The sequence below is a fragment of the Raineyella antarctica genome (assembly GCF_900092135.1).
In the GTDB taxonomy this organism is placed as follows: Bacteria; Actinomycetota; Actinomycetes; order Propionibacteriales; family Propionibacteriaceae; genus Raineyella; species Raineyella antarctica.
Map to the genome: position 1 here is coordinate 115,344 of NZ_FMYF01000001.1, position 57,671 is coordinate 173,014.

The following is a 57,671-nucleotide window of genomic DNA, read 5'->3' on the forward strand; positions in this document are numbered from 1 at the left end:
AACGGCGAGGTCGTCGTCGACGTGCCCCCGCGTACGGTCGCGATCGACGGTCCGGTCTACGACCGGCCGCAGCAGCCGCGCCAGGCCCAGGGCGAGATCGAGGCGAACACCACCGCGTCCCTGCCGCGGCCGGCCGACGGCGACGAGCTGGCCAGCACCCTGCTGCAGGTGATGGGTTCGCCCAACCAGGGCGACAAGTCCTGGGTCACCTCCCAGTACGACCGCTACGTGCGCGGCAACTCGGTGCTGGCCCAGCCGGAGGACTCCGGCATGCTGCGGATCGACGAGGAGACCGGACTGGGGATCGCCCTGTCGACCGACGCGAACGGCCGCTTCACCTGGCTCAACCCCTACCAGGGCGCCCAGCTCTCGCTGTGCGAGTCCTACCGCAACGTCGCCGTCACCGGCGCCACGCCGGTCGCCATCACCGACTGCCTCAACTACGGCTCGCCGGAGGATCCCGAGGTGATGTGGTCCTTCGTGGAGTCGATCAAGGGCCTGGTGGACGGCTGCGCCGCCCTGGGCACCCCGGTGACCGGCGGCAACGTGAGCTTCTACAACCAGACCGGCGAGACGGCCATCCTGCCGACCCCGCTGATCGGCACCCTCGGCGTGATCGACGACGTGACCCGGCACACCACCGTAGGATTCCGGAACGCCGGCGACGAGGTCTGGCAGCTCGGCTCCACCGCCGACGAGCTCGACGGCTCGGCCTGGGCCGGCGTCGTGCACCAGCACCTGGGTGGCGTGCCGCCGCGGGTCGACTTCGACGCCGAGCAGCGGTTGGCCGCCGTGATGGCCGTCGCCGCCCGCGAGGGCCTGGTCACCAGCGCCCACGACCTGTCCGCCGGCGGACTGGCCGTCGGCCTGGCCGAGTCGGCGCTGCGCTACGACATGGGCGTGCGGGTCCGGCTCGAGGGCGACGCCTTCGTCGGCCTGTTCTCCGAGTCGGTCGCCCGCGCGATCGTCTCGATCGCGCCCGAGAACTCCGGCCGGTTCGCCGACCTGTGCGCCGAGCACGGACTGGCCGCCGGTCGGATCGGCGAGGTGACCGATATCGGCGAGATCGAGGTCGAGGGCCAGTTCAGCCTCGGGCTCGACGAGTTGCGCGCGGCCTGGGAGGCCCCGATCCCGAGCGCGCTGGTGCTCGCCTGAGATGGCCCCCGACGATCTCGCCGCCCGGATCGACCAGCTGCTCCCCGAGGTCCTGGCCGACCTCACCCGACTGGTGGCGATCCGGTCGATCAGCTCCGACCCGGAGCGGGCCGGGGACGTGGCGGCGAGCGCCGAGGCGGTCGCCGCCCTGCTCACCGATGCCGGTTGCCCGGACGTACGGATCGTGGCCGCGGGTGGCGCACCGGCGGTGATCGGGCGCTATCCCGCGCCGGAGGGCACCCCGACCGTCTGCCTCTACGCCCACCACGACGTCCAGCCGACCGGTGACCCTGCCGGCTGGGCCTCGGAACCGTTCACCGTCACCCGCCGCGGGGAGCGGTTGTACGGCCGGGGCGTCGTCGACGACAAGGCCGGCATCGCCGTCCACCTGGCGGCGCTGCGGGCGTTCGACGGCCGGCCCCCGGTGGGGGTCACGCTGTTCATCGAGGGGGAGGAGGAGGTCGGCTCCCCGACCTTGGGCGCGCTGCTGGAGCAGCACGCCGACGAGCTGGCCGCCGACCTGTACGTGATCGCCGACTCCGGCAACTGGGACGTCGGCGTCCCCGCCTTCACCACCACGCTGCGCGGCCTGGCCGACTGCACCGTCACCGTCCGTACGCTCGACCACGCCCTGCACTCGGGCCAGTTCGGCGGCGTGGCCCCCGACGCCCTGACCGCGCTCTGCCGGCTGGTCGCGACCCTGCACGACGAGCGCGGCAACGTCGCGATCGAGGGGCTCGTCTCCCGGCCCGGGCCTGACCTGGAGTACCCGGCCGACCGGCTGGCGGCCGAGAGCGGGGTGCTGCCCGGGGTGGACTACCTGGGTGACGGCCCGGTGACCGAGCGACTCTGGACCCGGCCGGCGGTCTCCGTGATCGGCATCGACGCGACCCCGGTCGACCGGGCCTCGAACACCCTGGCGCCCAGCGCACGGGCCAAGATCAGCCTGCGCCTGGCCCCCGGGCAGGACCCGCGGGCCGCCTTGGACGCGCTGGTGGCGCACCTGGAGTCCCACACGCCCTGGAACGCCCGGGTCGAGGTGGTCCGCGGGGAGACCGGCGCCCCCGGCGAGGCGCCGCTGGAGGGACCGTACGGGGAGGCGGCACTCACGGCGTTCGCGGCGGCGTGGGGGCGGCGCCCGGTGACCGTCGGCCAGGGCGGATCGATCCCGATGGTGGCCGACTTCCAGCAGCGCTTCCCGGCCGCGACCGTCCTGGTCACGGCGGTCTCCGACCCGGACTCGCGGATGCACGGGCTGGACGAGTCGCTGCACCTGGACGACTTCCGCCGGGCCTGTCTGGCCGAAGCGCTCCTCCTGGAGCAGATCGTCACAGCGATGTCCTAGATTGCTCCCCAGCGGGTGACCGGCGTACGCCGGTGCGTTCCCGCCGGATGGGGGAGAGCAATGCCTGCACACGTCGGCGTCAGCGGGGCTGTTGGTGGGATGGAGCCGGGGGAGACGTCCGGCGCCCTACCCCGCACCAAGCGCGGCATCGGCGAGGCACTCGCCGCGGCACGGTCCCGGGTCGGGCTGTCGTTCCGGGAGCTCGGGCGGCGCAGCAGCGTCCCGCCGGGTACCCTGCAGGGCTGGATCGGTGGCCGCTCGCTGCCCACCCCCGCGCTCCGGACCGCCTTCTTCGACGTCCTCGACCTGCTCGGCCTCAGCACGGAGCACGGCCACGACGACTGGTGGCTGGCGGTCGAGGACGCCCGGCGCGCCCCGGGCACGCCGATGGGCAATCCGTACGTGGGCCTGCGGGCCTATGCCGCCGAGGACCATGACCTGTTCTTCGGCCGGGACCGCGAGCTCGCCGAGCTGGCCGAGCGGGTCCGCCAGGCCCAGGCACACAGCGGTACGGATGCGGTGGTCGCGCTCCTCGGCCCCTCCGGTGCCGGCAAGTCGTCCCTGCTCGGCGCCGGCCTGGTCGGCCGCGCGCTGGCCCCGGGCGGGCCCCTGGACGGCTGGTTCGGGACCGCGATCACGCCGGGGGAGGACCCGGCCACCCGGATCAGGGCGGCCCTCGCGGCCCGCGCCCTGCAGGCCGACCGACCCTCCGCGGTGCTGGTCATCGACCAGTTCGAGGAGGTCTGGACCCTCGCCTCCCCAGAGCAGCGACGCGAGGCGCTGGCGTTGCTGGCCGAGGCCGTGGAGCCCGGATCGGGGCCGGACGGGACCGCCGCCTGCTGTGCGCTGGTGATCGGGATGCGCTCCGACTTCTTCGGACAGGCAGCCGAGACCGAGCTGCTGGGACCGGCCCTGGGCCACGCCATGCTGCTGCGAGGGGTCGGCCCTGAGCAGGCCCTGGAGATCATCACCGGACCGTCGGCACTGCGTGGTGTCACGGTGGATCCGGGCCTGGTGGCGCTGCTGTGGCGCGAGCTCGAGATCGGCGGGGAGGGCCCGGCGGGCGGTTCCCTGCCGCTGCTCTCCCAGGCCCTCACCGAGACCTGGGACCAGGCCGAGCAGCGTACGCTCACCATCCGGGACTACCGGGCGGTCGGCGGGGTCGCCGGCGCCATCGAGCGGGCCGCCGAACGGGCCTACCAGCAGCTGTCCGGGCCGGAGCAGGACATGGCCCGCGACCTGCTCCTCGCGCTGGTCCGGATCGACCTGGACAGGCCGGTGCGCCGGCCGCTGGAGCTGGACGTGCTGCAGTCCGACGAGGCCTGGTCCGTCGTCGAGCGGTTCACCCAGGCCCGGCTGCTGACGGTGACCGAGGACCGGGTCGGCCTGGCGCATGAGGCGCTGCTGGAGGGCTGGCCCCGGCTGGGGGCCTGGGTCGCCGACAACGTCGAGCGCCTGCGGGCGCGCGAGTACCTGGCCCGGGCCGCGGCGCTCTGGGTCGAGAACGGACGGGTGGACGACCTCCTCGTGCCCGTCGAGCGGTTCGGCCTGGACCGTCGGTCCAGCGATGACCGGGAGAGCCTGCTGTCCTCGGAGCAGCGGGACTTCGTCGCCGCCAGCCGGACCCACTTCGCGGCCCGCGAGCTGGAACTGGTCCGGACCGCCCGGACGTTGCGGCGGCGCAGCCGGGTCGCGATCGGCGCCTTCGCGGTGGCCACCGTCCTCGCGATCGTGGCCGGTGTTTCCCTGGTCGTGATGAACCACACCCGTGCCCAGGCCCTGTCCCGCCAGGCGGCGCTGTCCTCCTCCCTGGTGGCCGCGCAGGACCCGGGCCTCGCAGCCCAGATCGCGTTGGGCGCCTCGGAGCTGGCCTCCACCCAGGAGGGGAACTCGGCACTGATCAGCACCACCGGCCGGGCCCTGCCCCGGCGGGCACTGGGACCATCGGAAGCGTCCAAGCTGGCGGTCTCTGCCGATGCCGACCTGCTGGTGCAGCCCGGGCCGGACGGGGCACTTCGGTTGTGGCGGGGGCGCGCAGCGGACGGTGCAGCTGACGGCACCCCGGAGATCCTGACGCTCGACGCCGGTCATCGCAACCTGTTCGCGGGTGCGGTGACCTCGGCCGGTGGTCGCACGCTGGTCGCCGCCGGAGGCATGGGCGGGACCTGGCTGGTGGACGCCGGCACGATGCCGGCCCGGGTCATCGCCGACCTCGGTACCGGAGCGGGAACCACGTACGCCCTGGCCTTCAGCCCCGACGGGCGCACCCTCTACGCCGGTGTGCAGGACGGGTCGGTCCGGCGCTGGGACCTGACCACGCCCGGTTCGCCCCGGGAACTGGCAGCCCTGTCCACCCAGAAGGACCCCGTCCTGGCACTGGCGATCGCCCCGTCCGGGACCCGACTCGCGGCGGCGGGGGCCAAGGGGGTGTCCCGGTGGGCGCTGGACGGTGCCCACCCGAGCGTGCTCCCTGCGCTGGCCACGACCGCCGCGGCGCAGGCGGTGGCCTTCTCCCCGGACGGGCAGTGGCTGGTGGCCGGCGAGACCCGCTCGCACCAGGTGTCGCGCTGGCGGCTCCAGGGCGACACCGCGGCCTCCCAGCCACCCCTGACCGGCTTCGGCAGCTTCATCAACGACGTGCACTTCTCTCCGGACGGCACCCGGGTGGTGGTGGCGTCCTCGGACCAGACGATGCGGGAGTTCGCCCAGTCCTCCGGTACCGAGATCCGTAGCTACCCCCACCCCGCCGTGGTCAGTGCGGCTGTGTACGCCGGGGACCACGTGGTCTCCGCCGCCAGTGACGGCACCGTCCGCTGGTGGCCACAGGCCGATCCCGCCTTCGTCCACTCCGCCACCGGCCTGTACCAGGTGTCCGCCGACGCCACCGGTACCCGCCTGCTGGCCACCGTCGACCGGAACGGCTCGATCTCCGCGTGGGACCTTGCTGATCCCGCCCATCCCCGGCGACTGCCAGATCCGACCCCACCTGCCCTGCCGGCCGGCGAGGCGTACGGCGTGGTGACGGCGGTCGTGGGTGACGGATCGGCCGTCCTGGGCGGGACGAGGACCGGCGACCTGCTGGTCTGGGACCGCCGGGGCGACGCCTTCGCCCCGGCCCGGGTCATCCCGCTCGACCCCGGCCAGGACATCAGCTGGCTCGGATCATCGGCGGACGGACGGACCATCCTGGCCAGCGCGTACACCAGCAAGAAGGCCTTCGTGCTCCGCCGCGACGGTGACGCGTACGCCGTGACCGCCACGATCGACGTCGACCAGCCGCAGAGCATGGCGCTGAGTCCCGACGGACGAGTGGTGGTGATCGCCGACATCGACGCCCGCGCCGGCGTCTGGACGCTCGACGAGCGCGGGCAGGTCGCCGGTTCCTCACCGCTGTTCGCCCTCGGATCGACCGGGACCGCCGCCGTACTCAACCCCGCCGGGACGTCGGCCGCCATTGGGACCGACGACGGCCGGGTGCTCCTCTACGACCTGAGCAGACCCGCGGAGCCGCGCCAGGTGGCCGCCCAGGACACCGCCCTCGGCGCCATCTACGGCATGTCCGTCAGCACGGACGGCCGGTACCTGGCCGCAGGCGCAGGCGACAAGCGGATCTGGGTCTGGCAGTGGCAGTCCGACGCCCTGGTCCCGTTCGCCCGGGTCGACGCCGCCCTGGACCGGGTCAACGACGTGAGGTTCGTCGACGGCGGACGGCGCCTCGTCGGGGTGGGGGCGAACGGGACGGGCGCGTCCTGGGACATCGACCTGGCCCGGGCCCGGCAGACCGTCTGCGAGGGCCGCGGTGCGCCGCTCAGCGCAGCGGAATGGGCGGCCCGGCTGGTCGGTGCCCGGCCCCGAAACCTTTGCTGAGGCCGGTCGACCGGAGCGGCGGCTAGGGTGACCGGGTGCCCCACGTCCCCTACCGCCGCCTGGTCGAGCTCTCGGGACGGCCCTTCCTGGTGGTCGGGTTCCTGTCCCGGCTTCCGGCCTCGATGGGGCAGATGGGCACCCTCACCCTGGTCTCCCAGACCGCCGGGTCGTACGCCGCCGGTGGTCTGGCGGCCGGTGTGCTCGGCGTGTCGACTGCCCTCGGCAGCCCGGTCTTCGGGGCGCTGACCGACCGCTACGGGCAGCGCCGCATCGTGCTGCTGCAGGGCCTGGCCAGCAGTCTGGGCTTCGTCGGGCTCGTACTGGCGGCCCGGTCCGGGGCGGTCGGGCTGCTGCTCGTGGCCGCCGCCGTGGCCGGCTTCTTCGTCCCGCAGGTCGGCGTGATGGCCCGCGTCCGGTGGCGAGCCCTCGTCCACCGCCCCCCGGTCCACGATCCATCGGACCACCGCCCCCAGGACCACAGCCACCAGCGTCGCGCCGAGTCGCCGGAGTCCGTGCTGTCCACCGCCTACGCGTACGAGAGCATCGTCGACGAATTGGGCTTCGTGCTCGGGCCCGCCCTCGTCGGGATCATGGTGGCGGTCGGGGACCCCTCGGTGGCGGTGCTGTCGGTGTGCGCCCTGCTGCTGGTCTTCGGCAGCGCGTTCGCAATGCACCCCACGGGGGCGATCGTGCCCCGGGGCGGGGCCGGACGCCGCGGTCCCCGGGGGCCGGCCGGCGGCCTGGTGATGGTGTCGGTGGCGATGTTCGCCCTGGGCTGCCTCTTCGGCTCCCTGCAGACCGCCACGACGTCCTTCGCCGGCGAACGAGGGGACCCCGGACTGGCCGGCCTGCTCTACGCCCTCAGCGGGATCGGCTCGGCTCTCGCGGGCTACGGCGTCCCACGGCTGCCGGCGGGCTGGGGACTGCTGGCGAGGCTGCGGCTCTTCGCGCTGTTGATGCTGCCGCTCAGCCTGCCGCTGGTCCTGGCGCCCACCCTGGTTGGCTACGGCGCCGGACTGCTGGTGCTGGGCACCTGCATGGCCCCGTACATGATCACCTGCTTCACCCTGGTCGAACGCGTCGTACGTCCCGAGCAGCTCGGGGCGGCCACCTCGCTGCTGCCCGCAACGGTCAACATCGGCTATGCCGTCGCCGCCTCGGTGGCCGGCGCCGCCTCCGACGCCTCCGGCACCGGCGGCGCCCTGGCCACTGTCATCGGCGCGATCGTGCTGATGAACGCGGTGGCCTGGATCGGCGGCCTGTTGGTTCGACACCTGGTCCGACCGGCGACCGGCTGAGGTACCGCGGCCGGCGACAGGCGGCTCACCGATCGTCGCGACCCACTGACGAGCGGCCGGCCGGCGACCTGCGACCGGCACGGGGGATCTCGGCACGATCCCTGCCAGCGCACGGGATGGGGCCACCCGCTGGTCGCCCAGGAGGCGTGTTTGGGCACGTGCTGTTAGTCTGGCAGACGTGCCACGTCCCGATGGCCGGCTGACAGCCGAGCTCGACCCCCAGGAGAAGCCGCAGGACGAGTGCGGAGTGTTCGGCGTCTGGGCGCCGGGCGAAGATGTCTCCAAACTCACCTATTACGGCCTGTATGCGCTGCAACACCGCGGCCAGGAGTCGGCGGGGATCGCCGTCTCGAACGGCTCGCAGATCATGGTGTTCAAGGACATGGGGCTGGTGTCCCAGGTGTTCGACGAGGGCACGCTGAGCTCCCTGCAGGGTGATCTCGCCATCGGCCACGCCCGCTACTCCACCACCGGGGCGAGTGTGTGGAACAACGCGCAGCCGACCTTCCGGGCGAGCACCAACTACGGCATCACGTTGGGCCACAACGGCAACCTCACCAACACCGACCAGTTGGAGGCATGGCTGCACGAGCGCCGTCCGGCCGAGGAGGTGCCGCACAAGAACTCGATGGACTCCACCAACGACACCTCCATCGTCACCGCACTGATCGCCACGTACGACGACCTCCCGCTGGGCCAGGCTGCGCTGCAGGTCCTGCCGCACCTTCGGGGCGCGTTCTCGCTGGTGTTCATGGACGAGAAGACCCTGTACGCCGCCCGCGACCCGCAGGGCATCCGCCCGCTCTGCCTGGGCCGGCTCGAGCGCGGCTGGGTGGTCGCCTCGGAGACCTGCGCCCTCGACATCGTCGGCGCCTCGTTCGTCCGGGAGATCGAGCCGGGGGAGTGCATCGCGATCGACTCCAACGGGCTGCGCTCCAAGCGCTTCGCCGACGTCGACCGCAAGGGCTGCGTCTTCGAGTACGTCTACGTCGCCCGCCCGGACTCCACCATCTACGGCCGGTCGGTGCACGAGGCTCGCGTCGAGGTCGGCCGCGCCCTGGCCCGTGAGCACCCGGTCGAGGCCGACCTGGTGATGCCGGTGCCGGCGTCCGGTGTCCCGGCGGCGATCGGGTACGCCCAGGAGTCCGGTATCCGCTATGCCGAGGGCCTGGTCAAGAACAACTACGTGGGCCGGACGTTCATCCAACCGTCCCAGACGATCCGCCAGCTCGGCATCCGGCTGAAGCTGAACCCGTTGCGTCATGTGATCGAGGGCAAGCGGCTCGTCGTCGTGGACGACTCGATCGTCCGCGGCAACACCCAGCGGGCCCTGATCCGGATGCTCCGGGAGGCCGGGGCGGCCGAGGTGCACGTCCGGATCTCCTCCCCGCCGGTGCGCTGGCCCTGTTTCTACGGCATCGACTTCTCCACCCGCGCCGAGCTGATCGCCTCCGGGCTGGCCGTGGAGGACATCTGCCGCTCGATCGGTGCCGACACGCTCGGCTACGTGAGCCTGGACGGTCTGGTCGCCGCGACCGAGCGGCCCAAGGAAAGCCTCTGCCGGGCCTGCTTCGACGGGGTCTACCCGATCGAGCCGCCGCCACATGCGCTCGAGCTGTTCGGCCAGGACTTCGGGGTCTCCCCGAACCAGCCGCCGCTGCTGATCGATCCCGACGACGTGCACCACACGTTCACCACCGACCCGGCCCTGCACGGCGTGCAGCTCGCCGACGACCGACCGGAGGCCTGATGAGCCAGGAGCCGACCCAGAGCGACGTCATCGAGACGTCGGCCCCCAGCGCGTACGCCGCCGCCGGCGTCGACATCGAGGCGGGGGACCGTGCCGTGGAACTGATGAAGGGCTCGGTCGCGGCGACGCACCGCCCTGAGGTCCTCGGCGGGCTGGGCGGGTTCGCGGGCTTCTTCGACGCCTCGGCGCTGGCCGGCTATCGTCGCCCGGTGCTGGCCACCTCCACCGACGGCGTCGGCACCAAGGTTGCGATCGCCCAGGCGATGGACCGGCACGACACGATCGGCCAGGACCTGATCGGCATGCTCGTCGACGACCTGGTCGTCGTCGGCGCCGAGCCGCTGTTCGTCACCGACTACATCTCCTGCGGGAAGGTCGTGCCCGAGCGGATCGCCGCGATCGTCCGGGGCATCGCCAAGGGTTGTGAGATCGCCGGCGCGGCACTGCTGGGCGGCGAGACCGCCGAGCACCCCGGCCTGCTCGCCCCCGACGAGTACGACATCGCGGGTGCCACCACCGGCGTGGTGGAGTACGACCGGATCCTCGGTGCCGACCGGGTACGACCCGGTGACGTCGCGGTCGCGATGCGCGCCTCCGGCCTGCACTCCAACGGCTACTCACTGGTCCGCCACGTGCTGCTCGAGCGGGCCGGCTGGGCCCTGGACCGCGAGGTCCCCGAGCTGGGCGGCGCACTCGGTGACGAGCTGCTCGTCCCGACCAGGATCTACGCCAAGGACTGCCTGGCCCTCGCAGACGCCACCGAGGTGCATGCGATGAGCCACATCACCGGCGGCGGACTGGCCAACAACCTCGCCCGCGTGGTGCCGCGACACCTGACCGTCCGGATCGACCGGGGCAGCTGGACCCCGCAGCCGATCTTCTCGCTGGTGCAGCAGGTCGGTGGCATCAGCCAGGCAGATATCGAGGCGACGCTGAACATGGGCGTCGGCATGATCGCCCTGATGCCGGCCGCCTCGGTGGAGGCCGCACTGGCCTCGCTGGCTCGCAGCGGCGTCGAGGCGTGGGTCTGTGGGGACGTCCGCGACGCCGGTCCCGACGATGGCGGTCGCGTCCTGATGGAGGGCCGACACGCCGGATAGGTCGTCTGGTCGCATCGTTGAGCAGTGACCGGGGGAGGACTTTGATTCGTCCCCGGCCTCGGGTAGCCTGTGTCTCACGACAGTTACCAGATAAATGCCGCGGCCTAGCCGCAGGCGCTACCAGATGCGAGGGGGTCGACCCATATGGGGCGCGGCCGTGCGAAGGCAAAGCAGACCAAGGTTGCTCGTGAGTTGAAGTACCGTCCGATTGACACGGACTTCTCCTCGCTGGAGCGTGAACTCCGAGGAGGCGATTCCTATCGGAACGACTTCAGGAGTGACTCCCACGACGAGGAGGACGTCCCCGACGCGTACGCGGACCTCGCCGCTCGTTACAACGCCGACGACGATGACGGGTACGGCGGAATGCGCGCCTCCGGCTGATCCTCGCCGGCCCCACGTTCGCCGTTGAGGCGTTCCGGCTTTCCTGATGGCACCAGCGGTGTGCGACCTGGTCGTATGCCGCTGGTGTCTCCATGGGTGCTGGTCTCTCCATGGGTTGAGCCGGACCCTGTTCACCCGGTGGGGCGGTCGCTAGCCTGACGGGGTGAGCTCCATCGCCTGGCGTCCCGACATCCTGGACGGTTTCTCCTGCACCGATCTTCCGTTGCCGGTGGAGCTGCTGGACCCCACGGAGACCTCGACGTCGATCGGTGCCGTCCTCGTCCGCCGGGACCGGGCCCGACCGGTGCCGGACTGGGCGGCCCCACCACAGGGCCCCATCCAGGAGGCCTCCGGTGGGTGGTCCACCGGGGAGGGTCCGACGGCGGGGACCTCGCGGCGACCGGCGGTGCTCTACGTGCACGGCTGGAGCGACTACTTCTTCCAGAAGCACCTGGGTGACTTCTGGGCAGGGCTCGGCCACGACTTCTACGCGGTCGACCTGCGTCGGTACGGTCGCGCGCTGCGGCAGGGGCAGCTCCTCGGCTACATCACCGACCTCGCTGACTACTCCCGGGAGATCGACGCAGCCGTCGCGGTGATGCATGCCGACGGCCACGACGAGCTCGTGCTGATGGCCCACTCCACCGGCGGCCTCACCGGGGCGCTGTACGCGGACACCCACCCGGGCGTCTTCTCCGCCGTCGTACTCAACTCGCCCTGGCTGGCGCTCAGCGGCAACACCGTGCTCAGCCAGATGGTCTCGCTGCTCGTCGCCGGCGCGGGCAAGATGGCCCCCACGGCGGTGATCCGGATGTCCGACCCGGGCTTCTACCGGCGCTCCGTACTGAAGGCCGAGGGCGGCGAGTGGAACTTCGACCCGTCGTGGAAGTCCTCCCCCCAGGCCCAGATCCGGCTCGGCTGGGGCCGTGCCATCGTCCGCGGCCACGAACGTGTCGCGGCCGGCCTGCACATCGACGCGCCCGTCCTGGTGCTGTGCTCCCAGCGCTCCTACGCCGGCACGACCTGGGCGGAGGAGATGACCCGAGCCGACATCGTCCTGGACGCCTCCGCGATCGCCCACCGGGCGGTCGACCTGGGGCGCCTGGTGACCGTGGCGCGGATCACCGATGGCCTGCACGACCTGGCCCTCTCACCTGAGCCCGTGCGGCGAGAGTTCTTCAGGACGGTTGGGACGTGGGTGGCCTCCTACTGTGGCCTGTGACACGATGAAGGAGTGAATCAAGGGCCTCATGTCGTTGTTGTCGGTGCCGGCTTCGCGGGCATCCAGACCGCCAGGAAACTGGCCGATCTGGGTTGTCGCGTCACCTTGGTCGACAAGCATCCGTACAACACGTTCCAGCCGTTGCTGTACCAGGTGGCCACCGGAGGGCTGAACCCCGGCGACGTCACGTACTCGCTGCGAAACTTCGCCGGCAAGCACCACGGCGTACGTTTCACCTGCGGGACGGTCACCCGGGTCGATCCCGACACGCGTACCGTCCAGCTCGAGGACGGGCGCGAGCTGCAGTACGACTACCTGACCATCGGCGTCGGCGTCACGGCGAACTTCTTCGGCCTCCCCGGGGTGCAGGAGCACGCGCTGCCGATGTACACCCGCGCGCAGGCGATCGCCAGCCGCGACGCGGTGTTCGGCCAGCTGGAGCACTACGCCGCGCTGTCGGAGGAGGAGCGCCGGGAGGACCTCAACATCGTGGTGGTCGGCGGCGGCGCCACCGGCGTGGAGATGGCCGGCTCGCTGGCCGAGATGCGCTCGACCGGTGTCCCGAACATGTACCCCGAGCTGGACCGCAAGAAGATCAAGGTCCACCTGATCGAGGCCGGACCGGTGCTGCTGGCCCCCTTCAGCCATCGGCTGCAGGAGTACACCTACGACGAGATGGTCAAGCGCGACGTCGACGTACGCCTCAACACCTCGGTCGCCGAGATCAGCGACGGCCGGGTCGCCCTGAAGGGCGGCGACGAGATCGAGAGCGACATCGTGATCTGGGCCGCCGGCGTCGGTGCGTACGGGTGGATCAGGGAACTGGGCTTCGAGCAGGGTCGCGGTGGCCGCATCGTCGTCGACAACATGCTGCGGGTGAAGGGCCACGAGCGGATCTTCGCCGCGGGCGACTGCTCGATCATCGAGGACCAGCCGCTGCCGCAGCTGGCCCAGCCGGCCATGCAGATGGGCGTGCACATTGCCGAGCAGATCGCCGCCCACGCGCGCGGGGAGCAGCTGAGCGCGTTCGAGTACTGGGACAAGGGCACGATGGCGACGATCGGCCGCAACGCCGCGGTCGCCGAGATCGCGGTGCCGGGCCGCAGCAAGGCGCTCGACTTCACCGGCTTCATCGCCTGGCTGATGTGGGTCGGCGTGCACCTGTTCATGCTGCTGGGCGGGCGCAACCGTGTCGGCGCGATGATCAACCTGGGCTTCCGCTACATCGCCTGGGGATCGAACACCTGGAACATCGTCGGCGACCTGAAGTCCCCGGGCCGCGCCCGGCGGATGGCCGTCGAGAGCGAGCAGGAGCGCTAGGACCTCAGAGGTACCGCTCGGCGGCGCGGACGGCCTGCGTGCCGTACGCCGCCGAGTGGGTGACCGAGTGCACCAGCAGCGGGTAGAGCTGGTGCAGCGGGACCAGTCCCCGCCAGCCGGGCTCGAGGCGGGCGCTCTCGGCGTACGCGTCCAGGATGGCCTCGATGTGCGGGGCACCGAACAGGGACAGCATGGCCAGGTCGGTCAGGCCGTGGCCGCCGTGCGCGGACGGGTCGATCATCACCACGCCCTTCGGGGACCACAGGATGTTCCCGGCCCACAGGTCGCCGTGGATCCGGGCAGGCGGGCGGCCGTCGTCGAACACGCCGTCGGCGATCCGGCTGGCGATCCGCTCGATCGTCCGCAGCCCGGAGGTATCCAGGTTACCCACCGAGTGGGCGGCCTGGGCGTACGGCAGCAGCCGCTGCTCGGCGTAGAAGACGCCCCAGCTCTCCTCGGGGACCAGCGACATCTCCTGGGCGCCGATGTACCCGTCGCCTTCCCAGCCGTCCGGGCCCTGGCCGAAGGCGGCCGCGCCGGCGGCGTGGGTCCGGGCCAGGGCATGGCCGAAGGCCTCGGCAGCAGCCAGTGAGGGGCGGGCGTTGACGACGTTGTCGAGGATGATCCTGCCCTCCTCGACCGAGCGCACCCGGACGACCTGGGCAGCGCCGGCGCCGGCTGCCGCGAGCCACCGCAGACCGGCTGCCTCGACCTCGAAGTAACCCTCCGGGGCGGTCCGGGATTCCTTGGTGAACGTTTCGTGCGCCATGGTCGGATTCTAGTCGGAGAATCCGTCATCTCCTACACGCCCCGTAGTCCGGATGTGCGCCGGAGCCGGCGCTCGGGTGGCATTGGAGCGGCGTGCTGGAGACGTGGCTCGGGCGTCTTCGAGGGAGGGGTGCGCAGGCAAGCAAGAAGGGCCGCACCGTGGTGCGACCCTCTCGTGGTGGCCAGGACCGGGATCGAACCGGTGACCTTTCACTTTTCAGGCGAACGCTGCTACCAGCTGAGCTACCTGGCCAGAAGGCGAAGCCTCCAATACAAAAACGGTGACACGAGCGACTCGTTCGTCTCACCGTCCTCGCGACCCCGACGGGACTCGAACCCGCGACCTCCGCCGTGACAGGGCGGCGCGCTAACCAACTGCGCTACGGGGCCAATCAGTCTCCGGGAACCAGTTCCTGAGTGACCTTGCCGCCGTTTCCGGCAGCTCGAGAACTATAACGCACCTCGGATCCAAATGTGAAATCGGGGGGTCCGGAGGCCGTCCGAGGGTCCCCGATCCACGCAACGACGACGATCGGGCGGTCCCGGTGGTCGTTCCACATCCCGAGCAGGGGCGTCGGGGCACCCCCTTCGGGCACGTCAGGATGCCCGCCCGGATGACCCCCGGGTACCTTCCCGGATGCCGGGACCGGACCGCACGTTGCACGGTCCGGTCCTCGGCCCGGTATCGTCGTCCCCACAGCATGACGCGCGCCTCTCGGCGGCAGAGGGAGAACGGATCGATGACGATGACCGGATCTTGGATCTACACCCAAGGAGCGCCCAGCGGTCGGTGGGCGAACATCTCCCTGCTAGGGATCGATGACGCGGGTGGTATGCCCACCGCCGAGTGGAACAACCTGACCACCGGCTCCGGCCTCCTGCTGTTCCCCGACGGGAAGTGGAACCAGGGTGGCCGCTTCCACCTGTTCTACAAGTCGGCCGGTGGCCAGGGCGCTCCCCAGGTCGACGTCCTGCTCGACCCGGCGGTCCCCACCTACCCGGCCAGCCCCACGGCCTGGCAGGGCGTCTTCCGACGCTGCGTCGACTACGTCAACCAGCTGGTGGACGGCGAGGTCGTCGTCCTGGAGGAGTTCGCCCAGAAGTGGCGTACCGAGGTCGATGCCCGTGAGGCCGCCGAGGCCGAGGCGCTGGCGGCCCTGGAGCAGCCCAACCTGGAGGACACCGTCCGCCGGGCCGCGGAGAGCGCCAAGGCGCGCCTCAACGACATCCGTACCCGTCGCGTGGAGGAGCGCCAGGCGCGCGAGTCCGCCGTGGGCATCTCCGCCGAGTGACCAGAGGCCCTCGGGCCACGTACGCCGCAGCGGCCCCGACCACCGATGGGTGGCCGGGGCCGCTGCGCGTTCAGCGCCAGGCGTCCCCGGGGGCCTCGCCCGGGACGTCGGTGCCCGGCTCGTACGGCAGCCGGGTGAAGTGGAAGGTCGCGATGTCGATCGCGTACGGGGTCTGGAAGGCCCCCGGCGCGTCGAGCGCGGACGGCTCGTGGTCGGCACGGGTCAGCGGGCGCAGTTCCTCCCCGACCCAGTAGTCGCCCTCGACACCGATCCACCGCCCGTCCCGGTCACGCTCGAACGTGGTGGTGCGCCGGCCGGCCCCGAGCGGGGCCAGGGAGAGCCGGACCCGCTGGTCCGGCGACGCGGCGGTCAGGGCGGTGAGCACGTACGGGTTGGGCCCCCAGTACCAGGTCCCGCACAGCGGCGTGAGCTCGGCCTGGTCCGGGTGCGGGTGCCAGGGACGGACGGGGGCGGGCTCGGTCGCCGCGAGCAGGGCCAGCAGCTCGGCCCCGGCCCCGACGGCATGGGTGGCCGACGAGCACAGGGCAGCGACGTCGCCGGCCCCCGGGTCGCAGCGCAGTTCGGCGGTGAAGCCGGGGACCGAGCCGCCGTGGCCCCACTGGCGCTGGCCCGCGATGTTCCAGACCTGCAGGCCCAGGCCCTGTGCGGCGGTCCAGCCGGCGCCGGGGGAGTCGGCCAGGGCCCGCGGCTCGTGCATCTGGGCGGCCAGGTCGGCGGGCAGCAGGTCCGGTCCGCCCGCCGGCAGACCCAGGGTCCAGGACCCGAGCCGGACCAGGTCGCCGGGGGTGGACCACAGTTCCCCGGCCGGCCCCATCGCGCGCTGGTCGGGGGTGGGCTCGGGATGCCAGGCATCGGCGTACGGGTGCACCGCCACCCCGACCGCGCAGTCCTCGTCGGCCGACCGCCCGGTGCCGGCCATGCCCAGCGGCTCCAGGACCCGGCGCGCCACGACCCGGTCCCAGGGCTCCCCGTCGAGCACCTCCAGCAGGTGGCCCAGCACGGCGTACCCGGTGTTGGAGTAGTGGTGGCGCCGGCCCGGGGCGGTCAGCAGCGGGGGGACCGCCGCGACCAGCTCAGCCCAGGTAGGGCCCGGGGAGCGCTCCCACCACGGGCCGGAGGGCTCGGCCGAGAGCCCGGCGGTGTGGCACAGGTACTCGGCCACGGAGGCGGCGGGGGAGGGGGCGTCCGGCAGGACGTCGCCCAGCGGCGCCTCCAGCCCGATCCGCCCCTCGGCGACCAATTGCAGTACGCCGATCGCCACCACAGGCTTGGTGATCGAGCCGATCTTGTACCGGGTCCGGGCGGTGGCCGGCGAGCCACCGGGGGCGGCGACGCCGACCGAACCGGTCCACACCGTCTGTCCGCCGCGGGCGATCGCTGCCGACAACGAGGGCACCCGGGCGGCACGCTGGGTGCGGAGCAACCAGTCGTCGAGGATTCGTACGGTGCCGGACTGCAGGCTCATGCAACGACGGTAGTCCCGACCGACCTCGCATATGCGTCGGTCAGTCCCGATCGGGATAATCTGTGGCGCGCAGCGTACGACAACAGGTCGTACGCGGGAGGAGAGCCATGACCGACCAGAACTGGCAGATGCTGTCGATGGTCATCTACCTGGTGGCGATGGTGATGATCGGTTTCGTCGCCAACCGCCGGACCGAGGACCTGGACGACTACATGCTCGGCGGGCGCCGACTCGGCCCGCTGGTGTCGGCCCTCTCGGCCGGCGCGGCCGACATGTCCGGCTGGCTGCTGATGGGCCTGCCCGGTGCCGTCTACCTGCACGGCCTGATCGAGGGCTGGATCGCCGTCGGGCTGACCATCGGGGCGTGGACGAACTGGAAGGTCGTCGCGCCGCGGCTGCGCTCCTACACCCAGGTCTCCGGCGACTCGATCACCATCCCCTCGTTCCTCGGCTCGAGGCTGCGGGACCGGACGCACCTGCTGCGACTGGTCGCCGGCGCGGTGATCCTGGTGTTCTTCACCTTCTACGTCTCCTCCGGCATGGTCTCGGGCGGCACCTTCTTCGAGGCGTCCTTCGGGGTGAACTACTACACCGGGATGCTCGTCGTCGCCGGGGTGACGGTGCTCTACACCCTGGTCGGCGGCTTCCTGGCGGTGTCCTGGACCGACGTGGTGCAGGGCATGATGATGGTGGTCGCCCTGGTGCTGCTGCCGATCGTGGGCATCATCCACCTCGGCGGTCCGGGCCGGATGGTCGACGCGATCACGGCGATCGACCCCAACCTGTTCAGCATGGTCCAGGGCGGTACCGTCATCGGCGTCATCTCCGCCCTCGCCTGGGGCCTGGGCTACTTCGGCCAGCCGCACATCCTGGTCCGCTTCATGGCGCTGACCTCCCCGAAGGAGGCCACCAATGCCCGCCGGATCGGCATCGGCTGGATGGTGCTGTCCTGCCTCGGGGCGGTGGCGACAGCCCTGGTCGGCATCGCCGTCTACCAGCACGATGCCGGCCGGCTGGCCAACCCGGAGGGCGTCTTCATCTCGCTGGGCCAGCTGCTGTTCCACCCGCTGGTCGCCGGCTTCATGCTGGCAGCGATCCTGGCCGCCATCATGTCGACCATCTCCTCCCAGCTGCTGGTCACCTCCTCGGCCCTGGTCGAGGACATCTACTTCGCGTTCTACAAGCGCCAGCTCAGCCCGGGCGCCGGGGTCTGGCTGGGCCGGGCCGGCGTGCTGGTGGTCTCGCTGGTCGCGGCCCTGCTCGCCTGGCAGCGCTCCGACACCATTCTCGGGCTGGTCGCCTTCGCGTGGGCCGGCTTCGGGGCGGGCTTCGGCCCGACCATCATCCTGTCGCTGTTCTGGCGCCGGCTGTCCGCCGCCGGCGCCGGGGCGGGCATGGTCGCCGGTGTCGTCACGGTCTTCGCCTGGAAGGCCCTGTCGGTCAACGGCGGCATCTTCGGGCTGTACGAGATCCTGCCGGGCTTCGTGCTCAACCTGGTCGTGGCGATCGCCGTGTCCCTGGCCACCTACCGTCCCGACGTGGAGATCGAGGCGGAGTTCGACGAGGCGGCCGAGATGGCCCGGGGCGAGGTGCCAGTGCTCCAGTGACCCTTGTCGGCGTCGGGCGGTCAGGGGGACAGGGGTGATGTGCCCGATCGTCGGGCTTCGCGGTCGCGCCTACGGTGGGGGCGTACGCATCGGACGACCGCGCTCGCAGGAGGATGCATGACGAGGATGTTGGTGGCCTTCGCCACGAAGGGCGGCACCACCCAGACGATCGCCGAGCGGATCGGCGCCCGCCTGACCGAGGCCGGGCACCAGGTCACCGTCGTCGCGGTCCAGGACAACCCGGACCCCGCGGCGTACGAGGCGGTGGTGGTCGGCTCCGGGGTCCTGAACGGCAGCGTCTACCCGGCCGGCGGGGAGTGGGTGATCGCCCGCCAGGGGCACTTGCTGGGTCGGCCGGTCGGGGTGTTCGCCGTCTGCCTGAGCGCCCTCTCCGAGGACCCCGAGGCGAGGGCGGCCGCCCTCGCCTACCCGGACCAGCTCGCGGCGGTGCTCCCCGAGCCGCCGTTCGCCAGCATCGTGTTCCCCGGCACGTACGACCCGGGGTCGCGGACCTGGTGGGAGCGGATCGTGGCGCGCCTGAACAACGCCCCGAAGGGGGACTTCCGGGACTGGGACAAGGTCGACGCCTGGGCACGCGAGCTGGCCGACCGGCTGGCCGTCCAGCGCTGACCACGAGGCGCCGGGGAACCCTTGTCCTGTCTCGGCCCAACCGGTAGACATGTGACGTGCGTACGACCGAGACCTCTGACCTGTGGTGGAAGACGGCGGTCATCTACTGCCTGGACGTGAAGACCTTCATGGACGGCGACGACAACGGCATCGGCGACTTCGACGGGGTCGCCAGCCGGATCGACTACCTCAACGAGTTGGGGGTGACGTGCCTGTGGTTGATGCCGTTCTATCCCAACGGCGGTCGCGACGACGGCTACGACATCACCGACTTCTACGCGGTCGATCCGGCTCTCGGGTCCTTCGGTGACCTGGTCGAACTGGTGCGGACGGCCAAGGACCGGGGGATGCGGGTGATCGCAGACCTGGTGGTCAACCACACCTCAGACCGGCATCCGTGGTTCCGGGCGTCCCGTTCGTCCACCACCAACCCGTACCGGGACTTCTACGTCTGGCGTGACACCGAGCCTCCGGACACCTCCGACCAGGTCGTCTTCCCAGACCAGGAGGACTCGATCTGGCAGCTGGACGAGAAGACCGGTGAGTGGTACCTGCACAACTTCTACCGGCAGCAACCCGACCTGAACATCGCCAACCCGAAGGTCCAGGACGAGATCGCCAAGATCATCGGATTCTGGATGGAGCTGGGCCTCGACGGCTTCCGGGTGGACGCCGTCCCGTTCCTGATCGAGACGAAGGGCATCAGGAAGGCGGACACCCAGGGGTACGGGGACCCGCACGAGCACCTCCGGGCGCTCAAGGCCTTCATGTCCCGGCGCCGGGGCGACACCATCCTGCTGGGCGAGGTGAACCTTCCGTACAAGGACCAGGTCGCCTTCTTCGGCGGGACCGACGGTGACGAGCTCACCATGATGTTCGACTTCCCGCTGATGCAGCAGCTGTACCTGTCCCTCGCCCGCCGGGACGCCGGACCGGTGGCCGACTGCCTGCGCAAACGACCGGTCATCCAGCCGCACACCCAGTACGCCAACTTCGTCCGCAACCATGACGAGCTCACCCTCGACAAGCTCACCGACGAGGAGCGCCAGGAGGTGTTCGACGCCTTCGGTCCCGAGCCGGAGATGCAGCTCTACGGACGAGGCCTCCGCCGCCGGCTCCCCCCGATGCTGAACGGTGATCCCCGGCGGCTCAAGATGGTCTACTCCCTGCTCTTCGCCCTCCCCGGCACCCCGGCGCTCTTCTACGGCGAGGAGATCGGCATGGGCGAGAACCTCGAGGTGCCGGGCCGGATGGCCGTACGGACGCCGATGCAGTGGACCTCGGGGAAGAACGCGGGCTTCTCGCGGACCCAGCCGTCCCGGCTCGTCGCGCCGATCGTCGAGGGGCCGTACGGACCCGCGCACATCAACGCCGCGAGCCAGCGCAAGGATCCCGAGTCCCTGCTCTCCTTCATCACCCTGCTGGCCGGCCGCTACCGCGAGTGTCCCGAGCTGGGCATGGGCAGGTACGAGGTGCTGGACCACGACGCGCCCTCCGTGCTCGTCCACCGCTGCACCTGGGAACAACTGGACGGCGACGTCGCCAGCACCGTGCTGGTGCACAACCTGGGGCCGGAGGCGACGGAGATCACCGTCACCCTGGAGGGCGTCGACGGGGGGACCGACATCGTCGACCTCTTCTCCGACCTCGAGCTCAGCACGGAGAGCAGGGGCAGGCTGACCGTGCCGGTGGAGGGCTACGGCCACCACTGGTTGCGGATCCACGGGCCGAACGACCGTCGCCTGCGCTGAGCCGATGAGCCAGAAGCCGATGAACCAGAAGCCGATGAACCAGAAGCCGACGAACCGGAAGCCGATGAACGCAGAAGCCGATGAACCAGAAGCCGATGAACGCAGAAGGAGCCCGACGATGAAGCCAGGACTTGCCCCCGGACAGACGGCCACCGTGTCGGTCGAGGTGGACGATTCACTCACCGTCCCGGCGGTCTCGGCGAAGTACCCAGGGTTTGCCGAGATGCCTCGCGTCTTCGCGACCGCCTACATGGTGGGCCTCGCCGAGTGCGCCGCGATGGGCGCCCTCGCCGACTTCCTCGAGCCGAACGAATCCAGCGTGGGCACCGACGTCCGCTTCGACCACACCGCCGCCACCCCGGTCGGGATGACCGTGACGGCGACCGCCGAGGTGACCGGGGTGGAGGGCCGGATGGTGAGCTTCCACGTGGTCCTGCGGGACGACGACGGGCAGATCGGTGAGGGTACGCACCAGCGCGCGATCATCGACAAGGCCAGGTTCGAGGCGAGGGTCGCCGCGAAGGCCGCGCGCGACTGACGGTGCTGGACCATGCTGGACCGATCGCGGTTCCTGGTGTGGGGGTCCTAGGATCGATCCCGTGCCTTACACCAACATGCGCCTCTTCACGTCCGAGTCGGTCACCGAGGGCCACCCGGACAAGGTCTGCGACCGCATCTCGGATGCCATCCTGGACGCGATGCTCGAGCAGGACCCGCAGGCGCGTGTGGCCGTCGAGACCCTGACCACCACCGGCCTGGTGCACGTCGTCGGCGAGGTGACGACCAGCGCGTACGTCGAGATCCCGGCGATCATCCGCCAGCAACTGCAGTCGATCGGCTACACCTCCTCGCGGGTGGGCTTCGACGGCGCCTCCTGTGGGGTGATCGTCTCGATCGGCCAGCAGTCGCCCGATATCGCCCAGGGCGTGGACAAGTCGCTGGAGTACCGCGCCGACAGCCAGGACCACGACCCGTACGACCTGCAGGGCGCCGGCGACCAGGGCCTGATGTTCGGCTACGCGACCGACGAGACCCCCACGCTGATGCCGGTGCCGGTCTTCCTGGCGCACCGGCTGGCCGAGCGGCTGGCGCGGGTCCGCAAGGAGGGCATCGCGCTGGGCCTGCGCCCCGACGGCAAGACCCAGGTCACGGTGGCGTACGACGGGGACCGGCCGGTGGGGATCGACACCATCGTCGTGTCGACCCAGCACGACGAGGACATCTCCCAGACCGAGCTCGCGCACACCATCCGCACCAAGGTCATCGACCCGGTGCTCGCCGCCTCCGGCCTCGACCTCGAGACCGACCAGATGACGGTGCTGGTCAACCCGACCGGCCGGTTCGTCATCGGCGGCCCGATGGGCGATGCCGGCCTGACCGGCCGCAAGATCATCGTCGACACGTACGGCGGCATGGCCCGCCACGGCGGCGGGGCGTTCTCCGGCAAGGACCCGTCGAAGGTGGACCGCTCGGCGGCGTACGCGCTGCGCTGGGTGGCCAAGAACGTCGTCGCGGCCGGGCTGGCCAAGCGCTGCGAGATCCAGGCCGCGTACGCGATCGGCCGGGCCCGCCCGGTCGGATTGTTCGTCGAGACCTTCGGCACCGGCACCGTCTCGGATGAGAAGATCCAGGCGGCGATCCGTGAGGTCTTCGACCTGCGTCCGGGCGCGATCGTCGACCAGCTCGACCTGAAGCGCCCGATCTACAAGGCGACGTCGGCGTACGGCCACTTCGGCCGGGAGCTGCCGGAGTTCACCTGGGAGCGTACGGATCGGGTGGAGCAGCTGAAGGCTGCGGTCGCGGGGGAGTGAGCCAGTAAGGGCCCTCGGGTGAACCTGTGGCCACCGAGGGCCCAAGCCGGACCATCGGGACGATCTTCTGCTGGGGACCGTCACAGCCACCAGTCGAGCAGCCCCTTGATGCTGTCGGTTCCCATGGGGGGCAGCACGGGCCTGGTCGCGAAGTAGACGCCAATGGCGACCAGAGCGGGTGAGAAGTCTCCGGTCCATGTGCGATCGCCCGAGTTCGGATGCCGGAGTAGTAAAAGGGCTCCGATCACCAGGATGCTGGTTCCTGCCGAGCAGAACCAGCGGATCCAATCGACGCCCGTAGCGAAGACGAACAGGACCGCCGCTCCAGAAATGGCCCACGAGGCCCAGACGATCCATGCCCGCGGCAACTCATCCAACGGGCGAAGGGCCCTCAGGAACGACGGGGATGCACCCTTCAACCACGAGTAGTGGATGAGGAGGAGCATCAGGCCCCAACTCAGCATCAGAATTGCCCGAAGGGGCGATATTGAGTGTACCAATGCGAGCGAGTCGGCGATGCTGTCGCCCATGTGCGCAAGGACACCTCCATAACCCGGCGTTCCCACGAATTGCTGGTCGAGGAAGACTGCAGTTGTCGGCTGCCCACGGAGCAGGCTCACCAGGTCGCCGTCCGATCGACCGAACGCCATGACCGAAGCCATGGCGAATAGACCGGGCGAATAGACGAGGATGACGGCGCGTAATCGTGAAGCGACCGATGCGGGCGTCTGGACGATGAGAAGGAGGGCAAAGATACCCCAGACAGCCATCGTCGCTTCGTGAACCAAGGTCAGCACTGCGCCTAGCAGGCCGAGCACCGCCAGCCAGGCCGTGCGTGCTCGTCCGCTGGTGCGCCAGAGAACGAGGCCGCTGGCGATCAGGAATGCGAGACCGAATTGGTCGGGCGTCCTATATCTGAACAGTGGGTCAAAGGTCCATGGGCTACATGCTATCAATGCAGCGAGTGCGATGGTCTGCGTCGTCCCGCGCCTTACCAGCAGAAGGACCAGTAGCGCCAGAGCAGCCGAGGGGATCAGGGCTGTGGACCAGACAGCAGCGAACATGAGTTGAGGGGAGGGCATGCCAGAGGGGGGGGGCACTCAAGAGCTGGAGGATCTCGCCGCCCAGTCCTCGGCGTGTGAATCCGAAATCATAATTGACGAGCCAATACGACTTGTGGAAATCAGTGGGACGGATGGAAAAACCTGAAACCAGCTGATAGGCCATAGCCACCAGTAGCACCGAGCTCATGCCTCGTGGTGTTCCTACCCACCTACTCAAAAGCTTCACCGGAGCAGGCTACCGGCCCGTCGGGGGTCCCTGCGCCATCGAGCACTGAGCGAAGCTGCGCAATGGGGAATGGGCCGGTGAGTGTGCTCGTGCACGTTCCCTCTACCTGCGATCCGCGGCTGGCAACATATGCTGCAGCAGGATCCGCGCCGCGTCCTTGTCCAGGGTCTGGTTGCCGTTGCCGCACTTGGGTGACTGGACGCAGCTGGGGCAGCCCCCGGAGCACCGGCAAGTGCTGAGCCGCTCGTACGTCGCGCCCCACCACTGCTCGGCGACCCGGTAGCCCTGCGTCGCGTAGCCCGATCCGCCTGCCTGGCCGTCGTGGACGAAGATCGTGGCCATGCCGGTGTCGGGGTGGAAGACCGTGGAGACGCCGCCGATGTCCCAGCGGTCGCACGAGGCGAACATCGGCAGCAGGCCGATCGCGGTGTGCTCGGCGCCGTGGACCGCACCGGCGAGCTGGGTCTGGGTCAGCCCGGTCGCCGCGACCACGGCAGCAGGGATCCGGATCCACATCGCCCGGGTCTCCAGCGCGTGCTCGGGCATCACCATCGGTGACTGGTCCCAGACCTCGCCGGTCAGTTCGTCGCGTCGCAGGTAGCCGACCACCTGGCTGGTGAGGCGTACGGAGCCGCGGCACACCTCGGCAGCACCGAACGGGCGCACCTCGTCGGTGGAGAGCACCTCGATGTCCATGGTGCTGACCGGCTGGGTGGTGTAGCCGGGGCGGTCGCGGTGCACGATCGCCTCGAAGTTGTCCAGGTCCAGGGCGTCGACCATCCAGGAGTCGCCCTGGTGCAGGTAGACGGCCTCCGGATGGACCGCCCGGTCCGCCGACCCGACGTCGGCGACGCCGACCAGCCGGCCGGTGTCCCGGTCGACGATGTCGATCGCCTTCGCGCCCGACCCGCGGATGTCGATCATCGCCGCGGCCCGCTCCGGGTGGGTCCAGTACCAACCCTCGCGCCGCTTGCGCAGCACACCCTGGGCGGTCAGCAGGTCGGCGATGGCCTCCAGCTGGGGGCCGAAGAACCGTACGTCCGCAGACGTCAGGGGCGCCTCCTGGGCCGCCGCGGCCAGGTGCGGCCCCAGCACGTACGGGTTGGCCGGGTCCAGCACCGTACGCTCCACCGAGCCGTCGAGGAGTTCGTCGGGGTGCGCGAAGAAGTAGGCGTCCAACGGGTTCTCCCGGGCGACCAGGAACACCAGCGCGTCGCTGCCGCGGCGGCCGGCCCGTCCCGCCTGTTGCCAGAGCGCGGCACGGGTGCCGGGGTAGCCGGAGACGATGACGGCGTCGAGGCCGGCGATGTCGACGCCGAGCTCGAGCGCGTTCGTGGCGGCGACCCCGTGCAGGGCGCCGGACTGCAGGTCCCGCTCCAGGCGCCGCCGGTCCTGGGGCAGGTAGCCGGCCCGGTACGCGTCGACCCGTCCGGCCGGGCCGAGGAGTTCCTGGGCCTTCACCGCTACCCGTTCGGCCATCGCCCGGGAGGCGATGAACGCGACGGTCTGGCGGCCCTCGGTGACGCAGTCCGCCAGGATCTCGGCGGCCTCGGTGTCGTGGTGCGCCTCGGGGCGCCACATCACCAGGTCGACCGCCCCGTGCGGGGAGGTGTCCTCGGTCACCGCCAGCACGTCCTCGCCCGGGACGCCGGCGAGTTGGCCGAGCAGCTCCGCGCCGCCGTCGATGGTGGCCGAGGTGGCGATCACCACCGGTTCGGCTCCGTACATCGCGGCCAGGCGGCGCAGGCGGCGGATGATCGCCGAGACGTGGGAGCCGAAGACGCCGCGGTAGCGGTGACACTCGTCGACGACGATGTAGCGCAGCGAGCCGAGGAGTCGGGCCCAGCGGGTGTGGTTGGGCAGCACGGAGTAGTGCAGCATGTCGGGGTTGGTGAGGACGTACGAGCCGAAGTCGCGCGCCCAGCGCCGCTCGGCGTCGTCGGAGTCCCCGTCCAGGGTGCAGACCCGCCAGTCCTCGAGCTGCAGGTCACGGCAGGCCCGCAGCTGGTCGTGGGCCAGGGCCTTGGTCGGGGCGAGGTAGATCGCCGTGCCCTCCCTCCGGGCGGCGCCCAGCTCGGCGCGGAGGCGGGCGGCGGTGAGGCGGGGGCGGGTGGCGGTCAACGTGGGGGCGGACGTGGTCGTGGGGGCCGTGGCCCCGGGCGCGGCGGCGGCCCCGGGCATCGGCGTGGCTGCCCCGAGGGTGCTGCCGATCCGTGCGCCGGCGTCGCAGTCGGCGCGGGTGGCGGCGACCACGGGCAGCAGGTAGGCCAGCGACTTCCCGGAGGCGGTGCCGGTGCTCAGCAGCACGTGCCGCCCGGCATGCGCGGCCTCCATGGCCCGGACCTGGTGCTCCCACGGCGTGGTGATGCCCAGGTCTGCCAGGGAGTCGAGGACGTCGAGGGGGGCCCAGTCCGGCCATTGCGCGGTTCGCCCGGAGCGCGCGGCAACGTGGTGCACGTGGCTCACGCGGGGGTCGGAGGACTGGAACACGCGGTCAGTCTAGGTCGGGGCACAGACAGTCGAAGAGTGCCAGCTGAGGGTGGGCCGGGTCAGCGGCGTGCCGCGGCCTCGCGCAGGACCGAAGCGACGACCGCCGCTGTGTCATGCACCGAGAACCGTTCCTGCGCAGAGTGCCAGGCCGCCGTGGCCCGATGCTCGGCCTCCGCCGGATCCTCCAGCACCTCGTCGATCGCGGCCGCGAGCGCCGCCACGTCGTACGGCGGCACCAGCCAGCCCAGCGGCTCGGCGGCCGGGTCGGGACGGACGATCTCCGTCACCCCACCGCCCTGCGTGGCGACCACCGGGACGCCGCGGATCATCGCCTCGACGATGACCTGGCCGAACGGCTCGGGCTGGCCGGAAGCGTGCACGCACACCGTCAGCCCGTCCAGCGCGGCCGCAGGGTCGGCGACGAACCCGGTGAACTCCACCCGGTCGGCGATCCCCAGCTCCTGGGCCACGGCCTGCACCCGATCGGCGTACTCCTGCTCGCCGAACAGCGGTGCCCCGATGATCCGGAACCTGGCTTCGGGGTGCCTGGCGAGCACCCGCTCGGCGGCCCGGACGAATTCCAGCTGCCCCTTGGTCGGGCTGATCCTGCCCAGGATCCCGACCACCGGGGGGGTCGGGATCGTACGTTCGGCGGGGGAAGGGCCCACCTGCGCCGGGTCGTAGCCGGGGTAGGCGATCGCCGGGTGGATCCCTGGCAGGGTGGCGGCCGTGCCCTCGGAGTTGACGACCACTCGCCGTACGACCCGGCGGGCCAGCAGCTGTAGCAGCCGCACCATCGGGCCCGGGAGGTAGTCGGGACTGATCCGGTCGTGGACGTGCCAGACCAACGGAACCCCGGCTATCCAGGCCGCCGGGACGCCCAGCAGGTCCGCCTTCAGGGACGTGGTGTAGATGACGTCGGGCGCCAGCCGCCGCAGGCGCAGGCCCAGCCGCACCGTGAACGGCAGCACCCTCATCGCATTGGCGAGTGCAGTGAGTCGGGACCGCCCGGCCTCGTGTCGGTCCGTGTTCGCCAGGGCAGGATCGAGGGCCAGCACCTCGACCGGGTGGCCTGCTTCGGCCAGCTTCGCAGCCAGTGGCCCGTCGGAGAACAACACGGTCCGGGTCTGCAGCCCGGGGTCGAGGTGGTCCAGGAGGCGGACCAGCGCGAGTTCGGCGCCGCCCAGGACAGCTGTGTGGTCCAGCACCGTGATCCGCAGCGCCCCGTCGTCCAGCCGTTCCCCCATGGCCTTCACAGTAGTGGCCCGTCGGGCACGCCTCGGCCGCCTCCACGACAGCCGGGGGAGCGAGGCCGACTGGGGACCCAGGTCTATGGAGTGCCTCGGCCCGGGCCGCCACGATGGGTCACGTGCCGTGTCGGCACCCCAACAGCGAAGCGAACGGAGGACCTCGGTGATCTGCGGAAGGCCCCGAACCGCCGGCGCAGGCATGGTCGCTGCTTCCACCCCGAACCCCACGTCCTGACGTGACCGAGGTCGTCCGCGGCGCGACCGGGATCCTCGGTGCTGCGACCGAACTCGTCCGCGGTGCGACCACGTCGCCGAGACGTAGCTCACGCCGCGCCGACAGCACTAGATTTCTGGTCATGCGCCCCGCCGTCGTACGGTCCACCCTCGCCCGTTCGTTCGACAGGTCCCTCGGCACGATCCTGGGTGCCGGCCTGGTCCTGGCCGGGCTGAACGCCGCGCTGCTGCCGCTGGACGGCCCGGTCGGGCACATCCTCGCCCTGTTCCCGCTGGTCTTCCTGGCGTTCCTCGGCGCCGGGCTCCGGGCGTGGTACCGCCGCCCCAGCAACCGGATCGGTGCGTTGATCCTGTTCGGGGGCTTCGCCGTCTGGCTGGGCAGCATGCAGAACACCGACGTGCCGGTCCTCACCGCCGTCGGCACCATCGGTGCCACCCTGATCCTGGCGGTCATGGTGCACCTGCTGCATGCCTTCCCCTCCGGCCGGTTGCAGGGGCCGGTCTCGGTGGCGACGGTAACGGCCGGGTACGTCACCTCACTGGTGCTGCAGGCACCGCGGTACCTGTTCGACCCGAACGGACCCGCCCCCTCACTGGTCATCGCCGACCTGCCCGGCGCCGTCGCCCTCGGTGGGCGGACCCAGCAGTTCGTCGGCGCCGCCGTGATGCTGGCGACCGCCGTCGTCCTCCTCCGACGGCTGGTCCGCGCCGACCACCCCCGCCGCAAGGTCCTTGCGCCACTGTTCGCGTACGGCGTGCTGGCCGTCCTGTTCATTCCCCTGGGATCCCTGGTGCTCGGGCCGGTGTTCGGTATCCCGCCCGCCATCCGGGCCGGCCTGCAACTCCTCGTCCTCGGCGGGATCCCGGTGGCCTTCGCCTACGGCACGCTCCGGGGTGGTTTTGCCCGGACCGGGGAGCTGGAGGAGCTGGGCACCTGGCTCGGGGCCTCCGACGGCACCCGACCGGCGCTGGCGCAGGCCCTCGCTCGTACGCTCGGCGACCCGTCCCTGACCCTGTCGTTCTGGGTGCCCCGGAGGCACGTCTTCGTCGATGAACGCGGTGTGCCGATCCCGACCGAGCTCGGTCCCGATCGTGCCGTCGTCGTCATCGAGTTGGAGGGCCGTACTGTGGGAGCCATCCACTACGACTCGCTGCTGATCGGTGATCCCGAGCTGGTCCGGACGGCGGGCCAGGTGATCGCCATCGCCGTGGACCGGGAGCGGCTGACGGCGGAGCTGCGCGAGAGCCACCGCGCCCTGCGCCGATCCAGGGAGCGCCTGGTCGACGCGGCCGACCGCGAGCGCCGACGGATCGCCCAGAACCTGCACGACGGGTTGCAGGTGCAACTGGTCCTGCTCGCCCTGGAGGCCCAGCAACTGGCGAACGCCCCCGCGACCGCCAGTGCTGCCGCGGACCGCGCGACCCGGCTGCGCCAGGGGATCGATGCCGCCGCTGCGGACCTGCGCCAGCTCGTCTCGGCCGTCATGCCGGCATCGCTCATCGAGGGTGGCCTAGGGGCGGCGGTGGAGGACCTGGTGGATCGGATGCCCGTCCCGACGACCCTGGCGCTCGACATCGGCGAGCGGATGCAGGCGCCCGCCCTGGAGAGCACTGCCTACTTCGTCACCGCCGAGGCGCTGACCAATGCGGTGAAGCACTCGGGCGCCTCGTCCGTGTCGGTGCGGCTGGTGTCGGAGGACGGCTGGCTGCGGATCGAGGTGTGTGACGACGGGGTGGGTGGCGCGAACGCCGGCCACGGCATCGGCCTGCGGGGGATGACGGACCGCATCGACGTCCTCGGCGGCTACCTGAGGATCGTCAGTGAGCCCGGCGACGGGACACGGATCGAGGCGGGCCTGCCATGCGCGTGATCCTCGCGGAGGACGAGGTGCTGCTGCGCCGGGGACTGCAGCTGGTCCTCGAGGACGGCGGGTTCGAGGTGGTCGCGGTGACTTCCGACGCCACCGGTCTGGAGGAGGCCGTCGACCGGCACCGCCCGGAGCTGGTGATCACCGACATCCGGATGCCGCCGACCCATACCGACGAGGGCCTGCGGGCGGCGCTGCGGATCCGGGAGAAGCACACCGACGTCGCCGTGGTCGTCCTGTCCCAGCACGTCCAGCGGCGCTACGCCCACGAGCTCCTGGCCTCCTCCCATGGCAAGGTCGGCTACCTGCTCAAGCAGCGGATCGCGGATGTGGACACCTTCCTGGCCGGGCTTCGGCAGGTCGTGGCCGGAGGTACGGCACTGGATCCCGACGTGGTCGCCGTGATGGTGGCCCGGGCCAAGCTCTCGGACAGCGCCGTACGCGCCCTGACCCCGCGCCAGCAGCAGGTGCTGGCCCTGATGGCCCAGGGCCACAGCAACTCGAGGATCGCGACGGAGCTGTTCCTCAGCGAGAAGGCGGTCGTCCAGCACACCTCGCGGATCTACGATGCACTCGGCCTGCCGTTGGGCTCCGACTCGCACCGTCGGGTGCTCGCCGTCATGCGCTACCTCAGCGAGAGCTGACCGGTGTGCCACGATGGCCCCATGCCCCAGTACAGCCCCTTCACCGTCGACCCCCGCCGTCTCGCCGAGGCCCTGCGCCGGGCGGAGTTCACCGTGGACGCGGTCGGTGAGCGGCTGGGGGAGCAGGCGGGGGCGGCCCTCGGCCGGAACACCACCTTGGCCGCGCTGCGTGCCCTCGGTGGCGACGACGATCCCCAGGCCACGTTGCTGCGGCTCTTCGTGCTGCAGCGTACGGTCGGCCGGGACGCGGCTGAGAATGCGCTGCCCGGCCTGCTCGGCGACCTGCAGGCCGACGGGCTGGTGGAGGAGGTCGCCGGACGGATCCGCGCGACGGTGGACCTGAGGCCGTACGGCGCCGACGAGGCCTCCGGGGCGCCGGTGGACGGCTGGGTGGTCGCCGACCACGTCCCCGGCCTGGACGGCCACGTCACCGCGACCCGGCCGGACTTCGTGCTGGGCGCCAGCCCCGCCTCGGCCACCCTGACCCAGATGACGATCCGTCGCCCGGTCGGCCGGGCCCTCGACCTGGGGACCGGCTGCGGCGTCCAGTCGCTGCACCTGGCTACCCACGCCGAGAAGGTCGTCGCCACCGACCTCAACCCGCGGGCCCTGTGGCTGGCGGATCTCACCCTGCGCCTGAACGGTCTGGAGGAGCGGGTGGAGCTGCGCGAGGGCAGCCTCTACGAGCCCGTCGCGGGGGAGAAGTTCGACCTGGTCGTGACCAACCCGCCGTACGTGATGGCACCGCCGCAGGCCGAAGGGGATCGGCTGACCTACCGCGAGGGCGGCTTCGGCGCCGATGACCTGGTCGCCGAGGTGGTCCGGGGCGCCGCGCCCCACCTGTCCGAGGGCGGCACGCTGCAGGTGCTGGCGAACTGGGCCCACGTCCGGGGACAGGACTGGACCGATCGGCTGCGTGGCTGGATCGAACCGACCGGCTGCGATGCGCTGGTCCTGCAGCGCGAGGTCCTGGACCCGTACGAGTACATCGAGATCTGGCTCAACGACGCCGGCCTGGCCGGCTCCGAGGCGTACGCGGGCCGGTACGCCCAGTGGGTCGACTACTTCGAGCGGCTCGGCATCGAGGCGGTGGGGATGGGCTGGATCAGCCTGCACAACGCGGGCCACGAGGCCCCGTCCCTGCAGCTGGAGGACTGGCCGCACAGCGTTGTCCAGCCCGTGGGCCCGGCGTTCGCCGGGCAGCAGCGCGGGGTCGAGTGGTCGCGGCGCACCGACGAGGAGCTGCTGGCCACCTCCTGGCGGCTGGTCGACACCGTCCAGGAGACGTACGGCCGGCCCGGGGCGGCCGATCCGGAGCACGTGGTGCTGCGCCAGCAGAAGGGCTTCGCCCGGGCGCTGGAGGCGGACACCGCGCTGGCCGGGGTGCTGGGGGCCTGCGACGGCGAGCTGCCGCTCGGGATCATCATCCGCGCCGTCGCGCAGCTGCTGGAGGTCGACGCGGAGGCCCTGGTCGTCGAGGTCGTGGCCAGGGTGCGCCAACTGGGGGTGGACGGCTACCTGGTGGCCTGAGGTCAGTAGGCCCCGGCGGACGCGACGACGGCGCGGAAGGTCTTCAGCAGGATGGTGAAGTCCTGGACCATGCTCCAGTTGTCGACGTAGTACAGGTCGAGGCGGACCGTCTCCTCCCAGGGCAGGTCGGATCGTCCCGAAACCTGCCACAGGCCGGTGATGCCGGGACGTACGTCGAGGCGGCGCCGGACGTGGTCCTCGTACTGCTCGACCTCCGAGGGGAGGGCCGGGCGCGGCCCGACCAGGCTCATGTCGCCTCGGAAGACGTTGAAGAACTGGGGGGTCTCGTCCAGTGAGTAGCGACGGATGAAGTGCCCGACCCGGGTGATCCGGGGATCCCTGGCCATTTTGAACAGGACGCCGTCGTTCTCGTTCTGGGCCTGCAGGTCCGCGAGCAGCTTCTCCGCGTCGATGACCATCGAGCGGAACTTGTAGACCCGGATCAGGTTCCCGTCCTTGCCGACCCGCACCTGCCGGAAGAAGATCGGTCCGCCGTCATCGATCTTGATCGCGAGCGCGACGGCCAGCATGATCGGCGAGGCCAGCACGATGAGCAGCGTCGAGCCGACCAGGTCGAAGAGCTTCTTGCCCCAGCGGGAGGCGGCCTCGGACTGCGGCTGTTCGACGTGCACCAGCGGTAGCCCGGCGATCGGCCGCACCCGCAGGCGTTCCGCGGACACGTCGGTCATCGTCGGGACCACGATCATCTGGGTGTTCTCGTTCTCCAGGTCCCAGGCCAGGCGACGGAAGTCGCGGCTGCGGCTGAAGCTGCCCTCGGTGCAGATGACCGCTTCGGCATCGGCCGCCTTGACCGCCGTGCCGAGTTCGTCGGTGTGCCCGATGACGGGGATCCCGCTCGGGGTGTAGGGCTGCCCGGTCGCAGGGGGGATGACGGCGCCGACGATGCGGTAGCCGAGCCAGACCTCGCGCTTGATCACCGTGGCGATCTCCTCGATGTGCTGGACATCGCCGGACAGCACGACGCGGTTGAGCAGCAGTCCATGGGCACGTGCCCGTTGCACCAGTCGACGTACGGTCAACCTGCCGAGCAGCAGCAGGACGACGCCGAGGCTGAACTCCAGGACGAAGAACCCGCGGGAGACGTCGTTCTTGGTCAGGTAGAGGATCGCAGCCGACGTGCCGGCGGTGATACCGCTGGCGGTGACCACCGACTGGTACTCCAGCGAACCGGCACCCATGTTCTTGACCCGGTACAGGCCCCACGAGGCGAACACCGCGATCCACAGCGGCACCAGCCACAGGGCCATGCCGGTGACGACCGAGGAGACGTCAGCGGCCTCGTCGAAGACGTTCAGGGAGTTGCGGCCGACCACGGCGACCAAGGTGCTGAGGAGGATCATCAGCAGGTCGGTCACGATGACGGCGGTCCGGACCACGCTGTTGCTGCCCCGACGCCGCTTGTCCCAGGCCAGCAGGGCAGCAGGGACCCGCTGGATGGTCTCCTCCGCAGTGAGACGTCCGAACGGGTCCATGATTCCCCCGAATCCTGAAACTTGGCCTCCCCCGGGGGCAGTCAGTTGCCGCCGAGGGACCTATCCATTCAAACATCCCTCACCCTCAGTTGCCAGTCGTGGACCATTCCAGTGGCTCTGCTGGTATCTCCGTCGAGGACGGGGCCAGGGGGATGGGTCGATGCGGCCCGGCCAGGACGGCGTCAACCTCCCTCTGGAGCCGGGCGATGAAACGCTGCTCGGAGAACAAGTCGGCATGGGCGCGGATCGCCGCCGGGTCCCAGGTATGCAGCCCGGCCCGCACCACGGCCTTGCGGATCGCCCCCGCAGCCGGCGCCTCGAAGAACACTCCGTTCACTGCGGGATTGATCGTGTCAAGATAGCCACCGGCATGCAGTGCCAGGGTCGGCTTGCCGAAGCTCGCGGCCTCCAGCGGGGTCAACCCGAAGTCCTCGTGGGACGGGGCGACCAGCGCGGTGGCATGGGCGTACGTCCACCGCAGCTGGGCGTCGGTCAAGCCCGAGACCATCCGCACGTTCGGCGGGGCCGCGGCCCGCAACTGGTCCGCCAGCGGCCCGGCGCCGACCACGACGAGTCGCTCGTCGGGCAGGTCCGCGAACGCCTCGAGCGCCCGGTCGACGTTCTTGTAGGGCATCAACCGCGACACGACAAGGTGGTAGCGGTCCTGCCAGTCGGCCAGCCCGGGCACGGGTTCCTGGTCACCCGTCGCGTCGATGCTGTGCGGCGGCGGGACGAGGTCGGCGCGGATGCCGTACGTCCGGGTGATCCGCTCGACCACGACCCGGGAGTTGCCCAGGTACTTGTCGGCCCGGAGGGCTGCCCGGAGGTCCCACCGGCGCAGCGGGTCACCCAGGGCGCGCATGGCCAGCCTCTTGGGGGAGAAACGGCCTGAGTCACCGTGGTAGTCCTCGGGCTGGTAGAGCCAGCGGGCCGGATTGTGGCAGTAGACGAGCTTCCGGCCGGTGGTGGGGAAGCCGTGGGCCCAGCCGCTGGAGGAGGCGATGACGACGTCAGCGTCGATGTGCATGCCGTTCGACGCGAAGGGGAGGAGTGGGAGGGCGAGTCGGGGATCTGCGCGGAAGGCCGCCACCCGGTTGAGCGGGGAGGTGATGATGCGCACATCGCGGAACTCGGGATACGTGGTGTCCGGGTTGTAGATGGTGGTGTGCAGCGTGGCGTTCGGGAAGGCCCGGACGAGCGACAGGACCACGCGTTCGGCACCGCCGCGCTGGGTGAGGTAGTCGTGGGCGATGGCGATGCGGGGGGCCGTCAGGTCGGTCGGGCCAGCGTGGCAGCTGCCTGCAATCATCCGAACGTCTCCCGGGGCCGGTCGCCGTTGGTGCACGGCGATGAATGATCCCACGATAACCTCATCCCACTGCAGGGATTCACGTCGGTCCGGATACGTGTGTGGCGCTACTGTTCTGGGTTGTGCGGGGCGGTACGCTGTCAGGCCCTGTGACTCCACTGTGCTAGCGTTCGTCCCATCGCCCCACGACTGGGGGGGGCAGGCTACTCGACACACATGGGACGACTCATGACTGACTTCATTCCTTCCACTGACACCACGATCAGCCGACGGACGTTGGCCAAGGGCGCCGCTTGGGCCGTCCCGGCGATCGCCATCGCGTCTGCGCTGCCTGCGACGGCCGCCAGCAAGTGCGCCGACTTCACCCTCGACAGCGCAAAGAGCTGCAAGGATCCGGGCAAGCCTTTCGGCTACAAGCTGTACATCTGCTTCACCAATGGATGCGGTGGCGCGCAGAGCAACTCGGTAGTGCAGATCACTTCCATCGTCAATGGCTCGGGTGGCACGCTCACGAAGGGCCCGGACCAGACCGGTGGTACTCTCACGGCGACCTTCACGGGTGTGGGCAGCTGCCAGTTGCTGACGGGGTACGGTACGTCGTCCGCGCAATTCTTGACGATCACCTACTCGATCGACGGTGCGCCGGCGCAGACCGTCACGTTGGATGCCCCGCCCACGACTTCTCACTGCATCGTTTAGTCGCCGCCTGATGCGTCGTTGATGTTGTTGTAGAGGGTGGGCATCTGTTGGATGCCCACCCTCTCTTTCTGATTGGCGAGATCAAAATGCGGCTGGATGAGGCTTCCGTTCCCGTTGAGGTGCAGGTCCAGATGGCTCATGCCGCCGTCCAGCGAGTGGCGGATCTAGCGGATATCGATGTCCTACATATCAAGGGCTTTGCTCTTGACCCGTCACTGATCTGGGATGGCCGGGTGGGGAGCGATGTCGACGTGCTCGTGCGTCCCTCACAGGTCGATCGACTTCTGCGAGCACTGAGGACTGCTGGATGGGTGTGGGTCACGGGGTTCGCTGCCGGTTCTCCCTTCGGACATGCCGCGACCCTTTTCCATGAGTTGTGGGGCTACGTCGACGTGCACCGTATGTTCCCGGGCGTCGAGCTTGCCCCTGCAGCAGCTTTCGAAATCCTGTGGAGGGACCGTGGGACCCGTACTATCGCTGGAACTGATTGCGCTGTCCCTGCATTGGACGGTCAAGTCGTTGTGCTCCTCCTTCACGCCGCGCGAGAGGCCGGCGCAACCAAGGCACGGAGGGATGTCGAAACCGTGTGGGTGGGGGCGTCTCCTGAACGCCAGAATGCCGTGCGGGCGCTTGCTGAGCGTCTCCAGGCGCAGATGGCGCTCGCCGCGGCAGTGGGCGAGCTTGCAATGTTTCGTGGGCAGCGAGGATACGAGCTCTGGAGGGTCGTCTCCACCGGAGGCACTCGTGCAGAGGAGTGGTGGGCTCGCTTTCTGGCGGCTGGCAGCCTAGCGGAGCGCATGGCGGTGCTATGGCGCGCAATCATAGTGAACAGCGAACATCTCGCTGTAGTCTTGGGACACCCACCGACCAAGCCTCAGATCATTCGGGAGTTCTTCGCCCGTCCCATGCGCGCAGCCCTTGAGGAGTATCGTACCATTCTCCTTCGCGTCCGGAAGCACCAAGGATGAAGGCCCTCCGGGTTGCCGATGGTGTTGCCTTCGTCGGGACAGCCGAAGCGGTTTATGTCGCGCGGGTACCCGAAGGGCCGATCCATGTTCTCACCGATTCCGCGGCGTTGATCTGGCATGAGGCGCTGGGGGTCGATCGCGGGACTGTTGCTTCACGCGTTGCTGCTGCAGCAGCCCTGTCGATCTCTGACGTTGCTCAGGGTGTCGATGATCTGATCACCGCGCTGGTCCGACTGGGGCTGCTGAACGAGGGCACCCAGGTCCCCGACTAAGGACGAGATCGCCGCCCCTAGTCGGCGAATCGACGGCCGTGCCCTCGGCTATCCACGGGACTCGTATCGCTGGTCCCGAAATCCTCCTGCGTCGCGGAGGACCACCCCAAGACATCCTCTGCCGCGCTGAGGAACGGCTGCCCGGTTGGCGCAGGACTGGGCGGAGCCGGTACCGAGGGCGTCGTCGGTGATGTCGGTACAGGTGCGGGGGTGATTGCGTGCGGTGCCTCTACTGGCCTCGAGCGCCGCTTCTCTATGCGCGAAGCGCGCCCCCCGCGCGTGGCCCGCGAGTTGCGGCCGTGCGGGTAGTAGGCGCCGTAGCGACTTGCGGAATCAGAGTTCTGCACCATGTTGAGCGCGAATCCGGCGATCCGGGCTTCGACGACGTTGAGCGAACGGACGGCCTGCGCCAGATCGCGCTTGAGAGTTCGGTCAGCTGCCACGACGATCAGCATCCCGCCGACCAGGCGATCGATGAGAACAGGGTCGACGACGGGGAGGATGGGTGGCGCATCGACGATCACGTAGTCATACGCGGCCAGGAGTTGGGCGAAGAGTGCCTCCATGGCGGAGGATCCCAGTAGTTCGCTCGGATTCGGGGGAATGGCTCCCGACGGCAGGATGTACAGGGTCGTGTCGCCCCAGCGCTGGGCGGCATTCTCGATGGTGGTGTGGGCGAGTAGGACGGTGGTCAGTCCGACGCCACCCTCGATCCCCATCGCACCGGCCACCGAGGGGTGACGCAGGTCCGCGTCGACGAGAAGCACCCGAGCGCCGGAATCCGCCATCGCGAGGGCGAGGTTCACGGCCGTGGTGGTCTTGCCCTCGGAAGGCATGGCCGAGGAGACCGCGAAGGAATGCTTGCCTCCGGTGGTCACGTCAGCGAACTGAAGGTTCGTACGCAGGCGCCGGTACTCCTCGGCTGCCAGTCCATGGGGATCGCCTTCGACCACCAGGTCGGAGTCGTTCGACTTGGGCAGCAGCCGCAAGGATCCGAGGATCGGTCGGTCCGAGAGTGCCCGCACGTCCGCTTCGGTGCGCACCCTGGTATCCAGGAAGTGACGGATCAGAGCCAGTCCGATACCGAGTCCCAACCCGGCGAGGAGGCCCAGCGCGACATTGCGCGGCAGGTTGGGTGAGATCGGACGGCTGGGCGCCGTCGCCGACGAGATGGCTGTGGCGGTGACGCCTTGGCCGGCACTGGCCAGCAGTGGGGCGTAGGCTCCGCCGACCTTCGCCAGTTCGGGCCCGACCGCGTTCGCGGCATCAGCGGCCAGTTTGGGGGATTCCGCCTGGACGGTGATGTCGAGGACCGGCGAACTCTGGGAGACGACGGCCGTGACCACGAGAGGCGTGCTCGGGGAGACGCCCAAGGTTTTTCGGAGGGGATCCAGGACCACCGGAGAATTCAGCAGTTCGACGTAGGTGTTGAGGTCCGCGGAGGTCAGTAGGTAGCCCCCGCCCGCATTCGCGCTGGTCTTCGGACTGGACGAGGCCGCGAGAAAGACTCGGGCGCTGGCCTGGTACGTCGGTGGGATGCGGAGAGTGGTCACGACCGTGGCGGCCAGGACCAGCAGCAGTGTGAGCACGATGGTGATCCACCTGGCCCGGATGATGGCCAAGAAGTCGCGTAGCTGCACAGTCGCTCTCCAGTGATGTCAAAGGGCTCGAACATCGCCAAGTCTCGCACAGGAGCGGCACGAGGACAGAAGTCTGTCCCGGAACGAGTAGTCTAGCGCGGGTAATCGTTCGACCGAGGGGGCCCGGCTGTGCGTGTTCTGCGAATCTCCCACAGTGCCGTCGTCGGCGCGTGGCGTGAGCGGGAACGTGCGATGGTCCGGGCCGGCTCCGCTGTCGTGACCCTCACCGCCCACCGGTGGGAAGAGGCGGGTGCCCCCGTCGGACTGGAGCCGGAACCGGGTGAAGAAGTGGTCGGCGCCGGGACACTCGGCAGCCATCCTGCGCTCTTCGCGTACGACCCACGTCCGCTCTGGCATCTCCTGGGCCAGGACTGGGACGTGATCGACCTGCATGAGGAGCCTTTCGCGCTGGCCACCGCGGAGATCCTGTTGCTTCGGGGGCTCCGGGGGCAGAAGGCCCCGTACGCCCTCTACTCCGCACAGAACATCCGCAAGATCTATCCCGTGCCCTTCCGCTGGATGGAGCGGTGGGCCCTGCGCCACGCCTCTGCCGTCCATGTGTGCAACGACGAGGCCGGACGGATCTGCGCGGACAAGGGCTTCCCTGGTGCGCCGAGGACCATTCCGCTGGGGGTGGACCTGGAACACTTCACGACAGACGACCCCCCGATCAAGCGCCTGGGCCCCATCGTCGGATCGGGTGTCCCGACTGGCTCGTCCGGTGCCGGGCGACGGGGAGTCGTCGGGTACGCCGGTCGACTGGCCGCACACAAGGGGGTCGTCGTCCTGCTGGATGCGGTGGCCACCGATGCCCGGCTCACCCTGCGCCTGGCCGGCGCCGGCCCGCTGGAGGCCGAGTTGCGCCAGCGGGTCGACAATCTCGGGATCGCGGACAGGGTTGAGTTCCTCGGCGCCCTCGACCAGGCGGCCCTGCCCGGCTTCTACCGGTCGCTGGACGTCCTCGCGGTCCCGTCCCTCACGACCCCTTCGTGGGTCGAGCAGTTCGGACGCGTCGCCGTCGAGGCGATGGCCTGCGGCGTCCCTGTGGTGGCCAGCGACAGTGGTGCCCTACCCGACGTCGTCGGGGGTGCGGGCCTGCTGGTCCCGCCCGGCGACGTGAGGGCCTTGGCGGCTGCGCTTAGGTCGGTCGTGTCGGACCAGGCACTGTCAGACCGCCTGCGCGCCGAAGGGCTGTCCCGCGCCCGGTCGTGCGCCTGGGATCGGGTGGCTGAGCAGTACCTCGATCTGTACGGGACGATGCGGCGCCGGTCACTGCCGGAGGCCGATGGTGGCCGTCCGGTCGAGGTTGTCCTCGTGGCCTACGGTTCTCCTGCCCTGGTCCGGCGGGCACTCGAACCGGTACGGTCGCTGCCTGTCACAGTGGTCGACAACTCCTCGCTGCCCGAGATCGCGGCACTGTGTGAGGAGTTGGGCTGCCGTTACATCGACCCGCACCGCAACGGCGGGTTCGCCGCCGGCGTCAACATTGGACTGGCGGCTCGCACGGATCCGGGCTCTGATGTGCTGCTCCTCAACCCTGACGCAGAGGTGGACGTCGAGTCGATCCGCCGACTCCAGTCGGCGCTGCACGCTGATCCTGACCTGGCCAGCGTCGCCCCCACCCAGGTCGATGGTGAGGGACGACCATCCAGGGTCGGATGGCCCTTCCCCTCCCCGGCGGCTACGTGGCTCGAGGCCGTCGGCCTGGCCTCGCTGCTGCCCCGTACCCAGTACGTCATCGGTTCGGTCCTCCTGCTGAGGGCCGAGGCCCTGGCACAGGTGGGTGGGCTGGACGAACGCTTCTTCCTCTACGCGGAGGAGACGGACTGGGCCTATCGGGCGCACCTGCTCGGCTGGCGGCACGCCCTGGTGCAGCAGGTGAGCGCCGTGCACCTAGGCGCTGCCACCAGCAGCGACACCGCCAAGAGGGATGCACACTTCCATGCCTCCCAGGAGCGATACATGCGCAAGCATTACGGCGCCATCGGCTGGCACCTGGCCCGCGCCGGAGAGGTCCTGGGAGCCGCGGTCCGTTCCGTGCTGCTTCCGGGCGAGCGGGGGCGGGCGGCTCGCCGTCGGGCAGCCGTGTTCGCACGGGGGCCCGTGCATGTCGAGGCCTCCTTCGGGCAGGCCGCCTGATGGCCGGATTCCTGGGAACCCGGGTGGGTCGCTGGCTGGCCGCCGTGATCGGTGCGACCCTACTCATCGCCGCGGCCCTGGTCATCGGGCGCGAGATCCCCGGTCGGCCGGTCATCGCCCTGGCAGCCGTTGCGGTGGTGCTCGCCCTGGGCGTGACCGCCGCCGACGCTGCGCTGATCCCCCTGCTGCTCCTTCCGGTGGTTTTCGTCATCCATCGAGTCAGTGCCGGAGCGCTCGACTTGTCCATCTCCGACGCCGCGCTCGGACTGGCGACATTGGTGGCCCTCGTATTCACCAAGCGGCCCTTCAGTGCGCCCTTGCGCAACCTGCTGTGGCTGACCGTGCTCTACCAGTTCGCGACACTGTTCACAGTGGTGGCCAACCCCTTCCTGGCCAATGCGGTGGAGTGGGTCCACGCGTGGACGCTTGTCGGCGGAGCACTCGTGGTGGGCTGGACCATCGGACGGGGAGGGCATGCCCGGGCCGGTCTCACCCTCGTCATGGTCACCGCCCTGGTCCTCGCGATGATCACGATCGCCCAGGGACTCCGCCAGTACGCAGGCGGGGACTTCCAACCCGTCTACGTGTCATGGCCGTACGGGATGCACAAGAACTTCATCGGCACCGTGGTCGCCTTCGCGGCAGTGGTGGCGTACGCCCGGCCCGTGTGGCTGGGCTGGCCCCGGCGGTGGTCGTTGTCGGTGTTCTGGATCCTCGCCGTGGCCATCGCCTTCACCCAGTCCCGGCAGGCGATCATGGGGCTGGGAGTGGCGCTGCTCCTGATCGCCCTGCGCGGAGACCGGCACCGCAGGCGGTCGAAGGTGATCGTCGTCGCCGTAATCCCGGCCCTGTTCTTCGTCGGAACACTCGTGAAGGACCAGCTCGCATCAGGCAACGCCTTCAACTCGGCGAACCAGCGCCTCACCTGGTTCCAGGACACCCTGACGGCTTGGGAGCGCTCGCCTTGGGTCGGTTACGGCCTGCGCTTCTGGAACCAGCCTGGAGCGCCGTTGCACTTCCAGCCGCCGAATGCAGAGCTCGAAGTACTCGCCTCTGCAGGGATCATCGGTCTCCTCGGTTTCCTGGCCCTGGTGCTCGGCGTTCTCATAGTCCTGTGGCGCATCGACCCGGCCTACGGCACGCTTGCGGTGGCTGTCGTGCTCTCCCGTTTCGTCCAGGGACAGTTCGACCTCTTCTGGGTTGCGGGACAGGTCTCGGTCCCGTTCGTTGTGGCGGGTATTTGTCTCGGAGTGCTCGAACTGCGCAACGAGGGGCAGGAGCCGTCCCAACGGCTCGTCAGGGCAGGTCTCCCGGCGGCTGTTCCTCCGGGACCCATACCTGCGGAGACCCCTCGATGACCCGCGCGAACGTCCGTCGCCCGCTACGGATCGTGCATGCGATCAGCTCGGATGCGTTTGCGGGGGTCGAGCGTCACGTCAGTACCCTCGCTGCGGCCCAGAGTCGGATGGACAGCCACCGGGTTGCGGTGATCGGCGGTGACCCCGGAGCCATGCGGGCCACGATCGGTGATCCGTCGGTGGTCGTCCACCCGGCAGGATCGGTGCTGGACGTCGTCCGCGGCCTCGACCGGCTGAGGGATTGTGATGTCATCCACGTCCATATGACGGCCGCCGAGACCGCGGCTGTGCTGTCCCTGCGGTCCTGGCGGGTGCCCGTGGTCGCGACCCGGCACTTCGCGGCGCATCGGGGGCGGAGCCTCGGGGGCAGGAGCGTGGCCCCCCTGATCCGGGCCCGGGTCTCGGCCCAGATTTCGATCAGCGCGTACGTGGCTGATCGCATCGACGGCCCCAGCACCGTCGTCCATCCCGGAGTCCCCTCACAGCCGGATCCCGTCGCGGGCATCGTACGAACCCCGTCCGTGCTGGTCGTGCAGCGACTGGAGGCGGAGAAGGACACCGCCGATGCCATCCGGGCCTTCGCGTCGTCCGGTCTGCACCGACATGGCTGGTCCCTTGACATCGCCGGGAGCGGCTCGCAGGTGACTGCCTTGTCGGCCGTGGCCAGGGAGTTGGGCGTCAGCGATCGGGTGCGATTCCTAGGTCACCGGTCGGACGTCGTGGACCTCATGCGACAGGCAGGGCTCCTGGTGGCTCCTTGCAGCGTGGAGGGACTGGGGCTGACGGTTCTGGAAGCCATGGCGGCGGGGCTGCCGGTGGTCGCCTCGGCGGCCGGAGGGCATCTGGAAACCGTCGGCGCGGTCCGCGAACCCGCGCTCTTCTCCCCGCACGACGTCGTCGCGGCCGGGGAGCTGATGTCGGAACTGGCAGCGGACCCGTCTCGTAGGGCCTGCTATGGCGCCGAGCTTCGCGACCTGCAGCGGACCTCCTTCACGACGGAGGCCCAGGCCCGCGCCACGGACCTCGTCTACCGGAGCGTCCTGTGACGGATCTCGTGGTGATCTCCCTGGAACGTTGGGACAACGTCTGGCGTCGCAACCAGCACCTGGTTGCAGGCCTGCTGCGCAGCGATCCGGGGCTGCGGGTGCTGTTCGTCGAACCGGCGACGGATCCCCTGCACGACCTGGTGTCCGGTCGCCGTCCCCGCTTCGGCCGTGGACTGCGCCGGGTTCAGCTCGACGGTGTCGCCGACGGCAGGCTCCGTACGTTCCAGCCGACCAAGCTGTTGCCCCGGCGGCTGGACCCCCGATCCGATCGTCGGGCCGCCGGACAGGTCAGGCGGGTGGCCTCACGCGTCGGTTTCGAGCACCCGGTGCTGTGGGTGAACGATCCCACAGGCGCCGAGGTCCTGCAGCTGACGGGCTGGCCGGCCCTCTACGACATCACCGATGACTGGCTGGAGGCCGACCGTACGGAAGCCGAGCACGAACGGCTCGTCCGGGACGAGGCGCTGCTGATGGAGCGTTGCGCAGAAGTCGTCGTGTGCAGCCGCGGACTGCAGGCCACGAAGGGGGAGATCCGGGATGTCACCCTCGTGCCCAACGCCGTGGACGTGGAGGACTACCGCGTGCCGCGGCCTCGTCCCGCCGACCTGCCGGCAGGGGCTGTGGCCGTCTACGTCGGTACCATCCACCGGGATCGCATCGACATCGATCTCTGCGTGGCGACGGCGCGCGCCTTGGGGAAGCGTGGCAGCCTGGTGCTGGTCGGGCCCGCTCCACTGGAGGCCGCCGATCGGGATCGGCTGGCTGGAGCCGGAGTCGTGCTCCTCGGCGCGAAGGATCGCTCCGAGGTACCCGGCTACCTGCAGCACGCGGATGTCCTCGTGGTTCCGCACGTGGTCACATCGTTCACGGAATCTCTGGACCCGATCAAGCTGTACGAGTACCGCGCGGTGGGACGCCCCGTGGTGAGTACCCCAGTAGCTGGTTTCCGGGACGGTGCGGATTCCCGCGTGGTCGTTGCTGAACCGTCCGAGTTCCCGCGAGCCGTTACGCTCGCCGTGCCAGCGGGATCCGTGTTTCCCGAAGGGGCGGATGCCCCCGTCGACTCGTGGGCCGATCGGGTAGAGGCGATGAAGCGGGTGCTGGACCGGACGGGCTGACCCGACCGGATGTACCGGTTGACGGTCGAGGACCGGGTGATCCGGTGGCTGAACTGAGTGCCTCGTCGCCCAGCGGCTGGCCCGCTCCACTGGGTTATCGTTGTGTGGCGGTCATGGGGCCGTGGAATGGGAGTACTGGATGACACACCAACAGCCCGAGCCGGGCCGGCCGGAGGGCGACCAGTCAGGTCTGACCCGCGGTGACCTGCAGGATCGGGCGATTCGTGGTGCGTCGTGGACGATGATCAACACAGTCGTGTCTCTTCCGCTTGCTTTCGCCGTGAACATCGTCCTCGCGCGAACCTTGGGAGTCGTCGACTACGGTCGTCTTGCCTACCTGACGACTGTCATCGGCATCGTGAGTGGCATCGTCGAGCTAGGGACCGGCACGGGGCTGCTCCAGTTCGGTTCCAAAGCGCACGCCCTGGGTCAAACAGCTACGGTTCAACGACTGTTGTCGAGCATCCAAGGATTCCGTCTCTTCATCACGGCGCCGCTCCTGGCCCTCGTCGTGTTCCTGGTGGCCGACGTGAGTGCGCCGATGCTTGCGGTTGCCGTTGTCTTCGGGGTACTGGTGCCAGCAGTGTTCAGTACGGCCATCGACTGCATCAACATCGAGAACAAGACGGCTGCCTCGGCCAAGCTCGCCATGGTCACCAATCTGGTGGCCCAGATCGCGGTCAGCGCCGTGGCCGTGGCGATCACCACGGCCGATGCCGTCTGGGCCACCCGACTCGTAATCGGCCAGGTGCTCTTCGGACTGCTCTGCCTGGCCTTCGTCGCCCCCGAGTACCGGAAAGCCGTGCTGCGTCCCAGGTGGCCGGGTGGCCTTCCGGAGGGCTTCTGGAGGTTCGCGATCCCCGTGGGTGCTGCCGGCGTGATCGGGACGCTCGTGGTCTCGCGATCCGAGGTCGTCATGCTCGGTTGGCTGGACCAGCCTGCAGCCGCCGGCATCTTTGCCATGGCGTTCGGCCTGGCCGGACACATCTTCGCGCCCGCCCAGGCGCTGATCGGGCCGATGGTTCCGGCAATCTCAGGATTGCGCGAAGTCGACGAGGCCTCCGTCGGCCGCGCGTTTACGCGGGCACTGCGCGGAACCTCCACCATCGTCGGGATGCTGGTTGCTGTAGCTCTCCCGGCCTTCGCCGCGCTCGTGCCGAGTATCTACGGCGGCCAATTCGCCCAGGTTCCTCCCGTCATGTTGCTCCTCGGCCTTGCCGGTGGCCTGCTTGTGGTCACCGGTCCGGTGCAGGCCTTCGTCCAGGCCCGTCTCGCCGGCGGGCGGGTCCTGCTCGTCAATGTGATCGCACTGTCCGTCGACATCGTGCTCGCCGTCCTGCTGATTCCCCCGCTGGGAGTGTGGGGAGCCGTCATCGCCAATGTGGCGGCCTCGTGGACGCAACTGGTTGGTTTCCTCGCCGGCGAACTGCGCAGTCTCGACATGGGCTGGCTCGTGGTCGCCCGGCAGTCGCGCCCCTTCGTGCTGGGGGCCGGCGTGTGCGGTGCCGTCTGGGGACTGGTGTGGTGGATCGACGTCTCGCCGGTCCTGGCTGCGATGATCGCCGGATCTGTCGGGCTCGCGCTGTTCTCGACCGGGCTCCGGGCGGGTCGAACCGGCTTCACTTCGGGGGATACTCACGCGATCATCCGCACCGTCCCGGTGCGCATGCGTCCGTTGGCGAGAGGCGTACTGGCGATGTGCGCCTTCGACCGTTCCCCTGAGTGATCGGATTGCTGGCACCGCGTTTGCGGGCGGTAGACGCCCCTTGGCTAGACTGTGGCCCAGTTCGATCGGTGGTGCTCTTGCGTGCCCGTTACGATCTTCCGTTGATGGGTGGGGGCCTGCTGTGACACGACCGCTCGAGTGCGCCAGGTCGCGCTGTCTCCTCGCGATAGGACGGCATGATGCAGACTGATCCGGTCGAATTCGTCATCAACTGCTTCGAGCGGAACATCGACCTTGTGACTGCGCCGGGATTCCTGTCGGCTGCCGTCGCTCAGCACGACTATGGCTTCCAGCTGAGGACGCTCCTCGTCAACAACGTGCAGGACCGAGGGCGTGCCGAGGTTCTCGCCCAGGGCGCCGTCGAGCGCGGGGAGGTGGACCGGTACTTCTTCGTCGAGGACCTGCTCGAGCGGGCGCTGACATCTTCAGGATTTCGTGAGGCCGATTTCGGTAGATTTCTACACTGGTCCGACTGCTGCCTGGTGGCGCTCATCCTCGAGGGGCCCGATCTCCTCTGTTATGCGGACGTCGACCTCGGTTTCGCCGAGCCGTACGACTGGATCACTCCCGCGCTCGATGTGATGGCCAGGGACGCTCGGGTCGCGGTGGGGAATCCCACTTGGGCGATGCCAGACGGGGGCTCGACGGTTGCCATCGAGGCCGATGAGGCTGGACCCGGATACTTCCTGGGGTATGGGTTCACCGACCAGATCTTCCTGGTTCGACGGTCCCTGCTCGCGGGATCGCTCCGTCGACGGCCGGTTCCCCAGTGGCTGGATTGTCCGGTGTCCACCCGCTTTCCCGGCGCGGCCCTCGGACTGTTCTTCGAACAACTGGTGGACTCGTTCCTGCGGCGCCATCACCTCATGCGGGTGACCATCACCGGGGCCACATTTGAAGCGGTCCCGTTGAGCAGTTATCCCGTTGCTTCCCTGGTGGAGCGGCTTCGGGCACGCAGGAACTCCCTGATCGTCGCCTTCCTGACCCGGTTGCGTCGTCGATACCCGGGTCTGGCACTCTCTCCGCGCCTCCGCATGACCGGTCTGCTCGATCCGGCCTTCTCTCCCGCGAAGCTCGGTGCATGAGCATGGGGGACCAGACCACACCAGAGCATGTCCGCGCAGCGCCCCCGCGCCGACGCATCGGTGCCTACATCCTTCCGGGAGATCCCGTGTGGCTCGAGTCGAGCCTGTCCCGCTATTACTCACTGCTCGATGCCTTGGTGGTGGTGGCTCCTACCAACCGTCGCGGATGGACTGGCAGACCGGTTCCAGTGGATCTATGCCTAGAGATCATCGCCCGAGTGGATACCCGGAACATCCGACAGGTCGTGTGGGGTCAGTGGGAGGACCACGCAGAGCCGATGCGGGCGGACACGGCCCAGCGGCAGGCAGGCATCGATGCGCTCGGGGATACGGTCGACTGGTTGTTCCAGATCGACAACGACGAGCTGCTGCCGGATCCTGGCGCACTGCTCGAAATGGTGGACGAGGCGGAAGCCAAGGGAATCGGGGCGGTCGAATGGCCCATGCGTGTCCTGTTCCGCCGCCTGCCGTCGGGGGACTATCTGGAAGTCTGCTCCAGCTCGCGCGCCCCTCGTTACGACTATCCCGGGCCGATCGCCATTCGGAGTCACTCGCGGGCGGTCGACGCCAGGCGTTGCGAAGGTGCGACGCTGCGAGTGACGGTCAAGGGAGACGACGAATCCCTGCAGCTCAGGCATGAACCGGCCGAGGGAGAGGTACGGGTGGCCAGGCTGGGGCCGGAGCAGGCCATTCTGCACAACTCCTGGGGACGCGAGCCGGGCATGATCCGGCAGAAGATCCGTACGTGGGGACATGCTTCGGGAATCAAGGGCCAGCTCTACTACTGGCTGCAATGGTTCCCGGCGCCGATCACCTGGCGGTGGATGCGGGACATCCACCCGTTCGCACGGGGACTCTGGCCGCGCCTGTCCCGGACACGATCCGTAAGGATGCTGCTCGTGGACGCCGACCGATGAGGTATGCAATGGTCCTGAAGTCTTTCGTCACCGCTGTACTCCCCGGGGACAGCCTCGACAGGCTGCGAGCGGGACGAAACCGGGTGGCCCTCTTCGCCGAGCGGTACGGACGTCGTCAGCGGGCCATCAATGCGGCCATCACGGTTCCTGGGCTTCAGCGCCGGACCCGGGTGGCAGGTTCGGTCTGGGGGGTGTGCATGGCCCGGAACGAGGAGGACATCATCGGACACTCGGTTCGGCACATGCTGGACCAGGGTCTGGACGGCGTCATCGTCGTCGACAACATGTCGACCGACACCACCCCTGCGATCCTTCGGGGCCTCGCGGCCCAAGACGCGCGGATCCATGTGGGGTCAGATACCCAGGCGGCCTTCCACCAAGGCGGCAAGACGTCGTACCTGTCACACCTGGCCTGGCGTGCCGGCGCGGACTGGGTGGTGCCGTTCGATGCTGATGAGTTGTGGTTCGCTCCGGGAATGACCGTCAAGGAGTTCCTGGTCGGGCTGCCGTCGGCACAGGACATGGTGTGGTGCGATTTCCGCAATGTGTACCCGCTGCCCGAGGACGGTCGGATCGCCCTTGACAGTGGGAATGCGGTGCAGGTGGATCGGAGCGAGAGTAGCTGGTTCCGGATCGCGTTCAGGAGCCGTCGGTGGGTATGGGTCGGCGAGGGCAACCATGCGCTCCGCGATCACCCGGGCATCCCCGTCCGCGGCCTGCACATGTTGCACTACTCCTATCGCTCGTTGGTCCAGTACTCCCGCAAGGCCTCTCAGGGGGTGGCAGCGCTGGAGGCCGCCGGCAAGGGCAAGGACGTCGCAGTTCACTGGCGAGGCTGGGAGGAGTTGGGTGAGAACGAGCGAGAATCGCGCTGGTTGGGATACCTGTCCGGGGAGGAGGGGAGCACTGACGGAGCATTCGTCAGGGGCGACAGAGTCGTTCTGGCCGACCCATCAGTGTGGCGACGGTGGGACCCGAACGGGGAGCTCCAGGTGAGGGTATGACGACTGTGTGCGATGTCGAGTCGTGGGCAATGGAGAGGGATGATCGTGGAGTCTGTTGAGAAGTCGACGCTCGGGTCGGCCCCGGTGACCGTCGTCATCCCGCTGTACAACGGGGCGCGTTTCATCGAGGAGACCCTGACCTCCATCGAACGTCAGACATTGCCGCCCCAGCAGGTGATCGTCGTCGACGACGGATCCACCGATGGGGGGCCGGACCTCGTCCTCTCCCATCCTCTGGGCGCGACCCTCCTGGAACAGTCGCACCTAGGCGTGGCGGTGGCGCGCAACAACGGACTGGCTGCGACACGGACCCCCTGGGTGGCGTTTCTCGACCAGGACGACCTCTGGCACCCGGAGAGGGTGGCACGGTTGATCGCGTGGGTGGTGGAACACCCCGAGGACAAGATCGTGGCCACCAGCGAGATCGCCTTCTCGGCCGTCGAGGAGGTCAACAGCCTCGCCGCCCAGGACGAGTTGGTGGGGGCGTGGGCATCCGTGGTGGTGCCCGAGAACGGCGCGTACGAGCGACTGTGCCGGGAGGCTGATGTCACCGGCTCCGAGGAGGTGACCCATGCGGACCACCGCGACATGCTGCGCGGACCGATCACCGTCACCACGAGTCTGCTGGCCGACGCCCACACGTTGCGGCTGGCCGGTGGCTTCGCCCCGCACGCCCTCGCGATGGATGACTACTGGCTACTCGTGAATGCAGCGCGACTTCACCCCATCGCCAAGATCGACCAACCCACTATCTTCTACCGGGTACATGCAGGAGCGACTTCTCGTACGACCCGGCTGGCCCTGCCGTTCCTGTCATCTGCGGTGGCGCTCCGCTACGGCGGTGGCATGGCCGCTGCCGAGGAGGCGCTTGCCCGAGAATCGACAGGGCCGCTGCACGATCACCTCTTCACCGAGCTGGTCAGGTCTGCGGGGTTCAAGGACCCGAGGGTGCGCTCGGCAGCTCGGGACCTGGCGGGCCTGCTCTGGCAGGACGGGAAGAGGGCCGAGCTCCGGAAAGATTCAATCCGGCGGCGGGCCTCCTGGCTCGTGCCGATCGTTCGGGGGCTCCGCTCGCGGGTGGACCAGAGGGCACGTGTCTGAGATGGAGGGACCGATGGAGCATGCAGCCGACGTCCAGGGCGAGGGCCCGGGCGTGACAGCGCGGGCGATCGCGTTCTACCTGCCGCAGTTCTTCCCGATCCCGGAGAACGACGAGTGGTGGGGGCCGGGGTTCACCGAGTGGACCAACACCGCGAGGGCCAGGAAATTGTTCCCGGGGCACAAGCAGCCGACGCTGCCGGGCGAACTCGGCTTCTACGACCTGAGGGTTCCCGAGACCCGACAGGCACAGAGCGACCTGGCGCGCGAGTACGGCGTGGAGGCCTTCGCCTACTGGCACTACTGGTTCGGGCATGGGCGACGGATCCTCGAGCGACCCTTCCGCGAGGTGATCGCCTCGGGGGCACCGGAGATCTCCTTCTGCCTGGCCTGGGCCAACCAGACGTGGAGCGGCATCTGGCACGGCGCAGCCGATCGCGTCCTGATGGAGCAGCTCTATCCCGGCAAGGAGGACGACCAAGCGCACTTCGACACGATCCTGCCGGCCTTCCGGGATGAGCGCTACCTACGGGTGGATGGCCGGCCCGTGTTCTACGTCTTCCGACCCGAGTCCTTGCCGGATGCGGCCGAGTTCGTCGACCGTTGGCAGGCAATGGCACGGCGGGCGGGTCTGCCAGGGCTGTACCTCGTGGGCGAGATGAGCAACGCTGCCGGCGATCCGATCTACACCACGGGCGAGGCTGATGGCTTCGATGCCAGCGTCTACATGCGCCTTCCCGCCGTTCGTACACCCACCGCGACGACCCGGATGCGGCTCCTTCGCAAGACGATGGGGGGGCCCGAGGTCTTCCCCTACAACGACTCTGTGATGGCCGAATCGATCCGGGGCCCCCACGTCCAGCCCAGTGTCTATCCCAACTGGGACAACACCCCTCGCTCGAAGCGGGGTGGCATCGTGCTGACGGGCGCCACGCCGAAGAAGTTCCGCAAGAACGTGGCAGAGGCGGTCGCGACGATCGCTGATCGACCCGAGCAGCACCGACTCCTCTGGATCAAGTCGTGGAACGAGTGGGCTGAGGGCAACCACCTGGAACCCGACCTCGAGCTCGGCCGGGCCTGGCTCGAGGCCCTCCGGGAAGGACTTGCATGACAGCCGAACACTCCCAGGAGTCCCTTCCGATCCAGCCGCTCCGGATCGCCATGATCTCGTACTACCTGCCCAGCGGGAGCAAGATCGGCGTCGGCTACCAGGTCCACGAACTCGCCAATGAACTGGTACGACGAGGGCACACCGTCGACGTGTTCAGTGATTGCCCGCCGGTCGACGGGGCCCTGTACGGGCACCGCCACATCCAGATGCAGGGTGCACTGCGGACCTTCCGTTTCGCCCTCGCACTGCGGAAGGTCGACTTCAGCTCGTACGACGCCCTGCATGCGCACGGGGATGACTACTGGCTGTGGCGGCGACGCGTCCCGCGGCACGTCCGTACGCTCCACGGGTCGTGCTTCGAGGAGGCCCTGCACATCAAGGGCATCAAGGAGCGCCTGCGGATGGTGCTGCTGGGCTTCAGCGAGGTCCTGGCGAGTCTGGTCGCCGATACGACCGTCGTCGTCTCGCCGGCCACACGGCGATGGACCCCTTGGGTCCGACGGGTGATCCCCAATGGCGTCGACTCGACCCGCTACAACCCGGGCAACACCGTGAAGTCCTCGCACCCCTCCGTACTGTTCGTGGGCACCTGGGGTGGGCGCAAGCGCGGCGAAGCGCTCGCCCATCAGTTCGCCGACAGCGTCCGTTCACTGGTTCCCGATGCCGAGTTGCGCATGGTCACCCAGGACGCACCGGATGAGCTGCCGGACGGGGTGACCGTCCTCGGTCGCCTCGGCGATTCCGAGCTCATCGAGGAGTACCGCAAGGCCTGGGTCTTCTGCCTGCCCTCCTCGTACGAGGGCTTCGGGATACCGTACGCCGAGGCGATGGCCTGCGGTGCGGCGGTCGTCGCGACGCCGAACGTCGGCGCCCGCTATGTGACCGAAGAAGGACATGACGGCGTCCTGGCCCCCTTGGACAGACTTGGTGACGCCATCGAACGGCTGCTCACCGACGACGATCTCCGGGGGGCGACGCGGGCTGCCGGCCTGGCACGCTCGGAGGAGTTCACGTTGCAGTCCGTCGCTGCGCGCTACGAGGCGCTGTATCGCGGCTGAGTCCTGTTCCTCCGGCGGCTGGGCCTCGGGCGGGCCAGGTGACGGACCGCCGCTGCGCTCGTGGCGCCTGCTCACGGTAGCGTGACCACCATGGCGAACTATCTGGTGACGGGGGGCGCGGGGTTCATCGGTTCGAACTTCGTGCACCAGGTGTTGGGGACGACCGGGCACTCGGTGACGGTGCTGGATGCCCTGACGTACGCGGGCAACCGCGCTTCTCTGGAGGGGCTGCCGGTGGACCGGTTCAGCTTCGTGCAGGGCGACATCGCGGACCCGGACGTGGTGAACGACCTGGTGGCGGCCGCGGACGTGGTGGTGCATTTCGCGGCGGAGTCGCACAACGACAACTCGCTGCGTGATCCCTCGCCGTTCATCCGGACCAACCTCGTCGGCACGTTCACGCTGCTGGAAGCCGCCCGCCACCACGAGGTCCGCTACCACCACATCTCGACCGACGAGGTGTACGGGGACCTGGAGCTGGACGATCCGGGCAAGTTCACCCCCGAGACGGCCTACCGGCCCTCGAGCCCCTACTCGGCGTCGAAGGCCGGCTCGGACCACCTGGTCCGGGCCTGGGTGCGCTCCTTCGGGCTGGAGGCGACGCTGAGCAACTGCTCGAACAACTACGGCCCCTACCAGCACGTGGAAAAGTTCATCCCGCGCCAGATCACCAACATCCTGGACGGTGGCCGGCCCAAGCTGTACGGGGCGGGCCTGAACGTGCGGGACTGGATCCATGTGGAGGACCACAACTCGGCGGTGCTTCAGATCATCGAGCACGGCCGGATCGGGGAGACGTACCTGATCGGGGCGGACGGGGAGCGGAACAACAAGACGGTGATCGAGGCGATCCTGTCCCTGATGGGTCAGGAGCCGGACGCGTACGACCATGTCAACGACCGGCCGGGCCACGACCTGCGCTACGCGATCGATGCGAGCAAGCTGCGCGAGGAGCTGGGCTGGACGCCGCGCTACCGCGATTTCGAGTCGGGGTTGGCGGCGACGATCCAGTGGTACCGGGCCAACGAGTCCTGGTGGCGTCCGCAGAAGGCCGCCGTCGAGGCCGCCTACGCCGCGCAGGGGCAGTGACCGTGGGTGAGCTGACGGTCAAGAGGACCGCGATCCCCGGCCTGCTGGTGCTGGACCTGCCGCTGCACGGGGACGCGCGCGGCTGGTTCAAGGAGAACTGGCAGCGCGAGAAGATGACCGCGCTCGGCCTGCCCGACTTCGGGCCGGTGCAGAACAACGTGTCGTTCAACCCGCAGGTCGGTGTCGCGCGAGGCATCCATGCCGAGCCCTGGGACAAGCTCGTCTCGGTGGCCACCGGCCGGGTCTTCGGGGCCTGGGTGGACCTGCGCGCGGGGGACTCGTTCGGGAGGGTCGTCACCGTCGAGCTCGGGCCGGACACCGCGGTGTTCGTGCCGCGGGGCGTGGCGAACTGCTACCAGACGCTCGAGCCCGACACGGCATACTCCTACCTGGTCAACGACCACTGGAGCCCGGAGGCGAAGGCCTCCTACACGTTCGTGAACCTGGCCGACCCGCAGCTGGGGATCGACTGGCCGATCCCGCTGGAGCAGGCGGAGGTCTCCGAGGCCGACCGGAACCACCCGATGCTCGCCGACGTGGTCCCGATGGCGCCCAGGCGCACGGTCATCGTCGGCGCGAACGGTCAGCTCGGCCGGGCGCTGCGCCTGCTCTACCCGGATGCGATCGCGCTGGCGCGGCCGGGGTTCGACCTGTCCCGGCCCGATGACCTGACCCGGATCCGGTGGGCCGACGTCGAGACGATCATCAACGCGTCGGCCTTCACGGCCGTGGATGCGGCGGAGACCCCCGAGGGCAGGCGTACGGCGTGGGCGACCAACGTCGAGGCCGTGGCCCGGCTGGCCCGGATCGCCACCGAGCACCGGATCACGCTGGTCCAGATGTCCTCGGACTACGTCTTCGACGGCACCGCGGACCTGCACACCGAGGACGAGCCGTTCTCCCCACTGGGGGTGTACGGCCAGACGAAGGCGGCCGGGGATGCGATCGTCTCCACCGTGCCCCGGCACTACATCGTGCGGACCAGTTGGGTGATCGGCGACGGGAAGAACTTCGTCGCCACCATGGCGATGCTGGCCGACAAGGGCGTGCGGCCGACGGTGGTCGACGACCAGTACGGCAGGCTCACCTTCACCGACGACCTGGCCCGGGCGATCAGGCACCTGGTCGGCACCGACGCCGCGTACGGTGTCTACAACGTCACCGGCGACGGGCCGGTGCAGTCCTGGGCCGACATCGCCGCAGACGTGTATGGGCTGAAGGGTCACGACCGCGCCGAGGTCACCCCGGTCAGTGCCCAGGAGTACGGCAGGGGCAAGGACCTGGCGCCCCGTCCGGTGCACAGCGCACTGGCCCTGGACAAGATCAAGGCGACGGGATTCCGCCCGGCCGCGGTCGACGAGTCCCTGCGCACGTACGTGGCCGACCTGCCCATCGGCAGTTGACCGCGTCGCCCGTCGACAGTGGAGGAGCTAGTCGTGAGCCGACTTCGTAGACGTCTGATGGTCGCCGGAGGAGTGCTCCTGCTGGCGTCCCTCAGCTGGCTGGGGCTGTGCATCCGCTTCGTCGCCCACCCGCGCGTCGATCCGGTCGAGCACGTCGATGCGATGTACGTCATCGGCCCGGTCGAGACACGGTGGGACCAGGCCCTCGCCCGCGCGGACGAGGGGGTGACACCGGTATTCCTGGCCACGACGTCCATCGATCCGTCTGGCCACGCGTACTTCCCGCCGAACTGCGGCGAGCAGCGGCAGGGCTACACGATCCAGTGCGTGATCCCCGACCCGTACACGACGCGGGGGGAGGCCCGCCTGCTGGCCGAGCAGGTCCGTGCCCACGGCTGGAAGCACGTGGCTGTCTTCACCAGCACACCGCACACGGCACGAACCCGGATGCTGATGGAACGGTGCGTCCCGGCGACGGTGAGCATCTGGAACTATCCGGAGCACCGCGGACCGTTCAGTTGGCTGCGCGAGTTCGTCTACCAGTCGGGGGCCTGGGTCAAGGCGCAGTTCATCCGCAGCTGCTGACCGGAGGTGTGGCTCACCTCACTCACGGGTAGTGGTGGACTTACTTGCCCAGTTCCCGGCGAATCCCTCCAGGAGGCGGGGTGCCCGCCCGTATCGCCGCCCGAGGTGCGCCAGCACGGCTGAGCCGATCATCACCGACTGCCGGAGCAGACGTGCCCAGTCACGGTCTCGGGCAGCCTTTCCCAGGACTGGTATCACATGCCTCCTCAAAAACCGGGCGCGGGTACCGAGGGCCCACGGCTGTCGCGTCGAGCCGAAGAGCAACCCGTTGCGGGTGTAGTAGAAGGTCCCGAGGTATGAGTACGAGCCCGTGAAGGACGCGGAGACTTTGTGGTAGATGACGACGTCGGTGGCCACGACGAGGGGTATGCCGGCTCGCTGGGCCCGGACGCTCCAGTCGGAGTCCTCGAAGTTGAGGAAGTACCGTTCATCGAACGAGCCGATGCGCTGCCAGGACCCCGCTGTCGCGGTGACGCAACACCCCGCCAGGACCTGGCTGGGGCGGAGTACGGGGCGGTCCGGGCCGTCACTGCTGGAGATCTCGCTCGCGGAGAGGTGCCGCGCGAGACTGGTCTCGGCATCGATGGTGCCGCCGCCGAACCAGACCCGCTCCGATCCGTCCGCATACCGCACCTCGGGGCTGACCGCCACGCCAGTCCTGGCGAGCCGTCCAAGGGCCGCGATCGCTCCGCGCGGAATGATCGTGTCATTGTTGAGGACGGTGATGGTCCCGACCCCGACGTCGAGTGCCCATTCGATACCCCGGTTCATCCCACCGGCGAAGCCAAGGTTCGCGCCCGTCTGCAGGGTTTCGACGGATGGCCACCTATTGACGATCTCTTCGATCACACCGTCGTACGATCCGTTGTCGATCACCAAGACCCTGGCCTCGGGCGACCCGGCAACCAAGGACTCGACGCAGGCCACGGTGTCGGCACGTCCGAAGTACGACAGCACCACCACCGCATCGATGTCGGATGGGTTGTCGTTCCGATTCTCGGCCACTGCGATCTGCTCCTGGAGAGGTGGTTGTTAGGGTCACACCTGTAGCGGGTCCATCGTGGAACCTATCTCAAGAAAGGCGCTCCTATGGGAACGGTCAAGGAGGCCCTCAAGCGGGTCGCACCCTCGTGGGCGCTGGAGGCCAATCACTGGCGCAACGACGTCTGGTCCGATCTGAGGCTGCGGCTCTTGGCCGACCTTGGCCATGTGCCATCCCACCGCGTGCGGAACCTGTTCTACCGTCGTGCAGGGATGACCCTCCCATCGACTTCCAGCATCCACTGGCGCGCCGAGTTCTACGCCCCCGAGTCCATCACCGTCGGGGAACACTGCATCATTGGTGACTCGTGCTTCCTGGATGGTCGGTCCGGTCTGGTGCTCGGCGACTCTGTGAACCTGGGCAGTCACGTCACGATCTACACCCGCGAACACGACGTCAACTCACCGGACTTCGCCGAGACCGGGGCTCCCGTCACGATCGGCGACCATGCCTGGGTCTCGAGCCATTCGATCATCCTTCCCGGTGTGACGATCGGTGAGGGTGCGGTCGTGGCAGCCGGCGCCGTGGTTCCGAAGGATGTGCCGGCCTTCACCATCGTCGGCGGGAATCCGGCTCGTCCGTTGGGAACCCGTAGCACCGATCTGACCTACAAGCTCGGGTATGCCAAGCGCTTCGTGTAATTGGACACTGTGTTCGGCAAGCGTCTTGGTGGCTGTGTGCGACGTGTGAAAAGCTCGCCCCATGCGCGGAATCATCCTGGCGGGGGGCTCGGGGACGCGACTGAACCCCATCACGCTCGGTACCAGTAAGCAGCTGGTACCTGTCTACGACAAACCGATGATCTACTACCCGTTGTCGACGCTGATCTTCGCCGGCATCCGGGACATCCTGGTCATCACGACCCCGCACGACCTGGCCTCGTTCCAGCGACTGCTCGGGGATGGCTCACAGTTCGGGGTGTCGTTGTCGTACGCCGCCCAGCCAGAGCCGAAGGGGCTCGCGCAGGCCTTCACGATCGGCGCGGACTTCGTCGGCAACGATCGGGCCGCGCTGGTGCTGGGCGACAACATCTTCTACGGTCCGGGCCTCGGCTCGAGGCTGCAGCGGTTCGAGCAGATCGACGGTGCGGCGGTGTTCGCGTACTGGGTCGCCGACCCCAAGGCGTACGGCGTGGTCGAGTTCGACGACAACGGGATGGCCCTGTCGCTGGAGGAGAAGCCCGCCGAGCCGAAGTCCAACTATGCGGTGCCGGGTCTCTACTTCTACGACAACGACGTGGTCGAGATCGCTCGCAACCTGGCGCCGTCGGCGCGCGGGGAGTACGAGATCACCGACGTCAACCGCCACTACCTGGAGCGGGGCAAGCTGCAGGTGGAGGTGCTGCCACGAGGGACGGCTTGGCTGGACACCGGGACCTTCGACTCGCTGCTGGACGCCGGGAACTACGTGCACACCATG

The 57,671-nt window shown here is 69.4% G+C and carries 47 protein-coding genes and 2 tRNA genes (2 of these 49 cut by a window edge); 37 read left to right on the forward strand and 12 right to left on the reverse strand.

All coding sequences use genetic code 11. The features are described from left to right. The 9 genes from purL to GA0111570_RS00565 all read left to right on the forward strand — a co-directional run. A protein-coding gene (gene purL, locus GA0111570_RS00525) for a phosphoribosylformylglycinamidine synthase subunit PurL (protein WP_092605300.1) crosses the window boundary here: on the forward strand, positions 1 to 1,155 show its 3' portion. Its footprint begins 1,101 nt before the window's first position; only the last 1,155 of its 2,256 coding nucleotides appear in the window; its start codon lies beyond the left edge, outside the window; it ends in the stop codon at positions 1,153 to 1,155. 1 nt (position 1,156) lies between these two features. Next, on the forward strand, positions 1,157 to 2,500 hold the full coding sequence (locus GA0111570_RS00530) for a dipeptidase (RefSeq protein ID WP_092605302.1): 1,344 nt from the start codon (positions 1,157 to 1,159) through the stop codon (positions 2,498 to 2,500). Positions 2,501 to 2,560: 60 nt separating this feature from the next. After that, positions 2,561 to 6,367, forward strand: coding sequence for an nSTAND1 domain-containing NTPase (locus tag GA0111570_RS00535; protein WP_139283100.1), 3,807 nt, complete (start codon positions 2,561 to 2,563; stop codon positions 6,365 to 6,367). Positions 6,368 to 6,402: 35 nt separating this feature from the next. Then, entirely contained in the window at positions 6,403 to 7,665 is a 1,263-nt protein-coding gene (locus GA0111570_RS00540; protein ID WP_092605306.1) for an MFS transporter, read from the forward strand. Positions 7,666 to 7,843: 178 nt separating this feature from the next. Beyond that, complete coding sequence (purF, locus tag GA0111570_RS00545; protein WP_092605308.1) at positions 7,844 to 9,415, forward strand: amidophosphoribosyltransferase; 1,572 nt, start codon at positions 7,844 to 7,846, stop codon at positions 9,413 to 9,415. Then, a complete protein-coding gene (gene purM, locus GA0111570_RS00550) occupies positions 9,415 to 10,515 on the forward strand; it encodes a phosphoribosylformylglycinamidine cyclo-ligase (protein WP_092605310.1) in 1,101 nt (366 codons plus the stop codon). The genes purF and purM overlap by 1 nt, the downstream gene beginning before the upstream one ends. 144 nt (positions 10,516 to 10,659) lie before the next feature. Further along, a complete protein-coding gene (locus GA0111570_RS00555) occupies positions 10,660 to 10,899 on the forward strand; it encodes a DUF3073 domain-containing protein (protein WP_092605312.1) in 240 nt (79 codons plus the stop codon). A 163-nt stretch (positions 10,900 to 11,062) separates the two neighbouring features. Continuing rightward, the gene (locus GA0111570_RS00560) at positions 11,063 to 12,121 is read left to right on the forward strand and encodes an alpha/beta hydrolase (protein ID WP_092605314.1); all 1,059 of its coding nucleotides are present in this window, start codon (positions 11,063 to 11,065) and stop codon (positions 12,119 to 12,121) included. 12 nt (positions 12,122 to 12,133) lie between these two features. Next, positions 12,134 to 13,441, forward strand: a complete 1,308-nt coding sequence (locus GA0111570_RS00565) for an NAD(P)/FAD-dependent oxidoreductase (RefSeq protein ID WP_092605316.1) — start codon at positions 12,134 to 12,136, stop codon at positions 13,439 to 13,441. A 4-nt stretch (positions 13,442 to 13,445) separates the two neighbouring features. On the opposite strand, the gene GA0111570_RS00570 is transcribed toward GA0111570_RS00565, so the two are convergent. The 3 genes from GA0111570_RS00570 to GA0111570_RS00580 all read right to left on the reverse strand — a co-directional run bounded on the left by GA0111570_RS00570 (position 13,446) and on the right by GA0111570_RS00580 (position 14,599). Further along, the gene (locus tag GA0111570_RS00570) at positions 13,446 to 14,210 is read right to left on the reverse strand and encodes a fructosamine kinase family protein (RefSeq protein WP_092605318.1); all 765 of its coding nucleotides are present in this window, start codon (positions 14,208 to 14,210) and stop codon (positions 13,446 to 13,448) included. Between the two features lie 175 nt (positions 14,211 to 14,385). After that, a tRNA-Phe gene (locus GA0111570_RS00575) sits at positions 14,386 to 14,462 on the reverse strand. A 63-nt stretch (positions 14,463 to 14,525) separates the two neighbouring features. Then, positions 14,526 to 14,599 (reverse strand) — tRNA-Asp (locus GA0111570_RS00580). 356 nt (positions 14,600 to 14,955) lie between these two features. Between GA0111570_RS00580 and GA0111570_RS00585 the strand changes: the two genes are divergently transcribed. Then, positions 14,956 to 15,501 (forward strand): hypothetical protein, encoded by a 546-nt coding sequence (locus GA0111570_RS00585; RefSeq protein ID WP_139283101.1) that lies wholly within the window; start codon positions 14,956 to 14,958, stop codon positions 15,499 to 15,501. A 70-nt stretch (positions 15,502 to 15,571) separates the two neighbouring features. Here the strand turns inward: GA0111570_RS00585 and GA0111570_RS00590 are convergent, their stop codons facing one another. Then, positions 15,572 to 16,987: a serine hydrolase domain-containing protein gene (locus GA0111570_RS00590; RefSeq protein ID WP_092605322.1), complete on the reverse strand. Its 1,416-nt coding sequence runs from the start codon at positions 16,985 to 16,987 to the stop codon at positions 15,572 to 15,574. A 107-nt stretch (positions 16,988 to 17,094) separates the two neighbouring features. Here GA0111570_RS00590 and putP point away from each other — a divergent pair, with 107 nt between their 5' ends. From putP to metK, 5 genes are all read left to right on the forward strand, one after another. After that, positions 17,095 to 18,594: a sodium/proline symporter PutP gene (gene putP, locus GA0111570_RS00595; protein WP_092605324.1), complete on the forward strand. Its 1,500-nt coding sequence runs from the start codon at positions 17,095 to 17,097 to the stop codon at positions 18,592 to 18,594. A gap of 117 nt (positions 18,595 to 18,711) precedes the next feature. After that, entirely contained in the window at positions 18,712 to 19,224 is a 513-nt protein-coding gene (locus GA0111570_RS00600; RefSeq protein WP_092605326.1) for a flavodoxin domain-containing protein, read from the forward strand. A 56-nt stretch (positions 19,225 to 19,280) separates the two neighbouring features. Beyond that, entirely contained in the window at positions 19,281 to 20,975 is a 1,695-nt protein-coding gene (locus GA0111570_RS00605; protein WP_092605328.1) for an alpha-amylase family protein, read from the forward strand. A 118-nt stretch (positions 20,976 to 21,093) separates the two neighbouring features. Further along, positions 21,094 to 21,513: a thioesterase family protein gene (locus GA0111570_RS00610; protein ID WP_092605330.1), complete on the forward strand. Its 420-nt coding sequence runs from the start codon at positions 21,094 to 21,096 to the stop codon at positions 21,511 to 21,513. 76 nt (positions 21,514 to 21,589) lie between these two features. Then, a complete protein-coding gene (gene metK, locus GA0111570_RS00615; RefSeq protein ID WP_092605965.1) occupies positions 21,590 to 22,786 on the forward strand; it encodes a methionine adenosyltransferase in 1,197 nt (398 codons plus the stop codon). Positions 22,787 to 22,866: 80 nt separating this feature from the next. On the opposite strand, the gene GA0111570_RS00620 is transcribed toward metK, so the two are convergent. From GA0111570_RS00620 to GA0111570_RS00630, 3 genes are all read right to left on the reverse strand, one after another. Then, entirely contained in the window at positions 22,867 to 23,850 is a 984-nt protein-coding gene (locus tag GA0111570_RS00620) for a hypothetical protein (protein WP_139283102.1), read from the reverse strand. A gap of 328 nt (positions 23,851 to 24,178) precedes the next feature. Next, complete coding sequence (locus GA0111570_RS00625) at positions 24,179 to 26,566, reverse strand: DEAD/DEAH box helicase (RefSeq protein ID WP_092605334.1); 2,388 nt, start codon at positions 26,564 to 26,566, stop codon at positions 24,179 to 24,181. A gap of 59 nt (positions 26,567 to 26,625) precedes the next feature. Then, the gene (locus tag GA0111570_RS00630) at positions 26,626 to 27,813 is read right to left on the reverse strand and encodes a glycosyltransferase (RefSeq protein WP_175557254.1); all 1,188 of its coding nucleotides are present in this window, start codon (positions 27,811 to 27,813) and stop codon (positions 26,626 to 26,628) included. Positions 27,814 to 28,052: 239 nt separating this feature from the next. Between GA0111570_RS00630 and GA0111570_RS00635 the strand changes: the two genes are divergently transcribed. Genes GA0111570_RS00635 through GA0111570_RS00645 form a run of 3 tightly spaced genes read left to right on the forward strand, consistent with a single transcriptional unit; the run spans position 28,053 to position 32,092 of the window. Further along, positions 28,053 to 29,921: an ATP-binding protein gene (locus tag GA0111570_RS00635; RefSeq protein ID WP_139283103.1), complete on the forward strand. Its 1,869-nt coding sequence runs from the start codon at positions 28,053 to 28,055 to the stop codon at positions 29,919 to 29,921. Continuing rightward, complete coding sequence (locus GA0111570_RS00640) at positions 29,912 to 30,562, forward strand: response regulator transcription factor (RefSeq protein ID WP_092605340.1); 651 nt, start codon at positions 29,912 to 29,914, stop codon at positions 30,560 to 30,562. The genes GA0111570_RS00635 and GA0111570_RS00640 overlap by 10 nt, the downstream gene beginning before the upstream one ends. 21 nt (positions 30,563 to 30,583) lie before the next feature. After that, entirely contained in the window at positions 30,584 to 32,092 is a 1,509-nt protein-coding gene (locus GA0111570_RS00645) for a DUF7059 domain-containing protein (RefSeq protein ID WP_092605342.1), read from the forward strand. Between the two features lie 2 nt (positions 32,093 to 32,094). On the opposite strand, the gene GA0111570_RS00650 is transcribed toward GA0111570_RS00645, so the two are convergent. Continuing rightward, positions 32,095 to 33,585 carry a sugar transferase gene (locus GA0111570_RS00650; protein ID WP_092605344.1) on the reverse strand — a complete coding sequence of 497 codons (1,491 nt, stop codon included), beginning with the start codon at positions 33,583 to 33,585 and terminating at the stop codon, positions 32,095 to 32,097. 85 nt (positions 33,586 to 33,670) lie between these two features. Next, positions 33,671 to 34,894: a glycosyltransferase gene (locus GA0111570_RS00655; protein WP_092605346.1), complete on the reverse strand. Its 1,224-nt coding sequence runs from the start codon at positions 34,892 to 34,894 to the stop codon at positions 33,671 to 33,673. A 228-nt stretch (positions 34,895 to 35,122) separates the two neighbouring features. Between GA0111570_RS00655 and GA0111570_RS00660 the strand changes: the two genes are divergently transcribed. Further along, a complete protein-coding gene (locus tag GA0111570_RS00660; protein WP_092605348.1) occupies positions 35,123 to 35,593 on the forward strand; it encodes a hypothetical protein in 471 nt (156 codons plus the stop codon). On the opposite strand, the gene GA0111570_RS17930 is transcribed toward GA0111570_RS00660, so the two are convergent. Next, the gene (locus GA0111570_RS17930; RefSeq protein ID WP_245702955.1) at positions 35,590 to 35,733 is read right to left on the reverse strand and encodes a hypothetical protein; all 144 of its coding nucleotides are present in this window, start codon (positions 35,731 to 35,733) and stop codon (positions 35,590 to 35,592) included. The two genes, GA0111570_RS00660 and GA0111570_RS17930, sit on opposite strands and share 4 nt — an antisense overlap. On the opposite strand from GA0111570_RS17930, the gene GA0111570_RS18365 reads away from it, so the two are divergent. Both GA0111570_RS18365 and GA0111570_RS00670 read left to right on the forward strand, forming a co-directional pair. After that, positions 35,725 to 36,561 carry a nucleotidyltransferase family protein gene (locus GA0111570_RS18365; RefSeq protein WP_425438593.1) on the forward strand — a complete coding sequence of 279 codons (837 nt, stop codon included), beginning with the start codon at positions 35,725 to 35,727 and terminating at the stop codon, positions 36,559 to 36,561. The genes GA0111570_RS17930 and GA0111570_RS18365 overlap by 9 nt on opposite strands. Continuing rightward, entirely contained in the window at positions 36,558 to 36,833 is a 276-nt protein-coding gene (locus tag GA0111570_RS00670; RefSeq protein WP_092605352.1) for a hypothetical protein, read from the forward strand. The genes GA0111570_RS18365 and GA0111570_RS00670 overlap by 4 nt, the downstream gene beginning before the upstream one ends. Positions 36,834 to 36,850: 17 nt before the next feature. On the opposite strand, the gene GA0111570_RS00675 is transcribed toward GA0111570_RS00670, so the two are convergent. Next, positions 36,851 to 38,473 carry a tyrosine-protein kinase domain-containing protein gene (locus tag GA0111570_RS00675; RefSeq protein ID WP_092605354.1) on the reverse strand — a complete coding sequence of 541 codons (1,623 nt, stop codon included), beginning with the start codon at positions 38,471 to 38,473 and terminating at the stop codon, positions 36,851 to 36,853. Between the two features lie 129 nt (positions 38,474 to 38,602). Between GA0111570_RS00675 and GA0111570_RS00680 the strand changes: the two genes are divergently transcribed. From GA0111570_RS00680 to GA0111570_RS00745, 14 genes are all read left to right on the forward strand, one after another. Further along, a complete protein-coding gene (locus GA0111570_RS00680) occupies positions 38,603 to 40,612 on the forward strand; it encodes a glycosyltransferase (protein ID WP_217633949.1) in 2,010 nt (669 codons plus the stop codon). Further along, positions 40,612 to 41,970, forward strand: a complete 1,359-nt coding sequence (locus GA0111570_RS00685; RefSeq protein WP_092605358.1) for an O-antigen ligase family protein — start codon at positions 40,612 to 40,614, stop codon at positions 41,968 to 41,970. The genes GA0111570_RS00680 and GA0111570_RS00685 overlap by 1 nt, the downstream gene beginning before the upstream one ends. Then, positions 41,967 to 43,016 (forward strand): glycosyltransferase family 4 protein, encoded by a 1,050-nt coding sequence (locus GA0111570_RS00690; RefSeq protein ID WP_092605359.1) that lies wholly within the window; start codon positions 41,967 to 41,969, stop codon positions 43,014 to 43,016. Before GA0111570_RS00685 ends, GA0111570_RS00690 begins: the two co-directional genes overlap by 4 nt. An 11-nt stretch (positions 43,017 to 43,027) precedes the next feature. After that, a complete protein-coding gene (locus GA0111570_RS00695) occupies positions 43,028 to 44,134 on the forward strand; it encodes a glycosyltransferase (RefSeq protein ID WP_217633950.1) in 1,107 nt (368 codons plus the stop codon). Between the two features lie 139 nt (positions 44,135 to 44,273). Further along, positions 44,274 to 45,860: an oligosaccharide flippase family protein gene (locus GA0111570_RS00700; RefSeq protein ID WP_092605363.1), complete on the forward strand. Its 1,587-nt coding sequence runs from the start codon at positions 44,274 to 44,276 to the stop codon at positions 45,858 to 45,860. A 179-nt stretch (positions 45,861 to 46,039) separates the two neighbouring features. Then, the gene (locus GA0111570_RS00705) at positions 46,040 to 46,945 is read left to right on the forward strand and encodes a hypothetical protein (RefSeq protein ID WP_139283104.1); all 906 of its coding nucleotides are present in this window, start codon (positions 46,040 to 46,042) and stop codon (positions 46,943 to 46,945) included. Then, positions 46,942 to 47,862, forward strand: coding sequence for a hypothetical protein (locus GA0111570_RS17520; RefSeq protein ID WP_175557255.1), 921 nt, complete (start codon positions 46,942 to 46,944; stop codon positions 47,860 to 47,862). Before GA0111570_RS00705 ends, GA0111570_RS17520 begins: the two co-directional genes overlap by 4 nt. Positions 47,863 to 48,059: 197 nt before the next feature. Then, positions 48,060 to 48,866: a glycosyltransferase family 2 protein gene (locus GA0111570_RS00715; protein ID WP_175557256.1), complete on the forward strand. Its 807-nt coding sequence runs from the start codon at positions 48,060 to 48,062 to the stop codon at positions 48,864 to 48,866. Positions 48,867 to 48,911: 45 nt separating this feature from the next. After that, entirely contained in the window at positions 48,912 to 49,967 is a 1,056-nt protein-coding gene (locus tag GA0111570_RS00720) for a glycosyltransferase family 2 protein (protein ID WP_175557257.1), read from the forward strand. A gap of 13 nt (positions 49,968 to 49,980) precedes the next feature. Continuing rightward, positions 49,981 to 51,075: a glycosyltransferase WbsX family protein gene (locus GA0111570_RS00725; protein ID WP_092605373.1), complete on the forward strand. Its 1,095-nt coding sequence runs from the start codon at positions 49,981 to 49,983 to the stop codon at positions 51,073 to 51,075. Continuing rightward, the gene (locus tag GA0111570_RS00730; protein WP_092605375.1) at positions 51,072 to 52,133 is read left to right on the forward strand and encodes a glycosyltransferase family 4 protein; all 1,062 of its coding nucleotides are present in this window, start codon (positions 51,072 to 51,074) and stop codon (positions 52,131 to 52,133) included. The genes GA0111570_RS00725 and GA0111570_RS00730 overlap by 4 nt, the downstream gene beginning before the upstream one ends. A gap of 90 nt (positions 52,134 to 52,223) precedes the next feature. Next, positions 52,224 to 53,222, forward strand: coding sequence for a dTDP-glucose 4,6-dehydratase (gene rfbB, locus GA0111570_RS00735; RefSeq protein ID WP_092605967.1), 999 nt, complete (start codon positions 52,224 to 52,226; stop codon positions 53,220 to 53,222). Between the two features lie 2 nt (positions 53,223 to 53,224). Next, the gene (locus tag GA0111570_RS00740; protein ID WP_092605969.1) at positions 53,225 to 54,625 is read left to right on the forward strand and encodes a sugar nucleotide-binding protein; all 1,401 of its coding nucleotides are present in this window, start codon (positions 53,225 to 53,227) and stop codon (positions 54,623 to 54,625) included. 33 nt (positions 54,626 to 54,658) lie between these two features. Beyond that, positions 54,659 to 55,210: a YdcF family protein gene (locus GA0111570_RS00745; RefSeq protein ID WP_139283105.1), complete on the forward strand. Its 552-nt coding sequence runs from the start codon at positions 54,659 to 54,661 to the stop codon at positions 55,208 to 55,210. A gap of 18 nt (positions 55,211 to 55,228) precedes the next feature. Here GA0111570_RS00745 and GA0111570_RS00750 read toward each other — a convergent pair whose 3' ends face one another. Then, positions 55,229 to 56,170, reverse strand: coding sequence for a glycosyltransferase family 2 protein (locus GA0111570_RS00750; RefSeq protein WP_175557258.1), 942 nt, complete (start codon positions 56,168 to 56,170; stop codon positions 55,229 to 55,231). A gap of 129 nt (positions 56,171 to 56,299) precedes the next feature. On the opposite strand from GA0111570_RS00750, the gene GA0111570_RS00755 reads away from it, so the two are divergent. Together GA0111570_RS00755 and rfbA are read left to right on the forward strand one after the other, a co-directional pair. Beyond that, positions 56,300 to 56,893: an acyltransferase gene (locus tag GA0111570_RS00755; protein WP_217633951.1), complete on the forward strand. Its 594-nt coding sequence runs from the start codon at positions 56,300 to 56,302 to the stop codon at positions 56,891 to 56,893. Between the two features lie 61 nt (positions 56,894 to 56,954). Next, positions 56,955 to 57,671, forward strand: the 5' portion of a protein-coding gene (gene rfbA / locus GA0111570_RS00760; protein WP_092605381.1) for a glucose-1-phosphate thymidylyltransferase RfbA. 156 nt of this gene lie beyond the right edge of the window; the window shows 717 of its 873 coding nt (coding positions 1-717); its start codon is at positions 56,955 to 56,957; its stop codon lies off the right edge, out of view.

What these genes read in the sequence shown, in the direction of transcription:
- GA0111570_RS00530 (WP_092605302.1), top strand. Translation starts at nt 1,157, where the DNA reads ATGGCCCCCGACGATCTCGCCGCCCGGATCGACCAGCTGCTCCCCGAG.
- GA0111570_RS00535 (WP_139283100.1), top strand. Translation starts at nt 2,561, where the DNA reads ATGCCTGCACACGTCGGCGTCAGCGGGGCTGTTGGTGGGATGGAGCCG.
- purM (WP_092605310.1), top strand. Translation starts at nt 9,415, where the DNA reads ATGAGCCAGGAGCCGACCCAGAGCGACGTCATCGAGACGTCGGCCCCC.
- GA0111570_RS00555 (WP_092605312.1), top strand. Translation starts at nt 10,660, where the DNA reads ATGGGGCGCGGCCGTGCGAAGGCAAAGCAGACCAAGGTTGCTCGTGAG.
- GA0111570_RS00570 (WP_092605318.1), bottom strand. Translation starts at nt 14,210, where the DNA reads ATGGCGCACGAAACGTTCACCAAGGAATCCCGGACCGCCCCGGAGGGT.
- GA0111570_RS00585 (WP_139283101.1), top strand. Translation starts at nt 14,956, where the DNA reads ATGACCGGATCTTGGATCTACACCCAAGGAGCGCCCAGCGGTCGGTGG.
- GA0111570_RS00590 (WP_092605322.1), bottom strand. Translation starts at nt 16,987, where the DNA reads ATGAGCCTGCAGTCCGGCACCGTACGAATCCTCGACGACTGGTTGCTC.
- putP (WP_092605324.1), top strand. Translation starts at nt 17,095, where the DNA reads ATGACCGACCAGAACTGGCAGATGCTGTCGATGGTCATCTACCTGGTG.
- GA0111570_RS00600 (WP_092605326.1), top strand. Translation starts at nt 18,712, where the DNA reads ATGACGAGGATGTTGGTGGCCTTCGCCACGAAGGGCGGCACCACCCAG.
- GA0111570_RS00610 (WP_092605330.1), top strand. Translation starts at nt 21,094, where the DNA reads ATGAAGCCAGGACTTGCCCCCGGACAGACGGCCACCGTGTCGGTCGAG.
- metK (WP_092605965.1), top strand. Translation starts at nt 21,590, where the DNA reads ATGCGCCTCTTCACGTCCGAGTCGGTCACCGAGGGCCACCCGGACAAG.
- GA0111570_RS00620 (WP_139283102.1), bottom strand. Translation starts at nt 23,850, where the DNA reads ATGTTCGCTGCTGTCTGGTCCACAGCCCTGATCCCCTCGGCTGCTCTG.
- GA0111570_RS00630 (WP_175557254.1), bottom strand. Translation starts at nt 27,813, where the DNA reads ATGGGGGAACGGCTGGACGACGGGGCGCTGCGGATCACGGTGCTGGAC.
- GA0111570_RS00640 (WP_092605340.1), top strand. Translation starts at nt 29,912, where the DNA reads ATGCGCGTGATCCTCGCGGAGGACGAGGTGCTGCTGCGCCGGGGACTG.
- GA0111570_RS00645 (WP_092605342.1), top strand. Translation starts at nt 30,584, where the DNA reads ATGCCCCAGTACAGCCCCTTCACCGTCGACCCCCGCCGTCTCGCCGAG.
- GA0111570_RS00650 (WP_092605344.1), bottom strand. Translation starts at nt 33,585, where the DNA reads ATGGACCCGTTCGGACGTCTCACTGCGGAGGAGACCATCCAGCGGGTC.
- GA0111570_RS00655 (WP_092605346.1), bottom strand. Translation starts at nt 34,894, where the DNA reads ATGATTGCAGGCAGCTGCCACGCTGGCCCGACCGACCTGACGGCCCCC.
- GA0111570_RS00660 (WP_092605348.1), top strand. Translation starts at nt 35,123, where the DNA reads ATGACTGACTTCATTCCTTCCACTGACACCACGATCAGCCGACGGACG.
- GA0111570_RS18365 (WP_425438593.1), top strand. Translation starts at nt 35,725, where the DNA reads ATGGCTCATGCCGCCGTCCAGCGAGTGGCGGATCTAGCGGATATCGAT.
- GA0111570_RS17930 (WP_245702955.1), bottom strand. Translation starts at nt 35,733, where the DNA reads ATGAGCCATCTGGACCTGCACCTCAACGGGAACGGAAGCCTCATCCAG.
- GA0111570_RS00670 (WP_092605352.1), top strand. Translation starts at nt 36,558, where the DNA reads ATGAAGGCCCTCCGGGTTGCCGATGGTGTTGCCTTCGTCGGGACAGCC.
- GA0111570_RS00685 (WP_092605358.1), top strand. Translation starts at nt 40,612, where the DNA reads ATGGCCGGATTCCTGGGAACCCGGGTGGGTCGCTGGCTGGCCGCCGTG.
- GA0111570_RS00690 (WP_092605359.1), top strand. Translation starts at nt 41,967, where the DNA reads ATGACCCGCGCGAACGTCCGTCGCCCGCTACGGATCGTGCATGCGATC.
- GA0111570_RS00700 (WP_092605363.1), top strand. Translation starts at nt 44,274, where the DNA reads ATGACACACCAACAGCCCGAGCCGGGCCGGCCGGAGGGCGACCAGTCA.
- GA0111570_RS00705 (WP_139283104.1), top strand. Translation starts at nt 46,040, where the DNA reads ATGCAGACTGATCCGGTCGAATTCGTCATCAACTGCTTCGAGCGGAAC.
- GA0111570_RS17520 (WP_175557255.1), top strand. Translation starts at nt 46,942, where the DNA reads ATGAGCATGGGGGACCAGACCACACCAGAGCATGTCCGCGCAGCGCCC.
- GA0111570_RS00715 (WP_175557256.1), top strand. Translation starts at nt 48,060, where the DNA reads ATGGCCCGGAACGAGGAGGACATCATCGGACACTCGGTTCGGCACATG.
- GA0111570_RS00725 (WP_092605373.1), top strand. Translation starts at nt 49,981, where the DNA reads ATGGAGCATGCAGCCGACGTCCAGGGCGAGGGCCCGGGCGTGACAGCG.
- GA0111570_RS00730 (WP_092605375.1), top strand. Translation starts at nt 51,072, where the DNA reads ATGACAGCCGAACACTCCCAGGAGTCCCTTCCGATCCAGCCGCTCCGG.
- rfbB (WP_092605967.1), top strand. Translation starts at nt 52,224, where the DNA reads ATGGCGAACTATCTGGTGACGGGGGGCGCGGGGTTCATCGGTTCGAAC.
- GA0111570_RS00755 (WP_217633951.1), top strand. Translation starts at nt 56,300, where the DNA reads ATGGGAACGGTCAAGGAGGCCCTCAAGCGGGTCGCACCCTCGTGGGCG.